Raw genomic sequence first — 55,642 nt, 5'->3', positions numbered from 1 at the left:
ACGATGCGCAACTGTCGCGCCTGCGCGTCGACGAGCTGCCGCGTGAGCGCGACCTGCCGCGCCAGCGACGCGCGCAGGATCGCGGTGGCGACGACGTTGCCCGCGAGCGTCAGGCGCGCGGCGTCGAGCGTGTACGCCTGGTAGTCGACCTGCGCGCGCAGCGCTTCGAGCGCGCGCCGGTTGCCGCCGAATACGTCGAGCACGTACGACACGCTCACCGATGCGTCGTACAGCGTGAACGGCCCCGGGTTCGGCACGTTGGCCGGCAAGCCGAACGCGGTCGTATCGACCTTCTCGCGCGTGGCGGACAGGTTCGCGTCGACACTCGGCAGCATCGTCGCACCGGCCTCGGCCGCATGGTTCTGCCGCGCTTCGTCGAGCCGCGCGCGGGCTTCGGCGAGCGTCGGGCTGTCTTGCCAGGCGGTGTCGACGAGCCGGTTGAGCGCGTCGGAGCCGAACTGCGTCCACCAGCGCCGTGGCGTGTGCGCGGCGGACGCGAAGGTTTGCGCGTCGCCGGCCGGCCCGCCGGCGGCGGCCGTCGTCGCCGGCATCGCGTCGTGCGTGTAGTGCGGCGTGGCCGGCGCATCCGGCTGGCGGAAATCCGGCCCGACCGCGCAGCCGGCGACGAGCAGCGCGACGGCGGCCAGCGTGCAGCGGCGGGCGGCGAAAGCGGTGCGATGCGAGGCCGGTTTCATCGTCGGGTCCTAGTCGAGCGTGCGCCGGTAAAAGCGCAGCGCGACACCCATCACGACGACGGTGAACAGCGCGACGGGCCACACCGACGGCCACAGGTCGGTCCAGCCGTTGCCTTTCAGCAGGATGCCGCGCACGAGCCGGTTGAAGTAGGTGAGCGGCAGCAGGTTGCCGATGAACTGCGCCCACTTCGGCATCCCGGCGAACGGGAACATGAAGCCCGACAGCAGGATGTTCGGCAGGAAGTAGAACACCGCGAGCTGCATCGCCTGCAACTGGTTCTGCGCGAGCGACGACAGCGTGATGCCGACCGTCAGGTTCGCGGCGATGAACAGCAGCGCGGACAGGTAGATCGCGAACACGCCGCCGACGAACGGCACCTCGAACACGAAGCGGGCGGCCGCCAGAATGATCGACACCTGGATCAGCCCGATCAGCACGTACGGGATGATCTTGCCCGTCATCACCTCGAGCGGCCGCACGGGCGTCGCGAGCAGGTTCTCCATCGTGCCGCGCTCGCGTTCGCGCGTGATCGCGAGGCCCGTCATCATCACCATCGTCATCGTCAGGATCACGCCCATCAGGCCCGGTACGACGTTGTATTGCGTGATGCCCTCGGGGTTGTACAGCCGGTGCAGCACCACGTCGAACGCGGCCGGGCGGCCGTTCAGGTGCGCGAGCGGGCCCGTCAGGTCCTTGTCCGCGACGGGCTGCACGAGGCCCGTCAGCGCGCCGATCGCCGACGCGGTCGCGACGGGATCGGTCGCGTCCGCCTCGACGAGCAGCGACGGGCGCTCGCCGCGCAGCAGCCGGCGCGAGAAATCGGCCGGAACGCTCAGCACGAACAGCACTTCGCCGCGTGCGAGCGCGCGCCGGCCGGCCGCCTCGTCGGGCAGCGTCGCGACGAGGTCGAAGTACGCGGAATTGCGCATCGCGGCGACGAAGCTGCGCGCGAACGGGCTCGCGTCGGCGACGATCACCGCGGTCGGCAGGTGCTTCGGATCGGTGTTGATCGCGAAGCCGAACAGCGCGAGCTGGATGATCGGCACGCCGACGATCATCGCGAACGTCACGCGGTCGCGGCGCAGCTGCAGGAATTCCTTCAGCACGATGCTCCACCAGCGCGCGACCGAGAACGATTCGCGCAGGCGTACCCACGCGTTCATGACGATGCTCCGTCGGGCGGCCGGGACGCGTGCCCCATCATGTAGATGAAGACGTCCTCGAGCCCGGTGTCGATCGGCGCGACCTGCAGCGCCGCAGCGCCGTCCGCGTGCGCGGCGACCTGCGCGAGCGTCGCGTCGAGGCGCACGCGATCGCGGCCGCTCACGTGCAGCGCCGAGCCGAACACGACCGTCTGGTCGACGCCCGGCATCGTGCGCAGCCGCGCGGACAGTTCGGCCAGGCGCGCGCCGGTGATCGCGCGGGTCGCGAGCCCCTGCGACGCGACGATCTCAGCGGCGGTGCCTTGCGCCAGCAGCTCGCCGTACGCGATGTACGCGAGCTTGTGGCAGCGCTCGGCTTCATCCATGTAGTGCGTGCTGACGAGCACCGAAATGCCCTGCGCGGCGAGCCGGTGCAGTTCTTCCCAGAAGTCGCGGCGCGCGGCCGGGTCGACGCCCGCGGTCGGCTCGTCGAGCAGCAGCAGCTCCGGTTCGTGCAGCATGCACGCGGCCAGCGCGAGACGCTGCTTCCAGCCGCCCGACAGCGCGCTCGTGAGCTGGTCCGCGCGGCTTGCGAGGCCGAGCCCGTCGAGGGCGCGCGCGACGGCCGCCTTGCGGTCGGGCATGCCGTACACGCGGGCGACGAAGTCCAGGTTCTCGCGGATCGACAGGTCTTCCCAGTACGAGAAGCGCTGCGTCATGTAGCCGACGCGCCGCTTGATCTGCGCGCTGTCGCGCACGATGTCGTAGCCGAGGCAGGTGCCGCTGCCCGAGTCGGGCGTGAGCAGGCCGCACATCATCCGGATCGAGGTGGTCTTGCCGCTGCCGTTCGGCCCGAGAAAGCCGAAGATCTCGCCGCGCGCGACGCGCAGCGACACGTCCTTGACGACGTGCTTGTCGCCGAAGCGCTTGTTCAGGCGATCGACGTCGATCGCGTACGGCGCGCCCGGCGCGTTCATCGCACCCTCACGGCGACGGGCTGGCCGGGGTGCAGCTTCGGCGCGTCGGCCATGGCGGGGCGCGCCTCGATCATGAACACGAGCTTGGTGCGGCTCTCGTTGCTGTAGATCACGGGCGGCGTGTATTCGGCCTCGCTCGACACGTACGTGATGCGCGCGGGCACGTCGGCGGCGCAGCCGTCGCAGTGAATCGCGACCGTCCGGCCGGGCGCGAGCGATGCGATCGCGGCTTCCGGCACGAAGAAGCGCACCTTCAGGTTTTGCGGCGGCAGCATCTGTACTACCGGATTGCCGGCCGGGACCCATTCGCCGACGCGGTACAGCGTGTCGTACACGCGCCCGGCGGCCGGCGCGGCGACGCGCTTCTGGTCGAGCTTCCATTGCGCATCGGCGACCGCCGCCTGCGCGGCTTCGACCTGTGCGGCCTGCGCGGCGACCTGCTGCGCGCGGCCCGGCAGGTGCGCGACGTCGACCTGGTGACGCAGTTCGCGCTCCTGCGCGGCGGTGGTCCGCGCGGACGTGCGCGAATCGTCGAGCTGCTGTTGCGACAGGCCGCCGGCCGCGTACTGGCGTTCGTCGCGCGCGAGTTGCGCGGCGGCGCGCGCGGCCTGCGCGGCGGCCTGGGCGAGTTGCGCCTGCGTGACCGCGACTTCCGGCGGGCGCTTGCCGGTCTGCAGGTCGGCAAGTTGCGCGCGGGCGGCGGCGAGCTGGTGTTGCGCCTGCCGCAGCAAGGCCGCTTCGCTGACGGCTTCGAGCGAGAACGCGGGCGTGCCCGCGGCGACGGCCTGGCCGCGTTCGACCGCCAACTGCGTCAGCGTGCCCGACTGCGACGACGACAGGTACACGAATTCGCCCTCGACATAGCCCTGGTAGGTCGCGCCGTCGTCCGTCGACCGTCCGCAGCCGGCGAGCAGCGCAACGGCCGCGGCCAGCGCGAGCGGCCATGCGCGGACGGCGTTCACGACGCGCTCCGCGGCGGGCGCGCCCGCGTGTGACGCGCGGCGGCCGGCGGCTGCATGCCGGACCCGAGCAGCGCGCGGACGTGGCGGTGCAGCACGTCGCGGTCGATCGGCGGCAGGCCGCGTACGCTTTGCCACAGTTTCGCGGTCGCGAGCGGCAGCATCACGAGCGCGAGGATCGAATGGAACAGGAACGCGGGCTCGAGCGCGGGGTTCAGCGTGCCGGCCTGCTGGGCGCCGCGGATGCGCTCGGCGAAGCGCCCGACATGGTCGAGCGGAATGCGCCGGACCATCCGCTCGCGCAGCAGCCCGCCTTCATGGACGATCTCGCGCAGCCAGATCGACGGCAGCCACGGCATGCGGCGCGTGACGTCGAAGAAGCGGTCGACGAGCTCGGAGACGAGCGCGAACGGATCGTTTTCGATCTGCGGCTCGGTCGGCCGCCACACGAACGCGATGGCCTGCGCGAGCCGCTCCTCGACGATCGCGTCGAGCAGTTGCTCGCGATTCGTGAAGTAGTAGTGGACCATCGCCGACGTGACGCCGGCGGCGGCGGCGATCTGCGCGACCGTCGTCGCGGCGATGCCGCGCTCGGCGAACAGTTGCGTCGCCACGTCCAGCATGTGGTTGCGCAGGTCGAAGTCGTCGACCGACGGGCGGCGCCCGCGCGGCCTGGCGGCGATGGATTTCGCGTTCATGCAGTCGAAGCTAATTGACGGGTTAGTTAATTTCAAGGAAGAACCGTCGCCGTTGTTGATCGAGATCAGGCGGGCGTCGAACAGGGACGCGGGAGAGAGGGGGCGCGGCGGCGGGCGGGGCGGCGTGGCGTGCGTGTAGGGAGTGGCTAACGAAAACCGGCGGAGAGGTGGCGGAGAGGCGATGGTGAACCGGCTGGGCAGCCGGTTGCGAAGCCGGGGGCTGAGCCGATGGCGCGCCCCCCGTCATGCGGTCATTGATCGATCGGCGACGTCAGTGGCGCATGTTCGCCGGTCAGGCCGAATACGACGAGCTGCGCGGGCTCGGTCGCGCTCGCGTTGCGGGACACCTGGTGGCGCGAGCCCGGCGCTTCGTACCAGCCTTCGCCGGCGCGGTAGCGGTGCAGCGGGCCGCCGTTCACCTGCGACAGCACTTCGCCCTTCGACACGACCGCGAACACCGAGCCGAGGTGCCGGTGCGCTTCGGAGGCCTGGCCGGGCGCATAGTCGACGGTCGCGACGACCGCGAGCTTGCCGGGCGCTTCGGGCACGGCCTGCTGCATGATCGTGTGCACGTTGTCGCCGGCGTCGTGCGCCCGGGCGGCGGCCGGCAGCAGCGCGGCGCCGGCCGCGAACCAGGCGCACAGGGCGGCGCGCGTGAGCGTGGAGCGGGTCATCGTCGTCTCCTTACTCGGGCATCTTGCGGAACGCGATCGCCAGGCGGTTCCACGAGTTGATGGTGGCGATCAGCATCGACAGGTCGAACAGCTCCTCGTCGCTGAAATGCGGCTTCACGGCTTCCCAGACGGCGTCGGGGACGTGGTTGCCGGCGACCAGCGTCAGCGCCTCGGTCCATTCCAGCGCGGCGCGTTCGCGCTCGGTGAAGAACGGCGTTTCGCGCCACGTGACGACGGTGGCGAGACGGCGGTCGGTTTCGCCGCCCTTGCGCGCGTCGGACGTGTGCATGTCGACGCAGAACGCGCAGCCGTTGATCTGCGACGCGCGCAGGCGGACGAGTTCGGCGAGCGGCTTCTCGATCGAGCACTTGGCGAGGAATTCCTCGGCGTTGCGCATCACCTTGATCGCATTCGGGCTGGCGGCATAGAAGTTCAGGCGCGGTTGCATGGCGGGTCCTTTTTCGGTTGGTGCGCACGGTGGCGCGACAGGACCTACTTTAAGACGCGCACTGGCCTGCTTGAATGACCAATTTCATGAAAATTCAGGTAACCAGTATCCGGCCATCGAAGCCGTTCGCACCCAGCAGCCCGGCCAGCGTCGCGAGCGCCGCGTCGATGCGCAGCGCGTCGATGCCGCCATAGCCGAACAGCAGCCCCGGCCGCACCGGCACGCCGACATGGAACGCCGAGATGCCGTACAGGCCGATATCCTGCGCGCGGGCCGCGCGCACCACCGCCGCTTCGTCGAGCCCCGGCTTCAGATGGGCGGCGAGGTGGATGCCGGCAGTCGGCACGATCGCGTCGAACCACGGCGCGAGTTCGCCGCGCAGATGCGCGATCAGCATCTTGCGGCGCGCGTCGTAGTGCTTCTGCATGCGCTTCAGGTGCCGCGCGAAATCGCCTTCGAGCATGAAGCGCGCGAGCGCCGCCTGCGTGAGCGTGCATGTGTGCCAGTCGACGATCTGCTTCGCCTTGGCCAGCGCGCCGCGCAGCGCGTGCGGCGGAATCGCGTAGCCGATCCGCAGCTCCGGAAAGATCGTTTTCGAGAACGTGCCGACGTAGGCGACGAGGCCGGTGCGGTCCAGGCTTTTCAGCGACTCCACCGGCCGGCCTTCGAAGCGGAATTCGCCGTCGTAGTCGTCCTCGATGATGACCGCGCGGCGGCGCTGCGCCCACTCGAGCAGCGCGACGCGCCGGTCGAGCGTCATCGGCATCCCGAGCGGGAACTGGTGCGACGGCGTCACGTAGACGAGGCGCGCGTCGTCGGGCAGCCGTTCCGTGACGAGCCCGTGCGCATCGACCGGCACGCCGATCACCGTCGCGCCGAGCGACGCGAACGCGGCGCGGGCGGGCGGATAGCCGGGATCCTCGACCGCGACGACGTCGCCGGGCCGCACGACGACGCGGGCGATCAGGTCGAGCGCCTGCTGGGCGCCCTGCGTGACGAGCACGTCGTTCCAGGTGCACGCCACCGCGCGGCTGAACGCGACGTAGCGCGCGATCGCGCCGCGCAACTGCGGATCGCCGGCCGGGTCGTGGTACTGGCCGGGGCCGCGCGCCTGCTGGCGCAGCGCGTGATGCAGGCAGCGCCGCCACGCGTCGAACGGGAACAGCGCCTTGTCGGTCACGCCGCCGCGAAAGTCGGAGCCGGGTGTGTCCTGCGGCGCGGGCATCGAGAGCGTGTCGGGCAGGTCGCGCCACAGCGCGCGCGCATCGACCGCGTCGATGCGCGGCGTGTCCTCGACGATCGACGGCGTGGACATCGCCGCCGCGTGCGGCACGCGCGCGAGGCCGTTGGCGACGAAGGTGCCGTCGCCGGCGCGCGTATTCAGGTAGCCCTCGGCGACGAGGCGCTCGAATGCGTCGAGCGTCGTCTTGCGCGAGACGCCGAGCTGTTTCGCCAGGTCGCGGGTCGACGGCAGCCGCGCGCCGCCCTCAAGACGCCCGTCGACGATCGCGGTGCGCAGTTGCCGGAAGATCTGCCCCGTCAGGTCGTGACGGCCTTCGATGCGGATGGCGATGTCCATCGCGGTGGTTACCTCGATCAAGGGGGATTCTGTGTGAATCAGCATACCGGAAGTCGCGGCGGCGAGCGGTGGCGTGGGGCCTGATAGTCCGACGGCTCGACAGACCGGCAGACCGGCAGACCGGCGGGGCGCGGATGCCGGCGGCGTGGGCGAAGGCGAAGGCGAAGGCGAAGGCGCAGGCGCGTGGCCTCCGCACAACGAGAGACACCGACCGTGCCCCCCGATGACAGACATCGCCCGCCGCCGCCCTGGTTGCGCGATTGGACCTCGGCCCGCCGCTGTCTTACGATCCACGACAACCCCACCCCGGAGGATTTCATGCTGTCCGAAGACGAACTGGCGTTGCTCGATGCGATCCGTGCCACCGGCAGCCTGTCGCGCGCGGCGGCGCGGCTCGGCAAGGCGCCGTCGACGGTGTCGCATGCGGCGCGCCAGCTCGAAACGCGGTTCGACGCGCTGCTGTTCGACCGGCGCGGCTACCGGCTGCGGCTGACGCCGGCCGGGCAGTTGCTGACCGACGAGGCGGCCCGGCTGGCGCTGGACGTCGCGCGGCTGACGCAGCGCGTGCGGCAGGTCGCGAGCGGCTGGGAGGATCGGCTATGGATCGTCAGCGACGAGGTGCTCGAATTCGATACGCTGCTGCCGGTCGTCCGCGCGTTCGATGCGCTCGATTCGGGCGTGTCGCTGCGTTTCACGCACGAGGTGCTCGGCGGCACCTGGGAGGCGCTGCGCGACGGCCGCGCGGACCTGGTCGTCGGCGCGACCAACGCGCCGCCGGCGATGCCCGGCTTCAAGTGGTTCGAACTGGGCACGATGGAATGGGTGTTCGCGGTGGCGCCGCGCCATCCGCTGGCAGCCGCGAGCGGCGAGCTGACGCGGGAGGCGATCGGCGCGCATCGCGCGGTCGTCGTCGCCGATTCGTCGCGGCGCGCGACCAGCCGCGCATATGGCCTGCTCGGCGGTCAGCCGGTGCTCGCGGTGCCGTCGATGCGCGCGAAGATCCTCGCGCAGCGCGACGGGCTCGGCGTCGGCTGGGTGCCGCGCCGCCGCGCGGCGGCGCTGCTCGCGCGCGGCGAGCTGGTCGAGAAGCGGACGGCCGATCCGCGCGAGCCGAACCTGCTGTACGTTGCCTGGCACGGCGACCGCGACGGCCGCGCGCTGCAATGGTGGCTGGAGCAACTGCGCGAACCGAGGCTCGCGCAGCGCCTGCTCGACGGCATCGAGGTGGCCGGCTGACGTGCGCGGCACCGGCGCTCCGGCGGCGTGCCCCCGAGAACACGTTCGACGATTTCGAACATGTTCGCCGCGCACGTCGTACGGCAGGGCGGGGCGCCGCGCGCAACCTGTGTTCACGGTCAATTCACCGGTTCACAGGAGAACATCATGCAACGCTTCGAAGGAAAAACGGTTCTGGTCACGGGCGGCAACAGCGGCATCGGCCTGGCGGCCGCCCGCGCATTCGCCGCCGAAGGCGCACGAGTCATCATCACGGGGCGCGACGCGCAGACGCTCGAAACCGCCCGGCAGGCGCTCGGCGAACGGGCGCTCGCGATTCGCAACGAGGCCGGCAGCGTCGCGTCGGCTCGGGCGCTGGCCGATGCGATCGCGTCGGCGGGGGCGCGGCTCGACGCCGTGTTCGTCAACGCGGGCGTCGCGAAACTCGCGCCGTTCGCCGACAGCGACGAGGCCATGTGGGATCTCGTGTTCGACACCAACGTGAAGGGCGCGTATTTCCAGATCCAGTCGCTGGTGCCGCTGCTGAATCGCGGTGCGTCGATCGTGATCAACGGTTCGATCAATGCCCATATCGGGATGCCCGGCTCGTCGATCTACGCGGCGAGCAAGGCGGCCGTCAATTCGTTCGCGAAGACGCTGTCGACGGAACTGCTGCCGCACGGCGTGCGCGTGAACGTCGTGAGCCCGGGGCCCGTGCAGACGCCGCTGTACGGCAAGCTCGGGCTCGACGCGGCGACGCTCGACGAGACGGCCGGGAAGATCAGGGGGCTCGTGCCGGTCGGCCGGTTCGGCACGCCGGACGAAATCGCGTCGACGGTGCTGCACCTGAGCGCGCCGGAATCCGCGTTCATCGTCGGCGCGGAGATCGTCGCGTCGGGCGGGATGGGGCTGCTCTGATCCGTCCGCCCCGGCGGAGGGCCGCCGCCGCGCGGGGCAGGCGATTCCCGCGAACCGGCCGCCGCGCCGCGGGCTTCGAACGATGGCCGGCATCGGCGGGCCGGCGTATCGTCGAAAGGCCATGACGATGGCAGGGCCGAATGGTCATTTACTAGACGACCGGTCTAATCCGGGGATATCATCCGACCTTGTGAATGCGACGACGTCCGTGGCGCGTGCTGCAAAGACGCAAAAATGCCACTTCACGCTGCGATGCTGTCCGTGCAGCGGGATGCCGTCGTTTTATTTTCCATTTCTCTAGACGACTGGTCTAATAGAAATGGGGCGCATCTGGATACGCGAATCGCACGATGGCGCGCCGTCGCGGACTAACCGACAGGCGTGCCGCGCCGGCCGGGTTGGCCGGTCGTGCGGCCCCGTTCCCCCCATCCATTTTCGAAGGAGTGTCCGATCATGAAGATTCTGGTTGTCCTGACCTCGCACGACACGCTCGGCGATACCGGCAAGAAGACCGGCTTCTGGCTCGAGGAACTGGCCGCGCCGTACTACACGTTCAAGGATGCGGGCGTCGAGCTGACGCTCGCGTCGCCGAAGGGCGGCCAGCCGCCGCTCGACCCGAAAAGCAGCGATCCGGCCGCGCAGACCGACGCGACGCGCCGCTTCGAGGCCGATCCGGCGGCGAAAGCCGCGCTCGCCTCGACGCACAAGCTGGCCGAGGTGTCGGTGGACGACTACGACGCCGTGTTTTACCCGGGCGGCCATGGCCCGCTGTGGGATCTCTCCGAGGATCTGCATTCGATCGGCCTGATCGAGCGCGCGCTGGCCGCCGGCAAGCCCGTCGGGGCCGTGTGCCATGCACCGGGCGTGCTGCGGCACGTGAAGAACCCGCAGACCGGCGAATCGGTCGTGCGTGGCAAGCGCGCGACGGGCTTCACCAACAGCGAGGAAGCGGCCGTCGAACTGACGGAAGTCGTGCCGTTCCTCGTCGAGGACATGCTGAAGACCAACGGCGCGGCATTCGAGCGCAGCGCCGACTGGGCGCCGCACGTCGTCACCGATGGGCTGCTGATCACCGGGCAGAACCCCGCGTCGTCCGAGCCCGCGGCCGAGGCGCTGCTCGCGAAGCTCGGCCACCTGTAAGCAAGTTCAAGCACGCCACGGCGCCGGCCGGCCCGACGCCGTTCCGTTTTTGCCGCCGCGGGCAGCCTGCCCGCCGACGGCCCGAATCGTTCCGCCGTGCATGTCGCACGGCGCGTTTCCTGTCGTTTTGTAGAACCAAACAAAGGAGTCGTGGATGTCTGCCCTGTTCGAACCGTTCAAACTCAAGGATGTCACGCTGCGCAACCGCATCGCGGTGCCGCCGATGTGCCAGTACGTCGCCGAGGACGGCGTCGTCAACGACTGGCATCACGTGCATCTGGCCGGCATCGCGCGCGGCGGTGCGGGCCTCGTGATCGCCGAGGCGACGGCCGTGTCGCCCGAAGGGCGCATCACGCCGGGCTGCGCCGGGTTGTGGAACGATGCGCAGGCCGAAGCATTCGCGCCGTCGGTCGCGGCGATCAAGGCGGCCGGCGCGGTGCCGGGCATCCAGATCGCGCACGCGGGCCGCAAGGCGAGCGCGAACCGTCCGTGGGAAGGCGACGATCACATCGCCGACGGCGATCCGCGCGGCTGGCAGACCATCGCGCCGTCCGCCGTGCCGTTCGGTGCGCACCTGCCGAAGACGCCGCGTGCAATGACGCGCGACGACATCGCGCGCGTGCAGGCCGATTTCGTCGCGGCGGCGAAGCGCGCGCGCGACCTGGGCTTCGAATGGCTTGAGCTGCACTTCGCGCACGGCTACCTGGCCCAGAGCTTCTTCTCGGTGCAAGCGAACCGGCGAGACGACGAATACGGCGGTTCGGCGGAAAACCGCGGCCGTTTCCTCGTCGAGACGCTCGCGGCCGTACGCAAGGTGTGGCCCGAGCATCTGCCGCTCACCGCACGGTTCGGCGTGATCGAATACGACGGCCGCGATGAAGAGACGCTCGCCGAATCGATCGCGCTCACGCAGCGGATGAAGCAGGAAGGGCTCGACATGTTGAGCGTGTCGGTCGGCTTCTCGACGCCCGATGCGCAGATTCCGTGGGGTCCGGCGTTTCTCGCGCCGATCGCCGGGCGCGTGCGCCGCGAGGCCGGGCTGCCGGTGTCGTCCGCGTGGGGGATCGATACGCCGCAACTGGCGAACCGGGTGGTCGCGGAAGAGCAACTCGATCTCGTGATGGTCGGCCGCGCGCATCTCGCCGATCCGCACTGGCCGTATTACGCGGCCAAGCAGCTCGGCGTCGAGCGTCCGTCGTGGACGCTGCCCGCGCCTTACGCGCACTGGCTCGAGCGCTACCGGACCGCCGACAAGGTGGCCTGAGCGGGGCGCGGCGCCGGGCGGCTCGCGCATCGCGTGCGACGCCGATCCGGCGCCGATGGATAGAATGGCGGTTCGCCCCGGCCGGGGGCCGGTGCGAACCGCCATTTTTTTCATTTCTGCCGAGGTGCCATGGGCACGCATGTCTCGTCGTCTCAAGATTCCGCCGCGCGGCCGCGCGCGCAGCACGTTGCCCGGGTCGGGCTGTATACGGTGCTGCTGGTGCTCGCGCTGTGGGTCATCCGCGATTTCATTCCCGCCATCGCCTGGGCCTGCGTGATCGCCATCGCGATGTGGCCGCTGCTGAAACGCTTCGAATCGCACCGGCTGTTCCGCGACCGGCCGACGCTGATCGCGCTCGTCATTACCGCGGCGATCTCGCTGCTGGTCGTGCTGCCGGTGGCCGTCGCGGCGACCCAGGCCATCGGGCAGGCGCATGACCTGCGCGAGTGGCTGCGCACCGTCCAGGACAATGGCATTCCGGTGCCGGACGTGGTCGGCCGGCTGCCTTACGGCGCGGCGCAGGTCACCGAGTGGTGGCAGGCCAACCTGGGCCATCCGCTGCATGCGGCCAGCGCGATGCACGGCGTCAACAGCGAGAAATTCCTCGCGTTCGGCCGGCAATTCGGCACGAAGCTCGCGCATGGCCTGCTCGAATTCGGCTTCATGCTCGTCACGCTGTTCGTGATCCTGCGTGCGGGCCACAAGCTGTCGGGCGCGCTGCTGCAGGGAGCGCGGCGCGCATTCGGGGCCAACGGCGCCGAACTGATCGAGCGGATGGTCGCGGCCGTGTTCGGCACGGTGACGGGGCTGGTCGTCGTCGGGCTCGGCGAGGGCGCGCTGCTCGGCATCGCGTATGCGCTGGCGGGCGTCCCGCACGCGGCGCTGCTCGGCCTCGTCACGGCGATCGCGGCGATGCTGCCGTTCTGCGCGCCGATCGTGTTCTGCGGCGCGGCGCTCTGGCTGTTCGTGCACGGCGCGACCGCATGGGCCGTGGTCGTCGCGGTACTCGGTTTCGTCGTCGTGTTCGTCGCCGAGCATTTCGTGCGGCCGGTGCTGATCGGCAGCTCGGCCCGGCTGCCGTTCCTGCTCGTGCTGTTCGGCATCCTCGGCGGCGCCGAGACGTTCGGCCTGATCGGGCTGTTCGTCGGCCCCGCGCTGATGACGGTGCTGACGATGCTGTGGGCCGAATGGATCGCGTGACGATGCCTGCCGTGGCGGCGGCCTGCAGCGCCGGTGCGGCAGGCAGGCTCAGGAGGACGCGGGGCCGCCGCCAGGCGGTCGCCATCGTGTCGCCATTGCAGCGGCATCGGGCCTCAACGACCTGCGGTGGTCCGGGCCGTGAGGCGGGCATGCATTGCGGCGATCCGGAAAAAGATCTCTACATTTCTTTTCGATCCTGGCCCAAAGGTCGAGTAGCATGAGGCTTTCGAACACGCCGGCATGGCGCAGCAGATTTTTCCAAGCATGCGATTGATTTCGATGTCCCGCCCTGCAGCGACGTTGTCCCTGGCTGCCAGCTGCCTGATGCTGCATGGCTGCACGTGGTTCGACTCGTGGCTGCCGTTTTCGTATTCGCGCACGCCGCTCGCGCGGGCTGCGTCCCGGCATGGCGCGACGCGCGCCGATGTCGTCCGCGCCGGCGGCAACCCGCGCAGCGTCTGGATGGTCCGCAACGGCAGCGGCGTCTGCTACAACTACTTTATCGAGCACGGCAACGATCACCGTGCGTACTTCGTCGTGTTCGACAAGGCCGGCGTCGTCACGCAGCGCGGCTTCGACAGCTGCATGGACGCCGACCGCAAGGGCATGCTCCAGCCGGGCAAGGCCGCTGCACGCTAGCGCGACGGCCTTGCCGGCCCGGCGTCACGCGATCGTGTCGACCACGCCGCCGTCCACCCGCAGCGCGGCGCCCGTCGTCGCCGAAGCGAGCGGCGAGCACACGTAGACCACCAGGTTCGCGACTTCCTCGGGGGTTGCCGGCCGCTGGATGATCGAGCTGGCGCGATGGTTGCGCACGAAATCAACGGCCACGTCCTCGACGCTGCGCCCCGTTTCGTCGGCCGTTTCCTTCAGCAGCGCCCGCACGCCGTCCGACATCGTCGGCCCCGGCAGCACCGAATTGACGGTCACGCGGGTGCCGGCCGCGAGCTTCGCGAGGCCGCGCGCGATCGACAGCTGCGCGGTCTTCGTGAACCCGTAGTGAATCATGTCGACCGGGATGTTCAGGCCGGATTCCGACGAAATGAACACGATGCGCCCGGCATTGCGTTCGATCATTCCCTTCAGGTAGTGCCGCGCGAGGCGGACGCCCGACATCACGTTGGTCTGGAAGTAATGCTCCCATTCGGCGTCGTCGATGTCGAAGAACGCCTTCAGGCCGTAGATGCCCGCGTTGTTGACGAGGATGTCGGCGGCGGGCGTGTGCTGCGTGATGCGTGCGACGCCGGCCGCATCGGACAGGTCGGCGGCGACGCCGTCGAAGCCTGCGCCGGGGACGGCGGCGCGCAGGTGCGCGAGCGCGGACTGCACCGATGCGTCGCTGCGGCCGTTGACGACGACGCGCGCGCCGGCGCGCGCGAGCCCTTCGGCGATCGCGAGCCCGATGCCGGCGGTGGAGGCGGTGACTACCGCGGTCTTGCCATTCAGATCGATCTGCATGAGCGTGACGGGAGAGGAGGGAACGGAAACCGCCGCGGGTGCCGCGGCGGACGGAACTCAAAGCTTAGGAAATTTCCGGCCCGCAGGCCATCCCGCCAGCGCGATCGCGCGGCGTCGACGCAAACGTTCCGGATGCTGAAGTGACGCGCGGCCGGTTCGTGTGCCTCGACTGCGCGAGATTCCTGCCGGTTCGGGGCGATCGAGCGCGAGGCCCGGATCGCGCGCGTTTCGCCGGCGGTAGCTCTAACCGGTGACGCGTCCTCCGTCCGCGGCGGCTGCGTGCCGGCATCCGGCCCGAAAGGACCGGCGCCATGGCCGATGCCGGCGGATTTCGTGCATGCCGCCAGCCTGTCTCGCGCCCCTTGTCCGCGGAATTCGCGAGCCATCCGCAATGGAAGGCGACTATCAGGGGCACATGGCGAACCAGTCCCACCAATAGTATCCAAACAGCTCCTGGGTACTTCTTTCCAGCGTGTAGAGCCCGAAGCAGGCGCCAAGCGTTTCTATCCCGCTCGTTCTCGCCCTGGCGGTGACGCTGGAGAACGTCTGCGATTTCGTCAGCGGCGGCAGACCGTCGGCAGTTTCCGGGTTCAGTTGTACGGCGTGTACTTCGAGGAATTCCGGCGAAAACTGATTGAAAACTTGCTGGCCGAACAGGTGGGCAACCTGATAAACGAGCACGGCGTCGTTCGAGTTCTCATAGATGGATACCGCCCTGAGCGACACGGTATCGCCCGGGTGCAGCGTCAGAGGCGGTTTGGCCGGGTCATTCCCGATCGGTCCGCCTCGCGCCCCGGTGTAGAGCAGGCGCACGGCGCGATGATCGACGGCGATCGGCGACTCGGGATGCTTGCTCGGATTCGGGTACCGCCGCTTGATGTATTCCGTGTCGATTACGGCCAGGATGTCGATCTGCTGCGCGGACGCGTTGAGATTGATGCTTCCGGGATCGGCTGTCATACGTGGTGCTCCATGTGGGCTTCATGGCGGGAAAGGGGCGACGCCCCGTGAGGCGTCGCGCAGGCTCTGTCGGCTCGAACCGCTGCCGTATGGCGTCGGAGCGCGTGGTCGGGACGCTTGCCTCAGGCAGCGTAGGCTTGCCACGTCCAGTAGAAGTAGCCGAACAGCTTTTTGCTGTTGGGTTCCCGCGTATAAAGCGCGAAAACCGTTGCCAGGCTCTCGGATCCGGACGATTTTGCGATGGAGTTGAAGCTTTGGAAGACTCGGGATTGCGCCGCGCTCGCGATGATGTCGGGCGTCTCGTCGGCACTCGATGCACCGGTCTGTTCGATGGTGTGCGTGGCAAACTTGTTGAAGACCTGGTCGCCCGAGAAGTGCTGGACGTTGTAGATCAACGCGGAGTCTTCCGAATTGTCGGACAGCGACGTCCCCATCAGGGATACCTTGTCGCCAACCTGCAACCTCAGGTTCAGTTTGCCCGACCCTTCCGCACTGCTCACGCCGGTCAGTTGGCTGTTGACCATGAACACGGCATTGCTGGAGATGCCCGTCGGGTGGCTCGCGCTCTTGCTCGGGTTCGGATAAAACTTCTTTACATAATTGGTGTCGATAATCGCAAGGATGTGAATGGATTGAGCGACTTTTTCAATGTTGATGTTGTTCGGATCGACTTCCATTTGAATTCCTCCGTGGTGGGATGGTTTCCCGTTCGGTACGAATGGCGCATCGGCGATGCGCTTTCCCAGTATTATCCTTTTGCACTCCTGTTTGTACCTGTCAGGTTTGATGGGGAATTTGAAAAATGCATTTTTTAATTTTGGGGTCGGAGGCGATGCTGATCTGGCGGGAAATATCCGCTGATTTTCGATTCAATGGAAAATAAGGGCAACAAGCACTGCGGTCTGATTATGAATTTGGCGCGGGTGAGTTGAATTCGCGTGCGCAAGCAATTGACCGCGTTGCGATCGGGGTTCTTCTCGCCGCAACAGCCTGGAGCGCATTGGCCGCATTCGATTCGACCGTCAAAGGGGCATGGTGCATGACGGTTCAAGACGGACTTTGTGCTTTTCGTACGATCGTCCAGTCGACAGCCGAAAGATCTGTCCGGTTATTGCGCATGGTCCGACGACCGAGGCGTAATCGACTGTAATTGATGTTTTAGGTTTTTTGTGGTCCGAATTAATTTGTTTTTGGTTTTATAAAACCTGTTTACTTCGACAGGTGTGTTTGATTTGAAAATGGAGGATATTGATCGTGACGCAGGAGTGATGCGTCTCAGGATTTAAATTCATAACGTGTATTGAATGGAGGTTGACCATGGCTTCCGAAGTGATCCTTGCATCAAGCGCGCAGGACATCAACATCCTCGTGGTTATCGACACGGAATGGGTGAAGAAGACGTACCCGAATCCGAGTCAGGATCAGAAGAATCCGACGGGCATCGCGCACAATGGCCAGTTCATGCTTTGCACCGGCGCGCGTGACGTCAAAGGGCAGGGTACGGCCGATCTGGAATTCACCGCGTATCCTCGCGACCGCGTCCTGTTTGCCGGCGTGTCGATCTACGACAACTCCGACGACGCCGTGATCGTCTACGACATCAAGCACTTCAAGGGCGATCAGGTATTCAATCAGTTCAGCTGCAACACGGTCGTCCGCAACGGCGCAGTGGAACCCAATCCGGACTCGCCGACCCGGAACGGCCTTCCGCCGCTGCATAAACAGCTCACGTTCGCGACTTTCGACTCGTCGATCAAGAACAGCGGCACCGAATATTTCGGCGTTTGCTTCGGTCTTTACAAGCTTGTCGGCGGGCAGAATCAAGAACTGGTCGGGTACTACTGGTGGGATCCGAAGGTCTACGTGCCGGCCTGATCGCCAGTTCGTGACCCGAGCGTTCGAGCAGGCGGAAACGCTGGCCAACGCCCGGTACAGGGCAGGTGCGTCGTAAGCGCGAAACGCACCGTGTGCCGGCGCATCGGAGGGGGCAGGATGGCGCCCGCGATCATGTTCGCGGGCGCCATTCATTTCAGGTGAACGCGCTTGTTCGAATGCGTCCGTCGACGGGCAATCGAGGCTCGCCCGCGAACGTGGCCGGTTGCAGGGGCTCGATGGATTCGTCGATCGACTGCCGCGCCTGCTCGCGCGTGGCGAAGCGTTGCGGACGGCCCGGTTCGTTCTTCAGCGTTCCCGCGGGCGATCCGATCCGGAGCGATCCGGCGTCGCTGCCGGACGATCCGGTTGCACGGCGCCGCCCAGTCTTGTACGGTGAGCGTTCGCCGTCCAAGCCGGGAGTCTGCCGCGTGAGCCGTACCGCCAACCGATCCGTCGTTCCTTCGCCGTTCTGGCGCGATGCCGCATTGCCGTTCATCGAGGCGCGTACCGTCGACGACGGGCGCGCGATCTGCTACACGAAGCACACGCACGATACGTTCTCGGTCGGTGCGATCGTCGGCGGCACGAGTACCTACGTGAACGGCGCGACGAACGAGCACGTCGGGCGCGGCGTGCTGGTGATCATCGATCCGGAGCAGGTGCATGCGTGCAACCCCTACGGCGCCGATGCATGGGCATACCGGATGGTCTATGTCGACGTGCCGTGGCTCGCGCGGCTGCAGCACTCGCTGGGTCGCGATCCGAACTGCGATTTCCACGGGTTTTCGCCGAAGTTGACTGAACGGGGCGACCTGTTCGCGCAATTTGGCGGCTTCTACCGCACGCTCGTGTCGCCTGGCGTCGATCCGCTCGGCAAGGAAAGCGCGGCGGTCCGGTTCTTCACGGCGCTGCACGGCGCGCTCGATCGGGAGCTGCCCGTCGTGCGGCCGCGCGACGACAACGCCAGGCTTGCGCGCGCGGCCGACTACATCGCCGCGCACTGCCGGGAAGGCGTCACGCTCGATGCAATCTGCGAGGCGGCGGACCTGTCGCCGTCCTACCTGATCCGTGCGTTCAACGCGCGCTACGGCATGACGCCGCACGCGTTCCTGATCGATCGCCGCGTGCAGTACGGCCGCGCGGAGCTGCGGCGCGGCCGGCCGATCGCCGACGTCGCGCTCGACGCGGGCTTTGCCGACCAGGCGCATTTCCAGCGCGCGTTCCGTCGGATCGCGGCGGCGACGCCCGGGCAATACCGCGGCGCGACGAACTGAGCGGCACGCCCCGGGGCCGGTGATCGGCGCGAACGAGCCCTATGCGTCGAGCAGGAACAGCGCGCTGCCCGCGAGCAGCAGCGCCATCAGCCGGTTGAACAGGCGCATGCGCCGCGCATTCGCGAGCCGGTGCCGCAGCGATGCACCCGCATAGCCCCAGCACGCGATCGACGCGAAGCAGATCACCAGGTACAACGCGGCGAACTGCCAGACCTGCGCGCGGTCGCCGTCGGCCGCATACGCCCCCATCGCGGCCACGCACGCGAGCCACGCCTTCGGATTCAGCCACTGCATCGCCGCGCCGGACGTCGCCGACGGGCCGGCCACGTCCGGGTTGTCCGACAGCCGGCCATCGTCGAGCGCGAGCCGCAGCGCCATGTAGAGCAGGAACGCGATCCCCGACCACCGCGTCGCGGTCGTCAGCACGGGCCAGCGCGCGAGCGCCGCGTGCAGGCCGAGCCCGATCAGGAGGAACAGCGCGACGAAGCCGAGCGTTGCGCCGGCCGCATAGCGCAGGCTCGCGCCGAGGCCGTGGCGTGCGCCCGCGCTGAGCGCGACGATGTTGACGGGACCGGGGGTGATCGACGAGGCCAGCGCGAACGCGGCCATCGAAACCAGCATGCTCATTGGATGTCTCCATGCGAAATGTCGAAAGTCGCATCGAGACTACGGGAGCCGCATCGTCCCGTATTGAAGAAAACTGCCCTCGGCGGCGCGGGCCCGCCGCCGGTCAGTGCAGGGCGCGCGGCGCGTGCGCCGGCCGCGCGTCGGCCGGCGCGGCCGCACCGGCCGGGCGAAGCGCGCCGCTTGCGTACGGCTGGGTCGACACCGAGAAGCCGAACGTGTTGATGCCGCCCGCGCACGCGACGAAGACGCTGCCGCCGTGCATTTCCGCCACGGCCTTGACGATCGACAGCCCGAGCCCGTGGTTCTCCTTGCTGTTCGCGCGCGCTTCCTCGAGCCGGTAGAAGCGTTCGAAGACGTGCGAGCGCCGAGCGGGGTCGATCGGCTCGCCCGGGTTCGAGACGGCCATCTCCACGCGTGCGTCGCGGCGCGTGATCGTCACGTTGACCGTCGCGCCGGGCGCCGAATGCTGGATCGCGTTGATCAGCAGGTTCGTCATCGCGCGGCGGAACAGCGACGGATCGACGGCCGCGCGCGCGTCGCCGTGCAACTCGGCGTGCAACTGCGCTTCGTCGAGCGGGATTTCGAGGAAGTCGAGCATGCGCCGCACCTCGTCGGCGAGCGACACGTCCTTCAGGTCGGTCGCGCGTTCGCCCCGGTCGCTGCGCGACAGGAACAGCATGTCGTTGATGATCACGCGCAGCCGCTCGAATTCCTCGAGGTTCGACTGCAGCGTCTGCTGCATCCGCTCGACGGAGCGGTCGCGGCTGGTCAGCGCGACCTGGGTCTGGCCGATCAGGATGCTGATCGGCGTGCGCAGCTCGTGCGCGACGTCCGCGTTGAACGCCTCGAGCCGCGCGTAGGTTTGCTGGATGCGTTCGAGTGCGCCGTTGAACGACGCGGCCAGGTCGCGCAGCTCGGCCGGCAGCGCGTCGGTCTGCAGCCGCTGGCGGCGGTTCGCGAGGCTGATGTCCGACGCGTCCTGCGACAGCCGGTCGAGCGGCGCGAGCCCGAAGCGGGCGACCGCGCGGCTCAGCAGCAGCGTGATGACCGTCGCGATCGCGATCAGGGCGGCGAGCGTCCAGCCGAAGCGGCGCAGCATCCGCTGCGTGCGCTCGCACGAGCTGGCGACGATCAGCTTCAGCGTCGGCCGCGCGCCGTTGCCGGGCACGGTGACGGTCTTCGTCATCACGTCGTAGGTGCTGTCGTTGAGCGCGTAGCGCTGGAACGCGCCGAACGGCGCGCCGACGGGCACGCCGTTGACGGGCTTGCCGAAGCGGAAGTCCGGGTTCGGGCTGTCGACCTGGTAGCGCGTCGAGCCGTCCGGCGGTTCGAGGTCGGCGAGCTTCTCCTGCATCAGGCGCCCGCGCTCGGGCGTGAGCGCGTGCGACACGATCATCTCGGCGACCTTGGTGCGCGTGTCGAGCGTGGCGCGCAGCTCGGCGAACAGTTGCCGCTCCATCATCACGAACAGCCCGCAGCCGACCAGCGTGAACACGAGCAGCGACACGATGCCGAACATCGCCGAGAGCCGCAGGACGATCGAGCGTTTCATGCCGGCCTCTCGGTGTCGCCGTCCTCGCGCGCCTCGAGCACGTAGCCCATGCCGCGGATCGTGTGCAGCAGCTTGTCCGCGAACGGGCCGTCGAGTTTCGCGCGCAGGCGCTTGATCGCCGTCTCGACGACGTTCGCGTTGCTGTCGAAGTTCACGTCCCACACGAGTTCGGCGATGGTCGTCTTCGACAGCACCTCGCCGCTGCGCCGCGCGAGCACGCCGAGCAGCTGGAATTCCTGGGCCGTGAGGTCGAGGCGCGCGCCGTCGCGGGTCGCGCGGCGGCCGATCAGGTCGACCCGCAGGTCGCCGATCGAGATCAGCGTCGATTCCTGCACGCGCGCGCGGCGCGTCAGCGCCCGCAGCCGTTCGATCAGCTCGAGAAACGAGAAGGGCTTGGTCAGGTAGTCGTCGGCGCCGCCGCGCAGCCCGCGCACGCGATCGTCGACGCGGTCGCGCGCGGTCAGCATGATGACGGGCGTCTGCTTCTGCGCGCGCAGCGCGCGCAGCACGCCGAAGCCGTCCAGCTTCGGCAGCATCACGTCCAGGACGACCACGTCGTAGTCGAATTCGACGGCCTTCCATGCGCCGTCCTCGCCGTCGAGCGCGGTGTCGACGACCCAGCCTTCCTCGGTCAGGCCGCTCTTCAGGTATTCGACGACTTTCGGTTCGTCTTCGACGATCAGGACTTTCATGTTCGAATCCGTTGTCCGGGTAATCCGGTTAAGGGCTCGGGGGCGCAGCAGCCGGCGCCGCGGCGGCGACCTCGGCCGGCGCGGCGCCGCCCGGGGCCGGCGCTTCCCAGCCGCCGCCCAGCGCCTTCGCGAGAAACACGACGAGCGCCGCGCGCTGACCCTGGATCTGCACGGCCTGCCGCTCGCTCGTCAACAACTGCTGTTCGGCCGTCAGCACGTCGATGAACGGCGTCAGCCCGCCCGCGTAGCGGTCCTGCGCGAGCGACACGAGCTTGCGCGCGTCGTCGACGGCCGCCGCGGCCTGCTGCGCGGCCTCGGCGAGCACCGACAATCCCGTGACCGCATTTTGCACCTCCTGGAACGCGGTGAGTACGGTCTGCCGGTAGCTGGCCTGCGCGGCGACGTAGCCCGCCTGCGCGAAATCGACGCCGGCCTTCAGCTTGCCGCCCTCGAACAGCGGCTGGCTGAGCGAGCCGCCGACCGACCACAGCAACGCCGGCACGGTGAACAGGCCCGCGAAGCGCGTCGCATCCCAGCCGATATCGGGCGACAGCGCGATGCGCGGGAAATACGCGGCGCGCGCGACGCCGATCTGTGCGTTCGCGGCGGCCATCGCGCGCTCGGCCGATGCGACGTCGGGACGCCGCTGCAGCACGTCGCTCGGCAGGCCGGTCGGCAGCGCCGGAGCGTTGATCGGCACGACGCGCGGCGCGATCGAGAAGGCCGGGGCCGGCGTGCCGACCAGCGTCGCGATCGCGGTCTCGACCTGCACGCGCTGCTGGAGCAGCAGTTGCGCCTGCGTGCGGGTCGCGTCGAGCTGCGCGCGCTGCTGCAGCAGGTCGAGGCCCGACACCGCGCCGAGGTCGTGGCGCGCGCTCACGTAGTCGAGCGCCTTCTGCTGCAGGTCGATCGAGCGCTTGACCACGTCGATCTCGGTGTCGAATTCGCGCAGCGCGAAGTAGCTCGACGCGAGATCGGCGGTCAGCACCAGGCGCGCGTTCGCGAAATCGTCGTGTGCCTGCTCGGTGCTCGCCTGCGCCGATTCGACGCTGCGGCGCACCCGGCCGAACAGGTCGAGCTCGTAGCTCACGCTCGCGCCGAGCTGGATGTCGTTCTGCACGGTCGACGCGTTCGGCGTCGCGTAATTGGTTTGCGGCCGGTCGGCCGAGATCTTGAAGCGCTGGCCGCCCGCGTTCAGGCCGACGGCCGGATACTGCGCCGACGCGACCGACGCGAGCGTCGCCTTCGCCTGGTCGTAGCGCGCGGCGACGGCCTTCAGGTTCTGGTTGTTGCGCAACGCCTCGGCTTCCAGCGCGTCGAGCTGCGGATCGCCGAACGCGGTCCACCAGGCCGGGTCGAGCGGCGCATGGGCCGGCGCGGCCGGATGCCAGTACGCGTCGGCCGGGTCGAGCCGCCACGCGGCCGGCGTATCGACGTCGGGGCGCCGGTAGTCGGGGCCGACGGTGCAGCCGGCGAGGGCGGCCGCGACGGCGAGGGCGGCCGATACGGCAACGGCGGCGGGCCGCCGGCGAACGCGCACGACGATCACGACTTCGCCCCCGCGGCGCCCGATGCGGGCTTGGCGGCCTGCGCGGCCACGATCACCTGGTCGCCGTTCGCGAGCGCATCGCTCGGGTTCGCGACGAGGCGGTCGTTCGGCGTGAGCGGGCCGTCGACTTCGAGCGTCTGCCCGATCGTGCGCACGACCGTCACCGGTTTCAGCCGGACCTGGCCGTTCGCGTCGACCGAGGCGACCGTCGGCCCTTCGGCGCGGAACAGCAGCGTGTTGGACGGCACCTGCAGGCGGCCGACCGGCGTCATCGGCAGCGTCGCCTGCACGTATGCGCCGGGCAGCAGCCGGCCGTCCGGGTTCGGCAGCGTGATCTCGATCTGCAGCGAACGCGTCGCGACGTCGATCGCCTCGGACGTGCGCGTGATCGTGCCGTCGAACGTCCGGCCCGGCAGCTCGGCCTGCGCGACGCTCACGTGCTGCCCGACCTTCACCTGCTGGGCGTACGCCTGCGGCACCTGCACGTACAGCCGCAGCCGGTCGGCCTGGACGACCGTGAACAGCGAGCGGCCCGCGTTGCCGGAGCTGACGAGATCGCCGACGTCGACGTTGCGCTGGGTGACGATCCCGTCGATCGGCGCGACGATCCGCTGGAAGCCCTTCAGCTCGGTGAGCCGGCGCATGTTCGCATCGGCCGCGGCGAGGTTCGCGGTGCCCTGGTTGAACGCGCCTTGCCGGTCGTCGAGTTCCTGCTGCGATACGGCGTCGCGCTGGCGCAACTGCTGCGCGCGGTCGAACGACGTCTTCGCGAGCGCGAGCGAGGCCTGCGCCTGCTGCCGTTGCGCGGTGGCCTGCGCAAGCTCCTGGTTCAGCTCGGGCGTGTCGAGTTCGGCGAGCAGTTGCCCCTGCTTCACGTGCGCGCCGATGTCGGCCTGCCAGCGCAGCACGTAGCCGTTCGCGCGCGCGAAGATCGGCGCCTCGACGAAGCCGCGCAGCGTGCCGGGCAGCGTCAGCTTGCCGCCGGTGGCGGCGTCGACCGGATGCACGACGTTGACGTACTGGCGCGTGTTCTGCTCGGCGATCGCGTCGAGCCGGTTGCGATTCAGCAGATCGACGACGATCGTGCGGGCGGCGCCGGCGGCCAGCAGCACGCCGATCACGATCAGCACGACCCGGCCGCGCCGCGACACCGACGTGCGGGTCGGCAGGTGCATGCCGTGTTCGTCCACCTGGATGCCGACGGAGCTGTGATGTTTCTCTTCCATGAATTCAACCAATTCAACCGGGTAATGGGGCGAAAGTCAGTGTCCGGCCTGGCGCGCCCGCCGGCGGGCCAGCCGCGCGTGCACGCCGCCGAACACCAGCGGCACGAACAGCAGGGTCGACACGGTCGCGAACAGCAGGCCGCCGATCACCGCGCGGCCGAGCGGCGCATTCTGCTCGGCGCCTTCGCCGAGACCGAGCGCCATCGGCACCATCCCGATGATCATCGCGAGCGCCGTCATCAGCACCGGCCGGATCCGCGTCGCGCCGGCTTCCAGCGCGGCGGTGAGCGGCGGCGCGCCGGCCGCGAGACGCTGGCGCGCGAACGACACGACCAGGATGCTGTTCGCGGTGGCGACGCCGACCGTCATGATCGCGCCCGTCAGCGCCGGCACGCTCAGGTGCGTGCCGGTGACGAACAGCATCCACGCGATGCCGGCAAGCGCGGCCGGCATCGCGCTGATGATGATCAGCGGATCGAGCCACGACTGGAAATTCACGACGATCAGCAGGTAGACGAGCACGATCGCCATCGCGACGCCCGCGCCGAGGCCGATGTACGACGTGCGCATCGTCTCGACCTGCCCGCGCATCGTCAGGTCGGTGCCCCGCGGCAGCGTCGCGCGCGCGTCGGACACGATGCGCTCGATCTCGCCCGCGACCGAGCCGAGGTCGCGGCCCTCGACGCTCACGTACAGGTCGATCGCCGGGCGGATGTTGTAGTGCGTGATCACGGCCGGATTCGCGGCGCTGTGCACCTGCACGAGGTTGCCGAGCAGTTGCAGCGGCGTGCCCGCGCGGCCGCTCGCCGAAATCGGCGTGCCGAGCAGATCGTCGACCGACGCGATGTTGTATTGCGGGGTCTGGATCTGCAGCGGGTACTGGACGCCGGTTTTCGGGTTGATCCAGAACGACGGCGTGGTCTGAGAACTGCCGGACAACGAGATCAGCATGTTCTGCGCGACGTTCTGCGCCGAGAGGTTGAGCTGCTGCATGCGCGTACGGTCCATGTCGGCCAGCAGGGTCGGCTCGTCGTTGCGCTGCAGGACGTGCACGTCGACGGCGCCGGGGATTTGCCTGACTTTTTTCATCAGGCTGCTCGCTATCGCCATGTTACTCGCGAGATCGTTGCCGAGCACCTGCACGTCGATCGCGGCCGGCTGCCCGAAGTTGAGGATCTGCGTGATGATGTCCGACGGCTGGAAGAAGAACTCGACGCCCGGGAAGCGTTCGGGCAGCAGCGTGCGCAGCGTCTGCACGTAGTGCTGGGTCGCGCGGTGGCCGGGCTTGAGCGCGATCAGCAGCTCGCCGTCGAGCGTGCCGATCGTGCCCGCGTTGCTGTACGACAGGTTGATGCCGCTCACCGGCAGCCCGAGGTTGTCGACGATCGTGCCGAGTTCGTCGGGCGGCACGACCTCGCGGATCGTGCGTTCGACCTGGTCGGCGAGCCGTGCGGTTTCCTCGATCCGGTAGCCGGTCGGCGCGCGCATGTGCAGCCGGATGTTGCCGGAATCGGCGTTCGGGAAGAAGTCGCGGCCGAGCACGAACACGAGGCCGGTCGACAGCACGCAGAAGCCGAGGAAGCAGGTCGCGTAGAAGCGCCGCCGCACCAGCAGGATGCTGAGCAGCACGATGTACCACGCGCGCAGCCGCTCGAACGCGTTGTTGAACGCATGATGCACGCGGGCGAAGTGCGACGTCGAATGATCGGGGCCGGTGCTCGCCTGCTGCGGGCGGAACAGCAGCATCGCGAGCGTCGGCACCAGCGTGCGCGACAGCACGTACGACGCGAGCATCGCGAACACGACCGCTTCCGCGAGCGGCACGAACAGGAAGCGCGCGACGCCGGTCAGGAAGAACATCGGCACGAACACGATGCAGATGCACAGTGTCGACACGAACGCAGGCACCGCGATCTCGCCCGCGCCTTCGAGGATCGCGTCGTGCAGGCCGGTGCCGAGATGCAGGTGGCGCTCGATGTTCTCGATCGTGACGGTCGCGTCGTCGACCAGGATCCCGACCGCGAGCGCGAGCCCGCCGAGCGTCATGATGTTGATGGTCTCGCCGAGCGCGGCCAGCACGATCAGCGACGTGAAGATCGACAGCGGAATCGAGATCGCGATGATCAGCGTGCTGCGCCAGTTGCCGAGGAACAGCAGGATCATCATCGCGGTCAGCACGGCGGCGATCAGCGCCTCGTGGATCACCCCCTGCACGGCGGCGTCGACGAACACCGACTGGTCGAACAGCGGCGTGATCGTGAGCCCCTCGGGCAGCGTCGGGATCACCTTCGGCAGCAGCGCCTTCAGGTCCGATACGACCTTCAGCGTCGACGCGTCGCCGGTCTTCAGGATCGACACCAGCACGCCGCGCTGGCCGTTCTGGCGCACGACGTTGGTCTGCGGCGCGAAGCCGTCGCGCACGGCCGCGACCTCGCGCAGGTAGGTCGTCGCGCCGTTGACCGTCTGGATCGGCAGGTTGTTGATGTCGGCGACCGTGTCGGCCGACGCGTTGGTGTCGATCCGGTATTCGGTCGGGCCCATCTTCGCGGTGCCGGTCGGCAGCACGAGGTTCTGCGCATTGACCGCGTTGACGACGTCGGCCGGCGTGAGGCCCTTCGCGAGCAGCGCCTGCGGATCGAGGTCGATCGCCACCACGCGCGTGCGGCCGCCGTACGGGAACGGGATCTGCGCGCCCGGGATCGTGATCAGTTGCGGCCGCAGGAAGTTGAGCGCGATGTCGGCGAGCGACTGCTCGCTGAGGGTCGTGCTCGACAGCCCGAGCTGGATTACCGGGATGCTCGACGCGGAATAGGTGATCACGAGCGGCGGCGTGGCGCCCTGCGGCATCTGCCGCACGATCGCCTGCGCGGACGAGACGGTCTGCGCGATCGCCGTCTGCACGTTCGCGCCCGGCTGCAGGAATACCTTGACGACCGCGATGCCGGGCAGCGACGTCGACTCGATGTGCTGGATGTTGTTGACGGTCGTCGTCAGGATCCGCTCATGCACGGCCGTGATGCGGTTCGTCATCTCCGTGGCGGAGAAGCCGGTGTAATTCCAGATCACGCTGATCACGGGAATATTGATCGCGGGCAAGACGTCGACGGGGGTGCGCATCAGCGCAAGCGGGGTGGCCAGCACGATCATGATGGCCATCACGATGAACGTGTAGGGGCGCCTGAGCGCAAGATTGACGATCCACATGGAGGCAGCGGGACAGGCGGTGATCAGGCGTCGGTGAACGGAACCCGAATGATAGGCGTCGGGGCGGAACGGGTTACTGGCGCGAAACTGGCAGATTTGTCAGGTAGGGGGGCGACCGCCGGACAACGATTCGGCAGAGGAAATGCACGGCGTCGCGGCGACCGGAAAACGGCCGCGATACCGGACGCAGGCGCTGCAGCGGCGACGCTTCCGTCCGCCGGTCCGCGCCGCGCTCAGATCTGCTCCATCCCGACGCGCGCGAGCGCCCCCAGGTCGACGACTTCGATCTGGTTGTACGCGAGCCGCAGCGCGCCGAGCTTCTCGAGCTGCTGCAGCGCCTGGTTGATCCGCTGCCGCGACACGCCGACCAGCATCCCCAGCTCCTCCTGCGAGATCGACAGCGACGGGCCGGTGTCCGGATACAGGTCGGGGTTGAAGAGTTGCACGAGCGCCTGTGCGACGCGCGCGTCGACGTCGAGCAGCCGGCTGTTCTGGATCGACGCGATGAACTCGCCCATCCGGTTGTTCAACTGGTGGATCACGAAGCGCGTGAACGGCAGGCTAGTGTCGAGCAGCGCATGGAACGTGTCGACCGGCACGAACAGCACGGACGAGCGCTGGATCGCGACGACCTCGTACTTGCGCAGTTCGCGCTTGATCACGCTGCCTTCGCCGAACCAGCCGCCCGACGGCACGCCGGAAAACGTGCAGCCGCGCCCGGACACGTTGAAGATCGCGAGCTTCAGCAGCCCGCGGTGCACGCCGATCCAGTACTCGGACGGCGCGAGCCGGTGCGCGATCACGTCGCCGGCCTCGCATTGCGTGACGTGCGACTGCGCGAGCACGAGCGCCTGGTGCTCGGGCGCGAGCGTGCGGAACCACGCGCACTGGCCGAACAGCGTCGACAGCGCCGGCAGCGGGTCCGGTTCGGAGACGGCGACGGCCGGGCGGGCGGTCGGGTCGGGCGGGGCAACGAGAGGGTCGTGCATGGACGAGGGTTTGCGAGGATAGGGATAACGCGCAGCGCGCAGGCGGCACTCTGTCGTTTCGATGACAGACGGCTCACAATAGCGCCCGTTAGGCTGTCGGCAATTGAACCACATCAAAACGATCCGGGGTGGAGGCGCTCCGGTCGACGGAACATGGGAGACACGATCATGACGCAGATGTTCGAGGCCGGACTCGGCCGCCGCGACGCCAACTACGTACCGCTTACCCCGCTCGACTTCCTGGTCCGGACGGCCGAAGTCTACGGCGAACGCCTCGCGATCGTGCACGGCGACGTGCGGCGCACCTGGGGCGAGACCTATGCGCGCGCGAAGCAGCTGGCGAGCGCGCTCGCGCGGATCGGCGTCGAGCGCGGCGACACGGTCGCGGCGATGCTGCCGAACATCCCGGCGATGGTCGAGGCGCACTTCGGCGTGCCGATGGCCGGCGCCGTGCTGAACACGATCAACACGCGGCTCGACGTGCCGTCGGTGCTGTTCATGCTGCGTCACGGCGAGGCGAAGGTGCTGATCGTCGATACCGAATACGCGGAATTCGCGCATCGCGCGGCGCTGGAGATTCCGGGCCTGAAGATCGTCAGCGTGGCCGACGCGATGCCGGCCGATCCCGCGCGCTTCGCGGGCGCGACCGACTACGAGGCGTTCGTCGCCGGCGGCGACGCCGACTACGCGTGGACGCCGCCCGCCGACGAATGGGATGCGATCGCGCTGAACTACACGTCCGGCACGACCGGCGACCCGAAGGGCGTCGTGTACCACCATCGCGGCGCGTATCTCGCGGCGATCAGCAACCTCCTCGAATGGGACATGCCGAAGCACGCCGTCTACCTGTGGACGCTGCCGATGTTCCACTGCAACGGCTGGTGCTTTCCGTGGGCCGTCGCGGCGCGCGCGGGCGTGAACGTCTGCCTGCGCCGGTTCGACGCGAAGACCGTGTTCGACCTGATCCGCCGCGAACGCATCACGCACTACTGCGGTGCGCCGATCGTGCAGAGCGCGATCGCGAACGCGCCGGCCGAATTCCGCGAGGGGATCGACCACACGGTGCACGCGATGGTGGCGGGCGCGGCGCCGGCGCCGGCCGTGATCGCGAAGATGAAGGAGATCGGCTTCGACTTGCTGCACGTGTACGGGCTGACCGAGGTGTACGGCCCGGCGACCGTGTGCGCGAAGCAGTCGCACTGGGACGCGCTGCCCGACGACGAGCGGGCGCGCCTCAACGCGCGCCAGGGCGTGCGCTACCACCTCGAGGCCGGCGCGACGGTGCTCGATCCCGACACGATGGCGCCGGTGCCGGCCGACGGCGAGACGCTCGGCGAGATCATGTTCCGCGGCAACATCTGCATGAAGGGCTACCTGAAGAACCCGAAGGCGACCGACGAGGCGTTCCACGGCGGCTGGTTCCATACGGGCGATCTCGGCGTGCTGACGCCCGACGGCTACATCCGCATCAAGGATCGCCGCAAGGACATCATCATCTCCGGCGGCGAGAACATCTCGAGCATCGAGGTCGAGGATGCGCTGTACCGGCATCCGGCCGTCGCGGTCGCGGCCGTCGTCGCGATGCCCGACCCGAAATGGGGCGAAGTGCCGTGCGCGTTCGTCGAGCTGCGCGAAGGCGCGAGCGCGACCGAGGAGGAGATCGTCGCGCATTGCAGGCAGCTGCTTGCCGGCTTCAAGGTGCCGAAGGCCGTGCGGTTCGGCGAGCTGCCGAAGACGTCGACCGGCAAGATCCAGAAATTCCAGCTGCGCACCGCGGTCGGATCGGACAAGGCGATCGACCTGGCCGGCGGCGATACGCCGGGCGGGAAGACGCGGTAAGCCGCAGCCCGCGGGTTGCATGCGCGCCGCGGCGGCCGGCCCGGGTCAGGCGCGGATCGTCATCAGCGCGGGCAGCGTCGAGACGTCCGGCTGCGCGTCGAGGTGCCACAGCCAGTCGAGCGTGCGGCGGGTCTGCGCCGTCTTCCAGTAGGGCCGCACGCACCGGGCGAACTTGGTTTCGAAATCGGCGCGCGTCATCGGATGGTGCGGGAAGCCCGGCAGGTCGTCGACTTCGCGTGCGAACCGGCGCCCGTCGTCGGTCACGACGGTTACGCGGTTCGGCGCGTACTGCGGATAGCGCGCGGTCAACGCCGGGTCCTCCACGACCGTGATCCGTTCGATCAGCGCATGCAGCTTCGGGTCGCGCAGCGCGGCCGGCGTGTAGCTCGCGGTCGTGATGTCGCCGTCGAGCATCGCACGCGCGACCACGTACGGCAGGCTGTGATCGGCGGTCTCGCTGGTCTCGGGCGCCCATTTCTGCCGGTCCTTCCCCGCGGTGACGTAGCCGACCTGCGTCGTCGCGATCTCGATGCTGCGAATGCGCCCGAGGTCGCCGACCTGCGCGGCGACCTCGATCGCCGCCGGAATCGACGTCTGCGTGAGCCCCTGGGCCGGGTAGTACTTCACGATGCAGTCGTTGATGCGGAAACGCCCGCCGCGTCCGCCGAACTGCGTCAGGTCGACGTCGAAGGCGCCCGAGATCTGCTTGAAGAAGCCGGCATTGCCCTCGAAGATCGGCGACGGCCCGGTCAATCCCTCGCGCGCCAGGCGCGTCGCGAAGATCGCGTTGCGCGCGGCGTCCGCGTCGGCCAGCGCCTTCCAGTTCGACAGTTCCTGGATGCGCGTCTGGTTGAGCGCCATGTGCCCGTTGATCGAGAGATTCACGGCCTGCACGAGCTGCGGCCGCGTCAGCGCCATCAGCCGGCCGGTCGCGAGCGCGACGGCCGGCAGGCTGTAGCAGGTGTGATCCCAGCCGCGCGGGCTGATCGCGGCCGCGTCCATCAGGCGGCAATTGATCTCGTAGGCCAGCGCGATCGCGAGGATCAGGTCGCGGCCGCTGCTGCGCTGCGATTCCGCCACGGCCAGGCACGGCGCGACGTTGTCGCTCGGGTGGCCGGTTTCCTTGCCCGCGTACGCGTCGTTCAGGTCGAAATAGCGCAGCGCGGCGCCGTTCGCGAACGCCGCGAGGTCGGGCGTCGTGCGCTGCGCGGTGCCGAGCAGGGTCGACGCGCCGCCGCCCGTCGCAAGCGCGACCTGCCGGGCGATGCGGACCGGCGCTTCGTCGTGGGCGGCGATCGCGCAGCCGAGCGCGTCGATGAAGTGCGACTTGACGGTTTCGACCGTGGCCGCGTCGAGATCCTCGTAGCGCAGCGAGGCGGCGTAATCCGCCAGCCGCTGGGCGAGGGTGTCGGGCGTCGCGAGCGTCTGCGCGCGGGCGTGCAACGGCACGGCGGCCGCGACGGCGGCGCTCGTCAGGGTGGACAGGAAGTGGCGTCGGTTCATGGTGTGGATCATCGTGAAGAAAGGTCGTGAAACGGGCGGACGGAAGCCGGGCGACGCTAGAACAGCTTGCGCATGCCGACGGCGACGCCGAGCGAGCTGTTGCGGTTGCTCGCGAGCGAATAGTTGAGGATGTGGTAGTTGTAGTCGTCGAAATCGAGTGCGGCGCGCCATGCGTAGCCGCCGGTGACGTAGAGCGTGGTGGCCTTCGACAGCGCGTAGTTGAGTTGCACCGTGACCTGCTTCGGGTTGTCGGGGTCGGGCGCCGGCTGGCCGGCCGCGGGATTCTGCTTGCCGATGTCCTCGTAGTAGAACGCGCCGATCACCTGCAGCGCGGGCGTGACCATGTAGCGCGTGCCGAGCCAGTAGAAATTGAAGCGCGTGACGACGCCGGGCGTGGTGACGTTGCCGTTCGCATGGGCGAAGCCCGCGACCAGCTGCGCGACGCCCACCGTGTAGATCGCGGAGGCCGCGTAGCGCCGGAAATGGGTGATGTCGGCGGGCAGCGTGCCGTTGACGTTGTCGTAGGCGGCGGCCACCGACAGCGCCGGCCCCGCGTACTCGAAGCCGATCCCCGAGGCCGCGCCGCTGCGAAACGATCCCGGCGTGCCGCCGAACGAGTAGTGCGCCTGGATCGCGACCGGCCCGTAGGTCACGCGGTATTTCGCCATGTTGTTCTCGCGGAAGTTCTGCCCGACGATCGCGCCGGCGGGCTCGTAGATCGTCGAGTACGCGACGGTCGGCGAGTAGTGTTCCATCACGTCGAAGAGCGTCGTGTACTGGCGGCCCAGGCGCAGCGTGCCCCATGTGTCGTGCTGCAGGCCGACCCAGGCGGCGCGGTCGAAGCCGCCGGAGTTGGTGCCGTTGTTGAGGTTGATCGTGCTTTCCAGCCGGAACACGGCCTGCCAGCCGCCGCCGAGCGCCTCCGCGCCCTTGATGCCCCAGCGCGAGCCGCTTTTGCCGCCGGAGCCCATCCGCACGAGCGAACCGGAGCCGTCCGGCGTGGCGGCGCTCTGGTGCGTGAGGTACTCCATGTAGATATCGGCGACGCCGTACAGCGTCAGGCTGCCTTGCGCGCTCGCGGTGGCCGAGGCCATGCCGAGGCCGCACAGCGCGACCAGCTTCTTTTTCATCGTTGTCTCCTGATTTTCGGTGTTGTTGTTTGGGTGTCGGTCATGCGGATCCGCGCGACAGCCGGCGTGCGACGCGCCGGGCCGGGCCCGCGACGCGCATCGCCGCGCGGCCGCCGGCCGCGTGCGGCCACGAGGCCGTGCCGCGTGCGAACCGGTGCCTAGCGCGGCGCGGCCTGCGCGCGGCTCATGACCGCCCGGCGCCGCGCAAGCACGCGCCGCGCGCGCTCGACCACCGGCGCGTCGACCATCTTTCCGCCGACGCGCAGCGCGCCGAGCCCGTCCGCGCGCGCGGCGTCGTATGCGTCGACCAGCGTTTGCGCGGCCTGGATCTCGTCGTCCGTCGGGGCGAAGGCGCGGTTGAGGATCGGCACCTGCGCGGGATGGATGCAGGTGGCGCCGGCGAAGCCCATGGCCTTCGAGCGTTGCGCCATGCGTGCGAACGCATCGAGATCGTCGAGCGAGTCGGGCGTGCCGGCGAGGCCCAGCGGCAGCACGCCGGCCGCGCGCGCGGCGATGACCAGCAACTGCTTGGGCACGTTCAGCACGTCCGCGCTCGCGTCGCTCTCGCAGTGCAGCGCGAAATCGCCGCCGCCGAGCATCAGCGCGGCGATGCGCGACGATGCGCGGGCGATCCGCGCTCTTGCCTCGAATGCGCCCGGCGTCTCGATCATCGCGATCACGCGGGTCGCGCCGTGTGCGATGGCGTGTTCGTCCTCCAGTTCGCCGAGCAGCGCGTCGACGGCCTCGAGGTGCGACGCGCCGAGAACTTTCGGGATCGCGACGCCGCCGGCTCCGGCGGCCACGGCCGCGCGCAGGTCGAGCGCCAGGTGTTGCAGCGACCCGTTGACCCGCACCAGCACGTCGCTGCCCGCCGCCTTCAGGCGCGGCACGGCCGCCGCCAGCGCGTCGCGCGCGAGCGCCTTCCGGTCGGCCGGCACGCTGTCTTCGAGGTCCAGCAGCAGCGCGTCGGCGCCGCACGTCGCGGCCTTGTCGACGAAGCGCGGGACGTGGGCCGGCACGTACAGCAGCGAGCGCCAGTCGGGTGCGTGGGTGACGAGGTTTTTCATAAGCGATCTTTGAAAATGAAAGTGACTTTCATTTTTTCGTGGATCGTGAGGGTTCGTCAATATCGATGTTTACCCGGAAAAACAAGGCGATTTGAGGCGGGTTCAGAGAGCGACCTGTTTCGTTCCCTGTTGACACGGAGGGCGGCATCCATAAAAATGAAAGTCACTTTTGTTTTTTGTGCGGATGTGCCGCGGCGCCGTCCGGCCCGGTTTTTCTTTGCGAGGTAGGTATGAATGCTCAGGCAGATGGCGGCGTCTCGGCCGTCAATCGCGCGTTGTCGGCGCTGCTGGCGTTCGGCGATGCGCCGAACGGGTTGATGCTCGCGCAGGTCAGCGACGCGACGGGGCTCAACATGAGCACGTTGCTGCGCCTGTTCGAATCGCTCGAGATGTTCCAGTTCGTCAAGCGCATGCCCGACGGCCGCTATGTGCTCGGGCCGGCCACGTTTCATCTCGGCATGATGTACCGCGAGTCGTTCCAGTTGCGCGAACACGCGGTGCCGCTGCTGACGCGGCTGTCGGAGGAAACCGCCGAGACCTCGGCGTTCTACGTGCGCGACGGCAACGAGCGCGTCTGCCTGTTCCGAGCGTATGCGCAGCGCGCCGTCCACACCTACGTACGCGAAGGCGATCGCTTCCCGCTGGAGGCCGGGGCGGCCGGCCGGATCCTGCTCGCGTTCTCCGGCACGCGCGGCGGCGACTACGACAAGGTTGCCGAGCAGGGCTACGCGGTGTCGATCGCCGAGCGCGACCCGGAGAGCGCGGCCATCGCCTGCCCGGTGTTCGGCGTGGGCCGCTCGCTGGCCGGCGCGATCTCGCTGGGCGTGCCGCGCTACCGCTTCAACAAGAAGGTGCTCGCCGATTACCTGCCGCGCGTGCAGGCCGCGGCGAGCGAACTGACCCACACGCTGGGCGGCGATTTGCCGGTATCGGGCAGCGTGCCCGCGGCGATCGGCCCGCAGGGCGAATTGCAGGATTAATCCACCAGGAGAATCGTAATGTCGGAACCCTTGGCGCAAGCCGAAACCGAACCAACCGGCCACGCGGGCCGGATCGGCCCGCTCCACGGCCGCCAGTTCGACGTGGACGCCGAAGGCCCGCTGGCGGGCGTGCGCGTGGTCGACCTGTCGCGGCTGATGGCCGGCAACATGCTGAGCGTGCAGCTCGCGGATTTCGGCGCGGACGTCATCAAGGTCGAGCCGGAGCAGGGCGATACGCTGCGCGCGGTCGGCGCGGGCGGCATCAGCACCAACTGGAAGGTGTACGGGCGCAACAAGCGCAGCGTGTGCGTCGATCTGCACACGCCCGAAGGCATCGACATCGTCTTGGCGCTGGTGCGCGAGGCCGACGTGTTCATCGAGAGCTTCAAGCCCGGCGTGCTCGAGCAGATGGGCCTCGGCCCCGACGTGCTGCTGGCGATCCGGCCGAAGCTCGTGATCGCGCGCATTTCCGGATGGGGGCAGACGGGGCCGTACCGCCACAAACCGGGTTTCGGCACGCTAGCGGAAGGCTATTCGGGTTTTGCCGCGATCAACGGCTTCGCCGACCGCGAACCGGTGTTGCCGCCGATGTTTCTCGGCGACATGACGGCCGGCCTGTCCGGCGCGATCGCCGTGATGGTCGGATTGTGGGCGCGCGACGCGAACGACGCGCCGGGCCAGGTGATCGACGTGTCGCTGTTCGAACCGCTGCTGTCGATCCTCGGGCCTTCCGCCGCGAACTACGCGATGACCGGCAAGGTCAAGCCGCGCACGGGCAGCCGTTCCACCAACACCGCGCCGCGCAACGCCTATCGCACGCGCGACGACCGGTGGCTGTGCCTGTCGAGTTCGACGCAGACGATGGCGGAGCGCCTGTTTCGCGCGATCGGGCGGCCCGATCTCGTGGACGATCCGCGCTATCGCACCAATGTGCTGCGCGTGCAGCATGCGCAGCGGCTCGACGAGATCGTCGGCGAATTCATCGCCGCGCGCGACCTGGCCGACAATCTCGCGTTCTTCGAGGAGGCGGGCGTGACGGCCGGACCGATCCACGATATTAGCCAGGTTGTTCAGGACCACTACGTGATCGAGCGGGAAGCGCTGGTGAATGTACCGGACGAGGACGTCGGCACGCTGCCGATGCACAACATCGCACCGCGCTTCTCGCGCACGCCGGGCACGTTCCGGCGGCCGGCGCCGCGGCTCGGCGAGAACAACCGCGACATCCTCGAGCCGTTGCTGGGCGAACGCGAATTCGAGCGCCTTGCCGAACGCGGGGTGATCCGTCACGGATGAGGATGACCGGGCCCGCGCGTCAGCGGCCCGCGACAACGACAATCGAGGAGACTTTCGACATGAAACCGCGCTGGACACACCGGCCGCCCGGCTCGAACTGGGGCGATTTTGGCGACGACGACCAGAAGGGGCGACTGAACTGGCTCACGCCGCAGAAGACGCTGGAGGGCGTGCGCGAGGTGCGCGAGGGGCGCGTGTTCTCGCTCAGCCTGCCGCTCGACGTGCCGCACGGCGGGGGGCTCAACGCGCGGCGGCGGCCGCCCGCGATCATGCCCGCGCTGCTGCACGGCAAGCCGTACTTCGGCTATCGCGCGGACGAGCAGGTCGCGCATGCGACGGACGTCGTATGCGACGACGCATTCTGCCTGCATTCGCAATTCTCGACCCAGTGGGATGCGCTGTCGCACGTCGGCAGCCTGTTCGATGCGGATGGCGACGGCGATGCGGAAGCCGTGTTCTACAACGGCTACCGGATGGGCGAGCACGTGCGGGTGCCGGAGGACGGCGCGCCGGTAGGCGGCGCCCGCGCGCTCGGCATCGAGCACATGGCGGCGAGCGGCGTGCAGGGGCGCGGCGTGATGATCGACCTGCGGCATCATTTCGGCGATGCGCGTCGCAAGGTCGGCTACGCGGATCTGATGGCGGCGATGCGGGCCGACGACGTCGTCGTCGAGCGCGGCGACATCGTCTGCCTGCATACCGGCTTCGCCGACCTGCTGCTCGAGGCCCGGGGGCCGGGGCCCGCGCCGGACGTGCACGCCGCGTGCTGCGTGCTCGACGGCGACGATCCGCGGCTGCTCGAATGGATCGACACGTCCGGGCTCGCGGCGCTGGTCGCGGACAACCACGCGGTCGAGGAGCGTCCGCGGGCGCCGCTGCCGCGCGCCGAACGCGGGCCGCTGATGCCGCTGCACGCACTGTGTCTCTTCAAGCTCGGCATCCATCTCGGCGAGTTGTGGCACCTCACGCCGCTCGCGCGCTGGCTGCGCGAGCACCGGCGCAACCGCTTCCTGCTGACGGCGCCGCCGCTGCACCTGCGCGGCCTCGTCGGCTCGCCGGTCAATCCGGTCGCGACCGTCTGAGCGCGGCGCGACGCCCGAATTCCTTTCCGGAGACAGCAGCATGTCCAACTCAACCGCGCTTGCCGTGACGGCGCGCATCGACCGTCTGCCGCCGACGGCCAGCATCTGGGGCCTCGTGCTGATGCTGAGCGTCGGCGGCTTCTTCGAGGTCTACGACCTGTTCCAGATGACGTACCTGCCGGCCGGCCTCGTCAGCGACGGAATCTTCCACGTCGGCGCGAAGGGCCTGTTCGGCCTGTCCGACCAGGCGACGCTCGGCGCGGCCACGTTCATCGGCCTGTTCATCGGCGAAATCGCCGTGGCGCGGCTGGCCGACCGTTTCGGGCGGCGCGCCGTGTTCACCGGCTCGCTGCTGCTCTATACGCTGGCGAGCCTCGCGATGTGCGTGCAGCAAACCGCGATCGGCATCCACCTGTGCCGGCTGGTCGCCGGTATCGGCGTGGGCGCCGAGCTGATCACCATCGGCGCTTACCTCACCGAACTCGTGCCGAAGGGCATGCGCGGCCGCGCCTTTGCCGTGTGTTTCGCGATCGGCTATCTCGCGATGCCGGTGCTCGCGCTCGCGTCGTGGCTGCTCATCCCGCGTGCGCCGCTCGGCCTGTCCGGCTGGCGCTGGGTGATTCTCCTGGGCGGCAGCGGCGCGGTGATCGTCTGGTGGCTGCAATCGCGCATTCCTGAATCGCCGCGCTGGCTCGCGATGCACGGCCGCGCGGACGAAGCCGAGGCGGTGCTGGCGGCGATCGAGGCGCGCGTCGCGCGCGAGCACGGCCGGCCGTTGCCCGAGGTGCCGCCAGTCGCGGCGGGCGAGGCGGGCACAGCGCGCGCGGTGTCGATGTGGGATGCCGGCCTGCGCGGCCGGACGCTGATGCTGATCGCGTTCAACGCGTGCCTGAGCATCGGCTTCTTCGGCTTCAGCCAGTGGCTGCCGAGCCTGCTGGCCGCGCGGGGCACGCCCGTGACGCAGAGCCTGCTCTATGCGTTCCTGATCGCGTTCGCGTATCCGCTTTCGCCGCTCGCGGCAGGCCTGTTTTCCGATCGCATCGAGCGCAAGTGGCTGATCGTGGCGGCGGCGTTCGGCGTTGCGCTGTTCGGGACGGCATTCGCGATGTCGTCGTCGGTCGCTGCCGTGATCCTGTTCGGCATCCTGATCACGTTCTGCAACACGACGCTCGCGAGCAATGCGACCGCGTATCAGGCCGAGGTCTTCCCGACCGCGATCCGCAGCCGCGCGCTGGGGTTCGTCCATTCGTTCGGGCGGCTGACCGGCGTGGCGAGCAGCTACCTGATCGCGCTGATCCTCGCGCATCTCGGCGTGCCGGCGGTGTTCGCGCTGATCGGCGCGAGCATGCTGGTCGTGATGCTGTCGATCGGGATCTTCGGGCCGCGCACCAACCGGCGTTCGCTCGACGAGATCGCGGCGCCTGAGGAAGTGTCGGCGGAGGCGTCCGGTGCGCCGGGCCGGTATCGCGGGCCGGCCGTGCGCGTGAGGCAGCGGTAGTCGGGCTGCGTGGGCTTGTGCACGCGTGTTGCGGGATCGGGTTCGCGTTCGGGCTTGAGATCGGACTCGGACTCGGACTCGGACTCGCGTTCGGAATCAGGCGCGCATTCAGCTCATGCTCAGGCGTAGCGCGTCAACCTGGAACGAGCCACACGATCACCAGATACCGGGCGACTTTCGCGACGGTGACGATCGCGAGGAACGACGGCAACGGCTCGCGCAGCACGCCCGCGATCATTGTCAGCGGATCGCCGATCACGGGCGCCCAGCTCAGCAGCAGCGACCAGCGGCCGTAGCGCGCATACCAGCGCTCGGCGCGCGCGAGGGCGGCGGGCTTGACGGGAAACCAGCGGCGTTCGCGAAAGTGCTCGATGCCGCGCCCGAGCGCCCAGTTGATCACGGAGCCGGCGACGTTGCCGATGCTCGCGACGAGCACCAGCGCCCACGCAGGCTCCCGCCCGGCGAGCAGCAGGCCGGCGAGCACGGCTTCGGACTGGAGCGGGAACAGGGTCGCGGCGACCATCGACACGGCGAACAGGCCGCCGTAAGTGAGCAATTCGGACATCGTGCGATTGTACCGGGCGTGCACCCGGCGCCCTGGCGCGCGGCGCCACGAATGCGTCGATCGCGAGGCGGGCGGGACAGCCGCGCAGGCCGACCGGCGCGAGCAGGCGTTGCAGGCGGCGCGTGACAGGCTTCGTCAGGCCGCCCGGCAGACCGGCAGACCGGCAGACCGGCAGACCGGCAGACCGACAGACCGACAGACCGACAGACCGACAGACCGACAGACCGACAGACCGGCGAAACGGCGAAACGGCGAAACGGCGAAACGGCGAAACGGCGAAACGGCGAAACGGCGAAACGGCGAAACGGCGAAACGGCCGCGAACCTCGCGCATTCGGCGCTCGACTGCTTGTTCAATGCACCTGACGGTTGCCGGGAAAAAGTCCGTCGATCCGGCCGTTCAGTTCCAGCCGACCATGATCGCGCCCATCCCGACCAGCAGCCCGCCGGTCACGCGATTCATCGCGCGCATGCGCGCCGGGCGATCCAGCGCGCGGCTCAGTCGGTGCGAGAACAGCGCCATCGACGCCACGCCGCCGGCGAACAGTACCGCGAACGTCGCCGCGAGCAGCAGGAACTGCTGGTTCAGGCTCCAGTCGGCGCCCGGGACGATGAACTGCGGAAAGAACGACGGAAAGAACAGCAGCGTCTTCGGATTCAGGCCCGAGGTCGCGACGCCGCGCCAGAACAGCGCGCGATGCGACTCGGTTGCCGGCGGTAGCGCGTCGGCCGGCCGGGCCGAGTTGACCGAGTTGACCGAGTTGACCGAGTCGGCTGAGTCGGCTGAGTCGGCCGACGCGACGGGGCCGACGGCCGGTGCACGACTGAGCCATTGCTTGCAACCGAGCCAGACGAGGTAGGCCGCGCCGGCCCAGCGCAGCACGGTCAGCGCGCGTTCGTCGAGAACCACCAGGGAATTGAGGCACAGCGCGGTCAGCGCGAGTTGCAGCAGCACGGCCAGCGTGCCGCCCCAGACGCATGGCAGCGCGCGGCGCCAGCCGGCGCGGAGCGCCTGGTTCATCGTGAGCAGGTTGACGGGGCCGGGGGCGTAGACGAGAACGGCGGAAGCCGCGAGGAACGAGAGGTAAAGCCTGAACGACATGACGGGTAGGGCAGGAACAGGAACACGGGCGCCGAGGCCGCGCGGCCGGATAGGCGCGCGGGCGGCGGGGAATCGCATGCCTGCTGGCCGGCTCCGCAACTCGTGATTGCGGTCGGGCGTCCCGGTGCGAAGGGGTTGTCGCGGGGAGCGTGCCGGGCAACGGGCATGGGAAAAATATATCAAGGGGCCGGATTAAAAGGCTTCCGCTTTTCCACACAAACCGACACAAATCCGGAATGTCGTTCAGATAGAATCCGGGTTTTCAGTAGAAAGTTCTTCTCGCCATGGCCACACGCGAACGCTCGCCGAAAACACTCGACAGCCAGGACCGCAAGATCCTCGGTGCACTGCAGAAGAATGCGCGCCTGTCGAACGCCGAACTGGCCGAACAGATCGGCATGTCGACCACCGCGTGCTGGAACCGCACGCGGCAACTGGAAATGGACGGCTACATCGACGGTTACGTCGCGCTCGTCAACCAGCGGAAGCTGGGCTATGCGGACATCGTGATCCTCGAGGTCACGCTCGATCGCCACGAGGACGACGCGCTCGCGCGCTTCGGCGAGGAACTCGCCGCGCTGCCCGAGGTGCTCGAGGCGTATCTGGTGTCGGGGGAGTACGACTACTGGATCAAGGTCGCGGTGGACGGCACGGCCGGCTACGAACGTTTCCTGCGCGAAAAGTTGTACAAGATTTCGAGCATCCGCCACAGCCGCTCGATGTTTGCGCTGCGGTGCATGAAGGACGTGCCGTCGATTCAGGTGTGATGCGGGCGGGAGCGGGTACGCGGCCGTCGTCGGAACGACGGCGCATGGAGGGCGATGGCGCGGCCCAAGCAGACGGTTTGCCGGGAGGCAACGCCCAGGATTGCGCGGTCCGGCGTCAGGGCCGGTAATACGGATGAATCTTCTTTGGGAAACGAGCCGACGCAACCGTTCGGCGGCCGATGACGGTGCGTAGCCCGCCCGGTCGAGCGGGGAACAAAGCCGCGCCGATGCCGATCGGCGTCGGCATCGACTTCAAGACGGTCCTGGCGTTACGCCCGATCGATTCCGACGCGCTCCAGACACTGCGAGCGCCGTCAACCGGGACGACTCCTGCCTGTTTTCACGTGACTTGCCCGTCATGCCGATGCCCGGACGCGGCGGCCTCATGGCGCGCGTTCGTGCAAGCGGAACCGGATGCTGGCCCGTGCCGCCGGCCGGCGGCCTGTACCGCTCAGTGCGGCAGACGTGCGTGTGCTTCGGCGATGACTTCGCAGTTCTCGAGGTGGAGTGCCCAGGCTTCCGCAAGCAGCTCGCCCATACGTGCGAGCCAGCCAGCGGATTCGGTGGAACGGTCGGAAATATTAGACGTTTTCATGACGAAGCCCCGTATAGGTGGCGAGTTAGGGATAACCCTAATCATAGCGAAACGTCTCCGCCTTGTGAAATGCGATTTCGTTATATGAGAATTACTGACACTTTATGTTGCTGCTTCGCAACATGAGGGCCAGATGCCTTTGCGTGATGCCCAGGCGCGACGAGGCCGCGCCGGCATGGCCTCGCATGGAGTCGTCTAGGGAGTTCACGCCGCGCCGCGCGGCGCGACCGTGGTGACGGGTAGCGCTTAGCCGCCGATCCACCCGAACCGCCACGACAGGCGGCGCGTCACGGCGAGCAGGGTCTGCGCGAGGGCGCTGTCGGGCCCGCGCGGGAAGCCGCGCGACGAGCCGATGATCGCGATGACCAGCCGGATGCTGCCGGTGTGGTCGAACACGGGGGCGGCGACCGTCCCGATACCCGGCACCGGCGCGTCGAAGGCGAAATCGAGTCCGTCGGCGCGAATCGTCGCGAGCCGGGCGCGGAACGCGTCGTCGGCCCGCACGGCGGCGTTGCCCGCGAGGCGCACGGGTTCGTCGGCGAGCAGGTCGGCCAGCACGTCGTCGGACATGCCGGCCGCGAAGATGCGTCCGATCGCCGTATTGACGAGCGACATCACCGTGCCGACCTGCAGGCTCACGTGCTGCGGCCGCGCCGATTCCTCGAGGCGGATCACGGTCGGGCCGAGCGGCCCGAGCGTCGCGGTCGCCACGCTCATGTCGGTCGCGCCGGCCAGCGCGACGATCTCGGCTTCCGCATCGCGCGTCGGCGACACGCGCTGCATCGCGATCAGGCCGAGCGCCTGCCCGAGCGGGCCGCCGCCGAAGCAGCCGGCGTCGTCGCGGCTCAGCAGGCCGATCTTCTGCAGGCTGACGAGATGCGGAAAGGCTTTCGCGGCCGGCATGCCGGCCGCCGCCGCCAGATCGCGCAGCGGCAGCGCGCGGCCCGCCGACACCAGGGCGAGCAGCAGCTCCCCGGTGCTGTCGAGCGCATGGATGCCGCGCTGCGCCTTCGCATCGTCGGCGAGCGCGGGCGGCACGCGCAAGGCGGCCGGAGCCGGGGCGGGCGCGGGCAGCCCGGCGTCGTGCGCCGCGCCGAGCGACGCGGTGGCCTGCCGTGCCGCGTTGCGCAGCGCCGCCGCGATCGGGCCGTCCCAGCCGACATCGATCGAGCCGGTCGAGCCGATCGCCGTCAGCGCGAGCTGCAGCCTGCCCGCCGCGTCGAACACCGGCACGCACATCGCACTGACACCGGGGCTCGGCAGGTCGACGCCGCGCTCGATGCCGCGCGCGCGGATCGCGTCGAGTTCGGCGGGCGGCACGCCGGCGTCCGGCACGGGCTGCTCCGCGCCGGCAAGCGTGTCGCCCGCGCCGGCCTGGCTGGCCGCCATCGCGTCGCATTGCGCGGGATCGCCGAACGCGCGGAACACGCGGCCGGTCGCCGTCGTGTCGAGCGACATCACCGAGCCGACGTGCAGGTTCACGTGCAGCGGATAGCCGCCGTGCTCGATGCGCACGATCGTCGGCCCGAGCGCGCCCGGCACCGACAGCGCGACGCTGAAGCCCACCGTTTCCGCGAGCCGCGCCGCGTGCGGCAGCGCCGCGCGATAGGCCGGCTGCCGCTCGATCGACATCAGCCCGAGCCGCAGCGACAACGGGCCCGGCTCGTAGTTGCCGGTGATCGCGTCGCGCTTCACGAGCGCGAGCCGCGTCAGGCTGACGAGATAGGTGTGCGCCTGCGCGGTCGACAGGTCGGCCGCCGCGGCCAGCTCCGACAGGCCGAGCGGCTTGCGCCGGCGCGCGAGCGCGTCGAGCAGCCGGCCGCCGACCTCGACACTCTGGATGCCGCGCTGCGCCTTGGGCGGCGCGTCGTCCGCGCTGACTTCGTGATTCTGCACGCGATGATTCTTCCGTTGACGAAACCCCGCATGGTATCCGACGCCATTTCTCGCGCCAGCCCGCAGGTTTACCCGTATTAGACAATAGCAAGTGACTTTGTCATTGACAAATAATCGACGCGGGAAGATGATCCGCTCACTCCCCTCAACACATGGCTCGCAGCCACGGAACGCAACATGGCCAAAGCATTTGCCTCTCAAGCCGATCTGGAAGAGAAGAAAGTCACCTGGACGCAACTGTCCGAGAACGCCTACGCGTACACCGCCGAAGGCGATCCGAACTCGGGCGTGATCGTCGGCGACGACAGCGTGCTGATCGTCGACACGACCGCGACGCCCGCGATGGCGCAGGACCTGATCGCGAAGATCCGCAGCGTGACCGACAAGCCGATCAAGCATGTCGTGCTGTCGCACTATCACGCGGTGCGCGTGCTCGGCGCGTCCGCCTATTTCGACGAAGGCGCGCAGCACGTGATCGCGAGCCGCGGCACCTACGAAATGATCGTCGAGCGCGGCGAGGCCGACATGAAGTCGGAGATCGAGCGTTTCCCGCGCCTGTTCGCCGGGGTCGAGACGGTGCCGGGCCTGACCTGGCCGACGCTCGTGTTCGAGCGCGAGATCACGCTGTTCCTCGGCAAGCTCGAAGTGAAGATCATGCATGTCGGCTCGGGCCACACGAAGGGCGACACGATCGTCTGGCTGCCGTCGCAGAAGGTGCTGTTCTCGGGCGACCTCGTCGAATACGACGCCGCGTGCTACTGCGGCGACGCCCAGCTCGAACAGTGGCCGGCCACGCTCGAGGCGCTGCGCGCGCTCGGCGCCGAGAAGCTCGTGCCGGGCCGCGGCCCCGCGCTGCTGAATCCGGCCGACGTGAACAAGGGCCTCGACTACACGAAGGATTTCGTGACGACGCTGCTCGCGCAGGGCCGCAAGGCCGTCGAGCAGAAGCTCGACCTGAAGGCGTCGATGGCGCTCACGCGCGAAGCGATGGATCCGAAGTTCGGCCACGTGTTCATCTACGAGCATTGCTTGCCGTTCGACGTGTCGCGCGCGTTCGACGAAGCGAGCGGCATCACGCACCCGCGCATCTGGACGGCGCAGCGCGACAAGGAAATGTGGGCCGCGCTGCAGGACTGACCGGCTGGCGCACGCGGGGCGTCCGGCACGGCGTCCCGCCGGTTTCCTGAAGCGGCGAGCGGCCGCGGCTTTCCGCCGTCATCCCGCTCGCCGTATCCGATCTCACAAGAAAGCAGGGCGCACGTACGCCCTGGGAGACGGCTGCGCGCCCGAATCGCGCGGCCTGTTTGGAGAGAGACATGCCCCAATCGCTTCCCGCCGAAGCGGCGCTCGCGCACGCGAGCGCTTCGGCCGGCGCGTCCGCCGCAACGGACGACGCGCTGCTGTTCCGCAAGATCGCCTGGCGGATCGTTCCGTTCCTGTTCCTCTGCTACGTCGTGTCGTTCCTCGACCGCATCAACATCGGCTTCGCGCAGTTGCAGATGAAGCACGACCTCGGCTTCAGCGATGCGATGTACGGCCTCGGCGCGGCCGTGTTCTACGTCGGTTACGTGTTCTGCGAAGTGCCGAGCAACATGCTGCTCGCCCGTTTCGGCGCGCGCCGCACCTTCACGCGGATCATGCTGCTGTGGGGCCTCGCGTCGACCGGGATGATGTTCGTGTCGCAGCCGTCGCATTTCTACGTGCTGCGCTTCCTGCTCGGCGTGTTCGAAGCCGGCTTCTTTCCCGGCATCGTGCTGTACCTGACCTACTGGTTTCCCGCGAACCGGCGCGCGGCGGCGATCTCGGTGTTCTTCGCGGGCGTCGCGGTGGCCGGCGTGCTCGGCGGCCTGATGTCGGGCTGGATCATGCGCGACATGAGCGGCGTGCTCGGGATGCACGGCTGGCAGTGGATGTTCGCGATCGAAGGCGCGCCGGCGATCCTGCTCGCGTTCGCCGCGTTCACGTTCCTGGTCGACCGGCCGCAGGACGCCGCGTGGCTCACGTCCGATGAAAAGGCGCGGGTCGCCGCGCTGTGCGCCGACGGCCGCAACCGCGGCAACGCGCACGATACTCGCAGCCTCGCGGCCGCGCTCGCGAACCCGCGCGTGTACCTGTTCGCGTTCATCTATTTCTCGCTGACCTGCGCGTCGCTGACGCTCAACTTCTGGATGCCGCTGATGATCCGCGACTTCGGCGTGACCGACGTCGTCGCCGTGAGCCTCTACACGGTGGTGCCGAACGCGGTCGGCGCGGTGGGGCTGGTCCTGATCGCGCGCCGTTCGGATCGTACCGGCGAGCGCCGCAGGCACTTCGCGTGCTGCACGATCGGCGGCGGGCTCGCGCTCGCGGCGCTGACGCTGCACCTGCACAGCTTCGCGGCGATGCTCGCGTGCCTGTCGATCGCGGCGACGCTGATCTTCGCCGCGCTGCCGATTTTCTGGGCCGTGCCGACCCGCTACCTGTCGGGCAACGCGGCCGCGGCCGGGATCGCGCTGATCAGCAGCATCGGGATCACGAGCGGCATCGTCAGCCCGTGGGTGATCGGGATGATCCGCACGCGCACCGGCAGCATGGATCTCGCCGTGTATCTGCTGGCCGCGCTGCTGGTGGCGAGCGGCATCGCGCTGATGCTCGGCGTGAAGCCGGAGCCGGCCGGCCGCGACTGAACCCCGGCCGGGCGCCGCTCGCGGGTGGCGGCGCCTGGCACGTCACGTTTCATCCCGCCTGCCAGACAATCCATCGAGGAGACGATCGATGTCAGCCCCTCTTCAAGCGGACGCGGCGCATGCCGTCGCGTCCGGCGCGGCGTCAACCGGCGACGATGCGCTGTACCGCCGCATCGGCCTGCGGATCGTGCCGTTCCTGTTCATCTGCTACATCGTGTCGATCCTCGACCGCAGCAACATCGGCTTCGCGCAGTTGCAGATGCGGCAGGATCTCGGCCTGACCGACGCGATGTACAGCCTCGGCGCGGTGCTGTTCTTCGTCGGCTACGTGCTGTTCGAGGTGCCGAGCAATGCGCTGCTGCGCCGCTTCGGCGCGCGCCGCACGTTCGCGCGGATCATGTTCCTGTGGGGCACCGTGTCGGTCGCGATGATCACCGTCGACAGCGCGAAGCATTTCTACGTGCTGCGCTTCCTGCTCGGGCTGTTCGAGGCCGGCTTCTTTCCGGGCGTGGTGTTCTACCTGACGTACTGGTACCCGGCGCGGCGCCGCGCGTCGGTGCTGTCGATCTTCTATGCGGGCGTCGCGGTGGCGGGAATGGTCGGCGGGCTGCTGTCCGGCTGGCTGATGCGCGGGATGTCGGGCGTGCTCGGGCTGCACGGCTGGCAATGGATGTTCGCGATCGAGGGCGCGCCCGCGATCCTGCTCGGCGTGATCGCGTGGTTCTGGCTGTGCGATCGTCCCGAACAGGCGCACTGGCTGTCGGACGCCGACCGTCAACGGCTCGCGGCCGACCTGTCCGCCGACCGCGCCGCTGCCGAGGCGCACGCGCCGCGTTCGCTGCGGCAGGTGCTGGCCGAACCGCGCACGTACCTGTTCGCGTTCATCTATTTCTCGCTGACCACCGCGCTGCTGATGCTGCTGTTCTGGATGCCGCTGATGATCCGCGAATTCGGCATTCACGACGTCGTGCAGATCAGCCTGCTGTCGGTGGTGCCGAACGCGATCGGCGCGGCCGGCCTGATCGTGATCGCGCGGCGCTCCGACCGCAAGCGCGAACGGCGCCGGCACTTCGCCGCGTGCGCGTTCGGCGGCGCGGCGGCGCTCGCGCTGCTGACGCTGCATCTGCCGAGCATTGTCGCGATGATGGCGCTGCTGTCCGTCGCGGCGATGCTGATCTTCGCCGCGCATCCGGTGTTCTGGGCCGTGCCGTCCGCGTATTTCTCGGGCGCCGGCGCGGCGGGCGGGATCGCGCTGATCAGCAGCATCGGCGTGTCGAGCGGGATGATCACGCCGTGGCTGGTCGGGTTGATCCGAACGAAAACCGGCAGCATGGACCCGGCGATGCTGATGATCGCCGCGTTGCTGGCCGCGTGCGCGGTCGCGATGCTGCTGGGCGTGCGGGCGGCGCCGCGTGCGCAAGCGGCGTGACGCCGGCGGTGACGGCGCGGTTCAATGGAAGGACAGAAACAGCCCGGGCAGGACCAGCAGGCCGTGCAGCACCAGCGCTCCGTGGATCACGCCGCCGCGCGCCTGCAGGTCGATCGACAGGCAGGCGATCGCCGAGATGAGCCCGATGGCGGACAGGCCTGCCGTCCAGAACAGCGCGGTCATGAGCACGCGAACGCCGGTGTACGGATCGTCCATCGAACTGGCGTACAGGTAGCCGACAACAAGCGCCAGCAGCTCGACGAGCGCGACGACGAGAAGGCCTGACGCGATTCGCGCGGTTCGTTTGGTCTTGTCCATGGCAAGTCGAGGTGAGCAGGGCCCGGGGAGCGAGCCTACACGATCCATCCCGAATATGGTGCGCAACGGGTGGGGCCGGAAGCAGAGAGCGGGAAGCCGGAAGCGGCCCGCCCGACATCGCGCCGGCTACGCCCGATAGACCTCGATCCGGTTGCGGCCGCGTTCCTTCGCGAGATAGAGCGCCTTGTCGGCGCGCGACAGCGGCTGGTATGCGCCGAAGTCCGACGCCCGCATCGCGTCGATGCCGATGCTGACGGTCAGCGTCACCTGCTGATCCTCGTGCATCAGCCGCGCCTGGATCGCGCGTTGCTGCACGCGCTGCGCGAATGCCAGCGCCGTGTCGAGATCCGACCTCGGCAGCACGATCGCGAATTCCTCGCCGCCGACCCGGCCGACGATGCCGTCCGGCCCGGTTTCCGCGAGCAGCAGCCGTGCGAAATGGCGGAGCGCGCGGTCGCCGACCGGGTGGCCCCAGCGGTCGTTCAGCGCCTTGAAGTGATCGAGATCGAGCATCAGCACCGCGGCGGTCCGGCCGGTCGTGCGCACGTCGCGCAGCGCGGCTTCGCTTTGGCGCATGAACGCATGGCGGTTCGACAGGCGCGTCAGATGGTCGGTCGTCGCCATCCGGTGCAGCTCCGCCTCGATGTGCTTGCGCTCGGTCGCGTCGGTGATGAAGCCGTGCCATACGGTGCCGCCGTCGGCCGTGCGCTGCGGGCGCGCGTCGCCTTCGCGCCAGCGCAGGCCCTGGCCGGGCAGCAGCACGCGATATTCGAGGCGCCACGGCGTCAGTCGCGCCGACGATTCGTGCAGCGACTGCCGGTACGCGGCCAGGTCGGCGGGATGGATGCGCGTCTCGACCGCTTCCGCGCCGCGGGCAATCTGCTCGGGCGTCAGCTCGTAGATGTCGCGTACTCCCGCGCTTGCGTAGGAAAAGAAGCGGCGCCCGTTGGGCGCCTGCTGCAACTGGAACACGAGCCCGGGCACGTGGTCGGTGAGGTCCGTGACGAGCGCGGCCGCGTCGCGCAACCGCGCGGCCAGCTCGCGCAGCGCGGTGATGTCCGTGGTCGTGCCGACCATGCGCAGCGCGCGGTCGTTGCGGTCGCGGCTGATCACCTTGCCGCGGCTGCGGATCCACTTGTACGTACCGTCCTTGCAGCGGACGCGATGCTCGACCTCGTAGCAGCCGGTGCGGCGCTCGAAGTGCGCGAGCATCGCGGCCTTCACGTCGTCGCGGTCGTCCGGATGCAGCCGCTCGTACGCATCCTCGATCCGCGTGCTCAGCTCGTGCGGCGCGTAGCCGAGCATGGCCTTCCAGGCCGGCGAGTAATGGATCTCGCCGCTCTCCACGTTGCGATCCCATACGCCGGTGCCGCTTTCGGTGAGCGCGAGCGTCATCAGCGAGCTGTGCTCCTCGACGGCGGCGAGCCGTTCGCGCAGTGCGGCGGCTTCGGCGGCACGGGCCAGCGCGGCTGCGGCCAGCGCGGCGAGGTCGCGCAACTGCGCGCATTGCGCGGCGTCGAGCGGCGCGCGCGCGCCGTCGACGATGCACAGCGTGCCGAGGTGCGCGCCGTCGGGCGCGGCCAGTTCGCACGATGCGACGATTCGCGGAGCGTCCTGCGTGCCGCCGTTGCGCTGTACGTTCCCGTTGGCATTCCATACGACGAGCGGACTGCCGGCGGACGCTCCGCATGCGTCGTGCGGCGGCGGGCACCCGTCGGGAAGCCGATCGGGAAGCCGATCGGGAAGCCGGTCGGGAAGGGATTCGACAGACGGTTCGAGATGCGGATCGGGCAGCGTGCCGTCGGCCGCGAGCACACGTTGCGCACCGGCCGCGGTGCGCGCGACGAACGCGCCGGCGGCGCCGAAATGCGCGCGCGCGAGACGGCAGACGGCTTCCAGTTCCGGCAGTGGCGGGAGCGTCGGCTGACGATCGGCCGGCGCGTGCGCGGAGGACGGCGCATCGCCGGTCTCGGTGATGAACATACGGACCCGCATGGTCGAATTCCGCTACGGACGATGGCCCTCGTGACCGGACGCATGCCGGTCGGACGAGGCGGCTTGAGGACTGCAATCGCAGAGCTTACTGTCGCGCGGAATGCATGGCAAGCCGGCCGCAATCGGCTGGCGGCCCACGTCATTTGCGCCGGTCGGGAAAGAATCCGGTGGCATCTTTCCGCAGATGAATGACGCGATCGATGCCCGCCCGGAAGCGGGCGGCGGAGCCCCGGATGACGGCGGCCGACCGGCTGCGCGTCATCGCGTCGTGCCGCATGTCGCCAGGCGCGCGGGTTGCGTTCGAACGACGGGGCGATCCGTGCTCAGCGTGCGGGCGCGTAGCGCGGCGCGGGCGTGGCGGCGGACAGGTGCGGCATCATCGTGCGGCGCGCGGCCTCGTACGCAGCCCATTCGTCACCGGCATGCAGCGACGGGATCGTCACGAGCTCGCCGCGATCGAAGCCGACCAGCGCCGCGTCGACCATGTCGGACGCGGGCATCACGATTTCCTTCGGCAGATGCGCGAGCGGCAGGCCGCCGGTCTGCCAGAAATCGGTGGCCGTCGCGCCGGGCAGCACGGCCTGCACCTGCACGCCCTTGTCGGCGAGCTCGTGATGCAGCGACTGGCTGAACGCGAGCACGAACGCCTTGCTGCCGCCATAGACGCCGTTCAGCGTTTCCGGCGAGATCGCGACGATCGACGCGATGTTGATCACGGCGCCGCGGCCGCGCGCGACGAAGCCGGGCACCGCCGCATAGGTGAGGCGCGTGAGCGCGGTCACGTTCAGGTCGATCAGCCGCGTCATCGCGTCGACGTCGCTGTCGAGCAGCGGCGTGTGCGTGCCGACACCCGCATTGTTCACGAGCAGCGTGATGCTCGCGTCTTCTTTCAGCTTCGCCTCGACGGCGGCGAGCGCCGCGCGGTCGTTGAGGTCGGCGTCGACGATCTCGACGCTGCGCTGCGTGTCATTGGTGATGCGGTCGGCGAGGGCGGCCAGCCGGTCGCGGCTGCGCGCGACCAGGATCAGGTCGTAGCCGCGGCGCGCGAGCCGGTCGGCGTAAATCGCGCCGATGCCCGACGAGGCGCCGGTAACGAGGGCGGTACCGCGATGTGCTTGCGTCATGATGTGCTCCGTTTCGATGTAGATGGCCGGATGGCGTGAAGCCATTCTGGTCCCGGTTCGCCGCGACACAAATGACGTAGATGGGTATGATTCAGGACATTGGCCCGGCCGACGGGCCCGGGACGGGAGAACACGCATGCATCGAATCGGTTTTCTGATCAGCGACGGGTTCCAGATCATGGCGCTCGCCGCGCAGTCGGTGTTCGAATACGCGAACCTGGGCGCGGCCGGGCCGTTCTACGCGATGAACAGCTATTCGGTCGACGGCGGCGAGGTGCGCTCGTCGCTCGGGCTGCCGGTCGCCACGCGCGCGCTGCGCGGGCGGATCGACGTCGATACGTGGATCGTCGCCGGCGTCAACGATCCGCTCGCGTCGCCGGCGCCGGCCGGCGTCGTCGCGTTCCTGCGGCGCGCCCATGCGCGGGCGCGGCGGGTGGCGGGCATCTGCACGGGCGCGTTCGTGCTGGCCGAGGCGGGGCTGCTCGCGCAGCGCCGCGCGACGACGCACTGGGCCTACGGCCGCGACATGCAGCGGCATTACCCGGAGATTCGCGTCGAGGAAGACCGGATCTACATCGTCGACGGTCCGGTCTGGACCTCGGCCGGGATGACGGCCGGCCTCGACCTCGCGCTCGCGATGGTGGAGAAGGATCTCGGCGCGGACGCCGCGCGCTCGGTCGCGCACAAGCTCGTGATGCCCCAGCGGCGGGCAGGCGGCCAGTCGCAGCATTCGGAAATGCTGGATCTCGCGCCGAAATCCGACCGGATCCAGAACGCGCTGAGCTACGCGCGGCAGAATCTCGGCCAGGCGCTGACCGTCGAGAGTCTGGCCGAAGCCGTGCACCTGAGCCCGCGTCAGTTCAGCCGCGTGTTCACGCTCGAAACGGGGCAGTCGCCCGCGAAGGCGATCGAGCGGCTGCGGCTCGAGTCCGCGCGGCTGATGATCGAGCAGAGCCGCCATCCGCTCGACGTGATCGCGAAGGAAAACGGCTTTCGCGACCGCCGGCACATGCGCGAGGCGTTCGTGCGCGGGTTCGGCGTGCCGCCGCAGGCGATGCGGCGCGATGCGCGGGCGGACGAACGCGAGCTGGCCTGAACGCGTCAGGCGCAGCCAATCGGCAGATGGGCATGGAACTGCGTACGACGATGATCCGGGCGTCGGTGAACGCGCGGGTCACGATCGGCGAGGCCATCCGCGCGACGGTCGCGGCGGCGATGCGGCAGTCGGCAGCGACAACCTGGGGTTGTGCGCGGGCCGGCTTTCCGGAAGGCGGGGATGCAGCGGCGGATGGTGTCGGCGCGTGTCGGTGGGCATGGCATGCCGCCGGCAAGGTTTGCCGCCGGGGCGATCGGGACGATCGGTGCGCGTGCCGTCAATCGCGCGGTTCGCCGGCCGACTTGGCGGCGCGGAGCGCGATGCGGCAAGCGGATGAACGCGTGCGTCAGCGGCGCCCGGATACCCGGCCGACGCTCAGCGTGTGACGAACGGCGCGGCGTCGCCCGGCGCCGTGCGCGCGTGCTTGCGCTGCCGCAGCAGTGCGACGCGGCAGTTCTCGCGCGCGGTTTCGCGGCCGTCGTCGTCGAGCAGCACGAGATCGCCGCGCATCACGTTGAGCGTGATCACGTCCTCGCCCGGCGCGCCGAGCGTTTCCGGCGTATGCACCGAGCCGGCCGGCTCGAGCACCGTCGAGCCGGCGTGCGCGACCCAGTCGTATTCGAGATAGCGCCACGCGCCCTGCAGCGTATGGACGAACACTTCCCCGTCGTGACGATGGCGCGGCAGCGTGCCGCCGGCCGGCATCTTCAGCAGCGCGGTCAGCGTGTCCTCGGCCGCGTTGATGTGCAGGTACTTGATCGCCAGCCCCGGCAGCCCGTCGCTCATCGGCAGCCACGGCAGCGCTTCGCCGGGCAGGCACGAGATCGGCGGCAGGTCGGTGGGGAGCGGGGCGGACGGCTGCGTCATGGCGGGAGCGGAGCGGAAATGAAGAGCCCGCATTATCGCAGAGCCCGGTTGCGCGGCCGAACGGGGGACGTTTTGCACCGGTCGTCGGCAGGGGGGCGCCTCGGTAACGGCATGCCGGTTGCTCATCGATACCTACAGTAAAACTGTACAGTTTTTCTGTAGATGAACTATCATCCAGCCATGAATACGCCATCCCCGCCCCCCGAAGCGCTCCCCCTGGCCGTTCTCGCCGGAGAACTCCGCATCTCGGTCGGCAAGCTGATGCGGCGCATGCGGGAGCAGACCCACCCGAACGACCTCACGTCCTCGCAGAAATCGGTCCTGCTGCGGCTCGATCGCGACGGTCCCGCGACCGTGTCGGCGCTTGCGCGCGCCGAAAGCGTGCGCCCGCAGTCGATGCGCGTGACGGTCGCGACGCTCGAGTCGCTGGGCGCCGTCAGCGGCGCACCCGACCCGAGCGACGGGCGGCAGACGCTGATCGCGCTCACCCCCGCCTTCCGCAAGGTGCTGCAGGCCAACCGCGCGGCCAAGGACGACTGGCTGTTCTGCGCGCTGCACGCACAGTTGTCGGCGCGGGAACAGGCCGAACTCGGCTCGGCCGTGAAACTGCTGCAGCGGCTCGCCGAATTCCAGGAAGCCGCGCGTCCGTAACCCCCTCGATCCGCCTGACGGAAGGAAAGCCCGAACATGAACCTCCTGCATCTCGCGTCGTACTTCCTCGGCGGCGCGTTTCTCACGAACGCCGTGCCGCATCTCGTGAGCGGGCTGCGCGGCGAGCCGTTCCAGACGCCGTTCGCGAATCCGCCGGGGCGCGGGCTGTCGTCGTCGACCGTCAACGTCGTCTGGGGCTGCGTGAATCTCGTGATCGGCTATGTGCTGGTCGGTCGGGTCGGCGCGTTCGACCTGAAGCTCACGGCCGATGCGGCCGCGCTCGGCGCCGGCATCCTCGCGTTCGGCCTGTTCATCGCACGGCGCTTCGGCGCGCTGCACGGCGGCAACGATCCCGAGCGGGAGCGGCCATGAGCGTGCCGGCGGCAGGCGTGTTCCGCTCGCTTCGCAGCTTCAACTACCGCGTCTGGGCGATCGGCGCGCTGGTGTCGAACATCGGCACGTGGATCCAGCGCACCGCGCAGGACTGGCTGGTGCTCACGCAACTGACGCATCACGACGCGTCCGCGGTCGGCACGGTGATGGCGCTGCAGTTCGGGCCGCAGCTCCTGCTGTTGCCGTGGACCGGCTATGCGGCCGATCGTTTCGACCAGCGCAAGCTGCTGATGGTGACGCAGGGATTGATGGGCGTGCTGGCGCTGGGGCTCGGCGTGCTGACCGTCACCGGCGTCGCGCGGCTCGAACATGTCTACGTATTCGCGTTCCTGTTCGGTTGCACGTCGGCGTTCGACGCGCCCGTGCGGCAGACTTTCGTCGCGGAACTGGTCGGCGACCGCGAGCTTGCGAACGCGGTCGCGCTCAACTCGACGTCGTTCAACGCCGCGCGGATGATCGGCCCGGCGGCGGCCGGCTTCCTGATCGCGTCGGTCGGCACCGGCTGGGCGTTTTTCGCCAACGGGCTCAGCTTCTTCGCGGTGCTGGCGTCGCTGCTGCTGTTGCGCGAGGACGAACTGCGACCGAACCTGCGCGCGGGCCGCTCGCGCGGCGGCCTGCTCGACGGGTTCCGCTACGTGTGGCGGCGCGACGACCTGAAGGCGATCCTCGTGATGCTGTTCCTGATCGGCACGTTCGGGCTCAATTTCCAGCTGTTCATCTCGACGATGGCGGCCAGCGTGTTCCATGTCGATGCGCGCGGTTTCGGCGTGCTGTCGTCGATGATGGCGGTCGGCACGGTGTCCGGCGCGCTGCTCGCCGCACGCCGCGAGCAGCCGCGTTTCCGGCATCTGTGGTTCGGCGCGGCGCTGTTCGGGCTCGGCTGCACGCTCGCCGCGCTGGCGCCGGGCTACTGGCTGTTCGGCGCCGCGCTCGTGCTGACCGGGATTGCCGCGATCACCTTCATGAACTCGACCAACAGCCTGATGCAGCTGTCCACCGAGCCGGCGATGCGCGGTCGCGTGATGGCGCTGCGCCTCGCGGTCGCGCTTGGCGGCACGCCGCTCGGCGCGCCGGTCGCGGGCTGGGTCGCGAACCATCTCGGCCCGCGCTGGGCGCTCGGCGTCGGCGCCGCGTCGGGCTTCGCGGCCGCGCTCGTCGCGACGCATTTCGTGAAGCGCAGCCGCGCACAGGCGCAAGCCGACGGCGCGCTCGACCGGTTTGACGGCGGCTGAACGGTGACCCGGCAGGGCCGCCGCTGCGCTTGCCTGTTCCGTCACCGAGCGTAGGCTGCCGCACCGGCCACCGGCCACCGGCCACCGGCCACCGGCCACCGGCCACCGGCCACCGGCCACCGGCCACCGGCCACCGGCCACCGCCCACCGCCCACCGCCCACCGGCCACCGGCCACCGGCCACCGGCCACCGGCCACCGGCCACCGGCCACCGGCCACCGGCCACCGGCCACCGGC

Annotated in this window: 52 protein-coding genes (1 of these 52 cut by a window edge); 22 read left to right on the top strand and 30 right to left on the bottom strand. The window is 69.0% G+C overall.

All coding sequences use genetic code 11. The features are described from left to right. From GQ57_RS00250 to pdxR, 8 genes are all read right to left on the bottom strand, one after another. Window positions 1-695: the start of an efflux transporter outer membrane subunit gene (locus tag GQ57_RS00250; RefSeq protein ID WP_034196725.1), read on the bottom strand. Its footprint begins 796 nt before the window's first position; the window shows 695 of its 1,491 coding nt (coding positions 1-695); its start codon is at window positions 693-695; the stop codon falls past the left edge of the window. A 9-nt stretch (window positions 696-704) separates the two neighbouring features. Beyond that, the gene (locus tag GQ57_RS00245; RefSeq protein ID WP_031396703.1) at window positions 705-1,859 is read right to left on the bottom strand and encodes an ABC transporter permease; all 1,155 of its coding nucleotides are present in this window, start codon (window positions 1,857-1,859) and stop codon (window positions 705-707) included. Next, complete coding sequence (locus GQ57_RS00240) at window positions 1,856-2,815, bottom strand: ABC transporter ATP-binding protein (protein ID WP_034196724.1); 960 nt, start codon at window positions 2,813-2,815, stop codon at window positions 1,856-1,858. The genes GQ57_RS00245 and GQ57_RS00240 overlap by 4 nt, the downstream gene beginning before the upstream one ends. Beyond that, window positions 2,812-3,777 carry an HlyD family secretion protein gene (locus GQ57_RS00235; RefSeq protein ID WP_034196723.1) on the bottom strand — a complete coding sequence of 322 codons (966 nt, stop codon included), beginning with the start codon at window positions 3,775-3,777 and terminating at the stop codon, window positions 2,812-2,814. The genes GQ57_RS00240 and GQ57_RS00235 overlap by 4 nt, the downstream gene beginning before the upstream one ends. Further along, on the bottom strand, window positions 3,774-4,472 hold the full coding sequence (locus tag GQ57_RS00230; protein WP_034196722.1) for a TetR/AcrR family transcriptional regulator: 699 nt from the start codon (window positions 4,470-4,472) through the stop codon (window positions 3,774-3,776). The genes GQ57_RS00235 and GQ57_RS00230 overlap by 4 nt, the downstream gene beginning before the upstream one ends. Window positions 4,473-4,723: 251 nt before the next feature. Further along, the gene (locus GQ57_RS00225) at window positions 4,724-5,146 is read right to left on the bottom strand and encodes a cupin domain-containing protein (protein ID WP_034196721.1); all 423 of its coding nucleotides are present in this window, start codon (window positions 5,144-5,146) and stop codon (window positions 4,724-4,726) included. A gap of 10 nt (window positions 5,147-5,156) precedes the next feature. Then, window positions 5,157-5,594 (bottom strand): carboxymuconolactone decarboxylase family protein, encoded by a 438-nt coding sequence (locus GQ57_RS00220; RefSeq protein WP_034196720.1) that lies wholly within the window; start codon window positions 5,592-5,594, stop codon window positions 5,157-5,159. A gap of 94 nt (window positions 5,595-5,688) precedes the next feature. Beyond that, window positions 5,689-7,173 carry a MocR-like pyridoxine biosynthesis transcription factor PdxR gene (gene pdxR, locus GQ57_RS00215; RefSeq protein ID WP_034196719.1) on the bottom strand — a complete coding sequence of 495 codons (1,485 nt, stop codon included), beginning with the start codon at window positions 7,171-7,173 and terminating at the stop codon, window positions 5,689-5,691. A 318-nt stretch (window positions 7,174-7,491) separates the two neighbouring features. On the opposite strand from pdxR, the gene GQ57_RS00210 reads away from it, so the two are divergent. The 6 genes from GQ57_RS00210 (at window position 7,492) to GQ57_RS00185 (ending at window position 13,549) form a co-directional block, all read left to right on the top strand. Next, window positions 7,492-8,409, top strand: a complete 918-nt coding sequence (locus tag GQ57_RS00210; protein WP_034196718.1) for a LysR family transcriptional regulator — start codon at window positions 7,492-7,494, stop codon at window positions 8,407-8,409. A gap of 147 nt (window positions 8,410-8,556) precedes the next feature. Next, window positions 8,557-9,306 (top strand): SDR family oxidoreductase, encoded by a 750-nt coding sequence (locus GQ57_RS00205; protein ID WP_031396695.1) that lies wholly within the window; start codon window positions 8,557-8,559, stop codon window positions 9,304-9,306. A gap of 453 nt (window positions 9,307-9,759) precedes the next feature. Beyond that, window positions 9,760-10,446 (top strand): type 1 glutamine amidotransferase domain-containing protein, encoded by a 687-nt coding sequence (locus GQ57_RS00200; RefSeq protein WP_031396694.1) that lies wholly within the window; start codon window positions 9,760-9,762, stop codon window positions 10,444-10,446. 154 nt (window positions 10,447-10,600) lie between these two features. Continuing rightward, window positions 10,601-11,710 (top strand): NADH:flavin oxidoreductase/NADH oxidase, encoded by a 1,110-nt coding sequence (locus GQ57_RS00195; protein WP_031396693.1) that lies wholly within the window; start codon window positions 10,601-10,603, stop codon window positions 11,708-11,710. A 129-nt stretch (window positions 11,711-11,839) separates the two neighbouring features. Then, window positions 11,840-12,910: an AI-2E family transporter gene (locus tag GQ57_RS00190; protein ID WP_031402132.1), complete on the top strand. Its 1,071-nt coding sequence runs from the start codon at window positions 11,840-11,842 to the stop codon at window positions 12,908-12,910. A 264-nt stretch (window positions 12,911-13,174) separates the two neighbouring features. Beyond that, a complete protein-coding gene (locus GQ57_RS00185) occupies window positions 13,175-13,549 on the top strand; it encodes a hypothetical protein (RefSeq protein ID WP_052000982.1) in 375 nt (124 codons plus the stop codon). Between the two features lie 24 nt (window positions 13,550-13,573). On the opposite strand, the gene GQ57_RS00180 is transcribed toward GQ57_RS00185, so the two are convergent. The 3 genes from GQ57_RS00180 to GQ57_RS00170 form a co-directional block, all read right to left on the bottom strand. Continuing rightward, the gene (locus GQ57_RS00180; RefSeq protein WP_031402130.1) at window positions 13,574-14,368 is read right to left on the bottom strand and encodes an SDR family NAD(P)-dependent oxidoreductase; all 795 of its coding nucleotides are present in this window, start codon (window positions 14,366-14,368) and stop codon (window positions 13,574-13,576) included. Between the two features lie 405 nt (window positions 14,369-14,773). Then, on the bottom strand, window positions 14,774-15,328 hold the full coding sequence (locus GQ57_RS00175) for an inclusion body family protein (protein ID WP_031402129.1): 555 nt from the start codon (window positions 15,326-15,328) through the stop codon (window positions 14,774-14,776). A 122-nt stretch (window positions 15,329-15,450) separates the two neighbouring features. Next, window positions 15,451-16,005 carry an AidA/PixA family protein gene (locus tag GQ57_RS00170; protein ID WP_034196717.1) on the bottom strand — a complete coding sequence of 185 codons (555 nt, stop codon included), beginning with the start codon at window positions 16,003-16,005 and terminating at the stop codon, window positions 15,451-15,453. A 640-nt stretch (window positions 16,006-16,645) separates the two neighbouring features. On the opposite strand from GQ57_RS00170, the gene GQ57_RS00165 reads away from it, so the two are divergent. After that, complete coding sequence (locus tag GQ57_RS00165; protein ID WP_031402127.1) at window positions 16,646-17,203, top strand: inclusion body family protein; 558 nt, start codon at window positions 16,646-16,648, stop codon at window positions 17,201-17,203. 154 nt (window positions 17,204-17,357) lie between these two features. Here GQ57_RS00165 and GQ57_RS41220 read toward each other — a convergent pair whose 3' ends face one another. Further along, window positions 17,358-17,615, bottom strand: coding sequence for a hypothetical protein (locus GQ57_RS41220; RefSeq protein ID WP_152603152.1), 258 nt, complete (start codon window positions 17,613-17,615; stop codon window positions 17,358-17,360). Between the two features lie 16 nt (window positions 17,616-17,631). Here GQ57_RS41220 and GQ57_RS00160 point away from each other — a divergent pair, with 16 nt between their 5' ends. Then, on the top strand, window positions 17,632-18,477 hold the full coding sequence (locus GQ57_RS00160; RefSeq protein ID WP_034196842.1) for an AraC family transcriptional regulator: 846 nt from the start codon (window positions 17,632-17,634) through the stop codon (window positions 18,475-18,477). Between the two features lie 39 nt (window positions 18,478-18,516). Here GQ57_RS00160 and GQ57_RS00155 read toward each other — a convergent pair whose 3' ends face one another. The 7 genes from GQ57_RS00155 to GQ57_RS00125 all read right to left on the bottom strand — a co-directional run bounded on the left by GQ57_RS00155 (window position 18,517) and on the right by GQ57_RS00125 (window position 28,316). Next, window positions 18,517-19,104: a LysE family translocator gene (locus GQ57_RS00155; RefSeq protein ID WP_031402125.1), complete on the bottom strand. Its 588-nt coding sequence runs from the start codon at window positions 19,102-19,104 to the stop codon at window positions 18,517-18,519. Window positions 19,105-19,207: 103 nt separating this feature from the next. Beyond that, the gene (locus GQ57_RS00150; protein WP_031402124.1) at window positions 19,208-20,656 is read right to left on the bottom strand and encodes a heavy metal sensor histidine kinase; all 1,449 of its coding nucleotides are present in this window, start codon (window positions 20,654-20,656) and stop codon (window positions 19,208-19,210) included. Next, window positions 20,653-21,348: a heavy metal response regulator transcription factor gene (locus GQ57_RS00145; RefSeq protein ID WP_031402123.1), complete on the bottom strand. Its 696-nt coding sequence runs from the start codon at window positions 21,346-21,348 to the stop codon at window positions 20,653-20,655. The genes GQ57_RS00150 and GQ57_RS00145 overlap by 4 nt, the downstream gene beginning before the upstream one ends. Window positions 21,349-21,376: 28 nt before the next feature. After that, window positions 21,377-22,888 (bottom strand): efflux transporter outer membrane subunit, encoded by a 1,512-nt coding sequence (locus tag GQ57_RS00140; protein WP_034196841.1) that lies wholly within the window; start codon window positions 22,886-22,888, stop codon window positions 21,377-21,379. Between the two features lie 5 nt (window positions 22,889-22,893). Then, entirely contained in the window at window positions 22,894-24,123 is a 1,230-nt protein-coding gene (locus GQ57_RS00135) for an efflux RND transporter periplasmic adaptor subunit (RefSeq protein WP_031402121.1), read from the bottom strand. Between the two features lie 36 nt (window positions 24,124-24,159). Further along, entirely contained in the window at window positions 24,160-27,327 is a 3,168-nt protein-coding gene (locus GQ57_RS00130; RefSeq protein WP_034196716.1) for an efflux RND transporter permease subunit, read from the bottom strand. Between the two features lie 233 nt (window positions 27,328-27,560). After that, window positions 27,561-28,316 (bottom strand): Crp/Fnr family transcriptional regulator, encoded by a 756-nt coding sequence (locus GQ57_RS00125; protein WP_031402119.1) that lies wholly within the window; start codon window positions 28,314-28,316, stop codon window positions 27,561-27,563. A 168-nt stretch (window positions 28,317-28,484) separates the two neighbouring features. Here GQ57_RS00125 and GQ57_RS00120 point away from each other — a divergent pair, with 168 nt between their 5' ends. Next, entirely contained in the window at window positions 28,485-30,155 is a 1,671-nt protein-coding gene (locus tag GQ57_RS00120) for an acyl-CoA synthetase (protein WP_034196840.1), read from the top strand. Window positions 30,156-30,200: 45 nt separating this feature from the next. Here the strand turns inward: GQ57_RS00120 and GQ57_RS00115 are convergent, their stop codons facing one another. The 3 genes from GQ57_RS00115 to GQ57_RS00105 form a co-directional block, all read right to left on the bottom strand. Next, window positions 30,201-31,658: an MmgE/PrpD family protein gene (locus GQ57_RS00115; protein WP_034196839.1), complete on the bottom strand. Its 1,458-nt coding sequence runs from the start codon at window positions 31,656-31,658 to the stop codon at window positions 30,201-30,203. Window positions 31,659-31,714: 56 nt separating this feature from the next. After that, window positions 31,715-32,788, bottom strand: coding sequence for a porin (locus tag GQ57_RS00110; RefSeq protein ID WP_034196715.1), 1,074 nt, complete (start codon window positions 32,786-32,788; stop codon window positions 31,715-31,717). Between the two features lie 158 nt (window positions 32,789-32,946). Next, window positions 32,947-33,855 (bottom strand): HpcH/HpaI aldolase/citrate lyase family protein, encoded by a 909-nt coding sequence (locus GQ57_RS00105; protein WP_034196714.1) that lies wholly within the window; start codon window positions 33,853-33,855, stop codon window positions 32,947-32,949. Window positions 33,856-34,085: 230 nt separating this feature from the next. Between GQ57_RS00105 and GQ57_RS00100 the strand changes: the two genes are divergently transcribed. The 4 genes from GQ57_RS00100 to GQ57_RS00085 are packed head-to-tail and all read left to right on the top strand — an operon-like array spanning window position 34,086 to window position 38,711. Further along, window positions 34,086-34,835, top strand: coding sequence for an IclR family transcriptional regulator (locus GQ57_RS00100; RefSeq protein WP_031402114.1), 750 nt, complete (start codon window positions 34,086-34,088; stop codon window positions 34,833-34,835). A gap of 18 nt (window positions 34,836-34,853) precedes the next feature. Then, window positions 34,854-36,131 carry a CaiB/BaiF CoA transferase family protein gene (locus GQ57_RS00095; RefSeq protein ID WP_034196713.1) on the top strand — a complete coding sequence of 426 codons (1,278 nt, stop codon included), beginning with the start codon at window positions 34,854-34,856 and terminating at the stop codon, window positions 36,129-36,131. Between the two features lie 59 nt (window positions 36,132-36,190). Further along, complete coding sequence (locus GQ57_RS00090) at window positions 36,191-37,213, top strand: cyclase family protein (protein WP_034196712.1); 1,023 nt, start codon at window positions 36,191-36,193, stop codon at window positions 37,211-37,213. 40 nt (window positions 37,214-37,253) lie between these two features. Continuing rightward, a complete protein-coding gene (locus GQ57_RS00085) occupies window positions 37,254-38,711 on the top strand; it encodes an MFS transporter (protein WP_063934546.1) in 1,458 nt (485 codons plus the stop codon). Window positions 38,712-38,844: 133 nt separating this feature from the next. Here GQ57_RS00085 and GQ57_RS00080 read toward each other — a convergent pair whose 3' ends face one another. After that, window positions 38,845-39,276 carry a YqaA family protein gene (locus GQ57_RS00080; protein ID WP_031402110.1) on the bottom strand — a complete coding sequence of 144 codons (432 nt, stop codon included), beginning with the start codon at window positions 39,274-39,276 and terminating at the stop codon, window positions 38,845-38,847. Between the two features lie 399 nt (window positions 39,277-39,675). Next, window positions 39,676-40,377 (bottom strand): LysE family translocator, encoded by a 702-nt coding sequence (locus GQ57_RS00075; protein ID WP_034196711.1) that lies wholly within the window; start codon window positions 40,375-40,377, stop codon window positions 39,676-39,678. Window positions 40,378-40,661: 284 nt separating this feature from the next. On the opposite strand from GQ57_RS00075, the gene GQ57_RS00070 reads away from it, so the two are divergent. Then, entirely contained in the window at window positions 40,662-41,144 is a 483-nt protein-coding gene (locus GQ57_RS00070; protein ID WP_031402108.1) for an Lrp/AsnC family transcriptional regulator, read from the top strand. Window positions 41,145-41,595: 451 nt separating this feature from the next. On the opposite strand, the gene GQ57_RS38065 is transcribed toward GQ57_RS00070, so the two are convergent. Both GQ57_RS38065 and GQ57_RS00065 read right to left on the bottom strand, forming a co-directional pair. Next, entirely contained in the window at window positions 41,596-41,739 is a 144-nt protein-coding gene (locus GQ57_RS38065) for a hypothetical protein (protein WP_235212790.1), read from the bottom strand. A 246-nt stretch (window positions 41,740-41,985) separates the two neighbouring features. Beyond that, window positions 41,986-43,635, bottom strand: coding sequence for an IclR family transcriptional regulator (locus GQ57_RS00065; RefSeq protein ID WP_034196710.1), 1,650 nt, complete (start codon window positions 43,633-43,635; stop codon window positions 41,986-41,988). Between the two features lie 177 nt (window positions 43,636-43,812). Between GQ57_RS00065 and GQ57_RS00060 the strand changes: the two genes are divergently transcribed. From GQ57_RS00060 to GQ57_RS00050, 3 genes are all read left to right on the top strand, one after another. Continuing rightward, window positions 43,813-44,772, top strand: coding sequence for an MBL fold metallo-hydrolase (locus GQ57_RS00060; RefSeq protein ID WP_031402106.1), 960 nt, complete (start codon window positions 43,813-43,815; stop codon window positions 44,770-44,772). 179 nt (window positions 44,773-44,951) lie between these two features. Then, a complete protein-coding gene (locus tag GQ57_RS00055) occupies window positions 44,952-46,301 on the top strand; it encodes an MFS transporter (RefSeq protein WP_034196709.1) in 1,350 nt (449 codons plus the stop codon). An 88-nt stretch (window positions 46,302-46,389) separates the two neighbouring features. Continuing rightward, complete coding sequence (locus GQ57_RS00050; protein WP_034196708.1) at window positions 46,390-47,730, top strand: MFS transporter; 1,341 nt, start codon at window positions 46,390-46,392, stop codon at window positions 47,728-47,730. A gap of 21 nt (window positions 47,731-47,751) precedes the next feature. Here GQ57_RS00050 and GQ57_RS00045 read toward each other — a convergent pair whose 3' ends face one another. From GQ57_RS00045 to GQ57_RS00035, 3 genes are all read right to left on the bottom strand, one after another. Beyond that, the gene (locus tag GQ57_RS00045; protein ID WP_034196707.1) at window positions 47,752-48,048 is read right to left on the bottom strand and encodes a hypothetical protein; all 297 of its coding nucleotides are present in this window, start codon (window positions 48,046-48,048) and stop codon (window positions 47,752-47,754) included. A gap of 126 nt (window positions 48,049-48,174) precedes the next feature. After that, window positions 48,175-50,043 carry a sensor domain-containing diguanylate cyclase gene (locus tag GQ57_RS00040; protein WP_235214991.1) on the bottom strand — a complete coding sequence of 623 codons (1,869 nt, stop codon included), beginning with the start codon at window positions 50,041-50,043 and terminating at the stop codon, window positions 48,175-48,177. Between the two features lie 323 nt (window positions 50,044-50,366). Further along, on the bottom strand, window positions 50,367-51,167 hold the full coding sequence (locus GQ57_RS00035; RefSeq protein WP_031402101.1) for an SDR family NAD(P)-dependent oxidoreductase: 801 nt from the start codon (window positions 51,165-51,167) through the stop codon (window positions 50,367-50,369). Window positions 51,168-51,303: 136 nt separating this feature from the next. Between GQ57_RS00035 and GQ57_RS00030 the strand changes: the two genes are divergently transcribed. Together GQ57_RS00030 and GQ57_RS00025 are read left to right on the top strand one after the other, a co-directional pair. Beyond that, window positions 51,304-52,263, top strand: coding sequence for a GlxA family transcriptional regulator (locus GQ57_RS00030; protein ID WP_034196705.1), 960 nt, complete (start codon window positions 51,304-51,306; stop codon window positions 52,261-52,263). Between the two features lie 32 nt (window positions 52,264-52,295). Continuing rightward, complete coding sequence (locus GQ57_RS00025) at window positions 52,296-52,649, top strand: hypothetical protein (protein WP_152603150.1); 354 nt, start codon at window positions 52,296-52,298, stop codon at window positions 52,647-52,649. On the opposite strand, the gene GQ57_RS00020 is transcribed toward GQ57_RS00025, so the two are convergent. Further along, the gene (locus GQ57_RS00020) at window positions 52,639-53,130 is read right to left on the bottom strand and encodes a 2,4'-dihydroxyacetophenone dioxygenase family protein (RefSeq protein ID WP_031402098.1); all 492 of its coding nucleotides are present in this window, start codon (window positions 53,128-53,130) and stop codon (window positions 52,639-52,641) included. The two genes, GQ57_RS00025 and GQ57_RS00020, sit on opposite strands and share 11 nt — an antisense overlap. 162 nt (window positions 53,131-53,292) lie before the next feature. Between GQ57_RS00020 and GQ57_RS00015 the strand changes: the two genes are divergently transcribed. From GQ57_RS00015 to GQ57_RS00005, 3 genes are read left to right on the top strand one after another with little or no spacing between them, the layout of a single operon-like run. Continuing rightward, window positions 53,293-53,781 (top strand): MarR family winged helix-turn-helix transcriptional regulator, encoded by a 489-nt coding sequence (locus GQ57_RS00015; RefSeq protein ID WP_425321983.1) that lies wholly within the window; start codon window positions 53,293-53,295, stop codon window positions 53,779-53,781. A 36-nt stretch (window positions 53,782-53,817) separates the two neighbouring features. Next, window positions 53,818-54,153 carry a hypothetical protein gene (locus GQ57_RS00010; protein WP_034196703.1) on the top strand — a complete coding sequence of 112 codons (336 nt, stop codon included), beginning with the start codon at window positions 53,818-53,820 and terminating at the stop codon, window positions 54,151-54,153. Further along, window positions 54,150-55,406, top strand: coding sequence for an MFS transporter (locus GQ57_RS00005; protein WP_034196702.1), 1,257 nt, complete (start codon window positions 54,150-54,152; stop codon window positions 55,404-55,406). Before GQ57_RS00010 ends, GQ57_RS00005 begins: the two co-directional genes overlap by 4 nt. The last annotated feature ends 236 nt before the right edge of the window (window positions 55,407-55,642 follow it).

The organism is Burkholderia sp. MSh2, assembly GCF_000731655.1.
In the GTDB taxonomy this organism is placed as follows: domain Bacteria; phylum Pseudomonadota; class Gammaproteobacteria; order Burkholderiales; family Burkholderiaceae; genus Burkholderia; species Burkholderia paludis.
The sequence above is the reverse complement of the archived record's forward strand: the minus strand, read 5'-3'. Positions and strand labels throughout refer to the sequence as shown.

What these genes read in the sequence shown, in the direction of transcription:
- GQ57_RS00245 (WP_031396703.1), bottom strand. Translation starts at nt 1,859, where the DNA reads ATGAACGCGTGGGTACGCCTGCGCGAATCGTTCTCGGTCGCGCGCTGG.
- GQ57_RS00240 (WP_034196724.1), bottom strand. Translation starts at nt 2,815, where the DNA reads ATGAACGCGCCGGGCGCGCCGTACGCGATCGACGTCGATCGCCTGAAC.
- GQ57_RS00230 (WP_034196722.1), bottom strand. Translation starts at nt 4,472, where the DNA reads ATGAACGCGAAATCCATCGCCGCCAGGCCGCGCGGGCGCCGCCCGTCG.
- GQ57_RS00225 (WP_034196721.1), bottom strand. Translation starts at nt 5,146, where the DNA reads ATGACCCGCTCCACGCTCACGCGCGCCGCCCTGTGCGCCTGGTTCGCG.
- GQ57_RS00220 (WP_034196720.1), bottom strand. Translation starts at nt 5,594, where the DNA reads ATGCAACCGCGCCTGAACTTCTATGCCGCCAGCCCGAATGCGATCAAG.
- pdxR (WP_034196719.1), bottom strand. Translation starts at nt 7,173, where the DNA reads ATGGACATCGCCATCCGCATCGAAGGCCGTCACGACCTGACGGGGCAG.
- GQ57_RS00210 (WP_034196718.1), top strand. Translation starts at nt 7,492, where the DNA reads ATGCTGTCCGAAGACGAACTGGCGTTGCTCGATGCGATCCGTGCCACC.
- GQ57_RS00205 (WP_031396695.1), top strand. Translation starts at nt 8,557, where the DNA reads ATGCAACGCTTCGAAGGAAAAACGGTTCTGGTCACGGGCGGCAACAGC.
- GQ57_RS00200 (WP_031396694.1), top strand. Translation starts at nt 9,760, where the DNA reads ATGAAGATTCTGGTTGTCCTGACCTCGCACGACACGCTCGGCGATACC.
- GQ57_RS00195 (WP_031396693.1), top strand. Translation starts at nt 10,601, where the DNA reads ATGTCTGCCCTGTTCGAACCGTTCAAACTCAAGGATGTCACGCTGCGC.
- GQ57_RS00190 (WP_031402132.1), top strand. Translation starts at nt 11,840, where the DNA reads ATGGGCACGCATGTCTCGTCGTCTCAAGATTCCGCCGCGCGGCCGCGC.
- GQ57_RS00185 (WP_052000982.1), top strand. Translation starts at nt 13,175, where the DNA reads ATGCGATTGATTTCGATGTCCCGCCCTGCAGCGACGTTGTCCCTGGCT.
- GQ57_RS00180 (WP_031402130.1), bottom strand. Translation starts at nt 14,368, where the DNA reads ATGCAGATCGATCTGAATGGCAAGACCGCGGTAGTCACCGCCTCCACC.
- GQ57_RS00175 (WP_031402129.1), bottom strand. Translation starts at nt 15,328, where the DNA reads ATGACAGCCGATCCCGGAAGCATCAATCTCAACGCGTCCGCGCAGCAG.
- GQ57_RS00170 (WP_034196717.1), bottom strand. Translation starts at nt 16,005, where the DNA reads ATGGAAGTCGATCCGAACAACATCAACATTGAAAAAGTCGCTCAATCC.
- GQ57_RS00165 (WP_031402127.1), top strand. Translation starts at nt 16,646, where the DNA reads ATGGCTTCCGAAGTGATCCTTGCATCAAGCGCGCAGGACATCAACATC.
- GQ57_RS00155 (WP_031402125.1), bottom strand. Translation starts at nt 19,104, where the DNA reads ATGAGCATGCTGGTTTCGATGGCCGCGTTCGCGCTGGCCTCGTCGATC.
- GQ57_RS00150 (WP_031402124.1), bottom strand. Translation starts at nt 20,656, where the DNA reads ATGAAACGCTCGATCGTCCTGCGGCTCTCGGCGATGTTCGGCATCGTG.
- GQ57_RS00145 (WP_031402123.1), bottom strand. Translation starts at nt 21,348, where the DNA reads ATGAAAGTCCTGATCGTCGAAGACGAACCGAAAGTCGTCGAATACCTG.
- GQ57_RS00135 (WP_031402121.1), bottom strand. Translation starts at nt 24,123, where the DNA reads ATGGAAGAGAAACATCACAGCTCCGTCGGCATCCAGGTGGACGAACAC.
- GQ57_RS00130 (WP_034196716.1), bottom strand. Translation starts at nt 27,327, where the DNA reads ATGTGGATCGTCAATCTTGCGCTCAGGCGCCCCTACACGTTCATCGTG.
- GQ57_RS00125 (WP_031402119.1), bottom strand. Translation starts at nt 28,316, where the DNA reads ATGCACGACCCTCTCGTTGCCCCGCCCGACCCGACCGCCCGCCCGGCC.
- GQ57_RS00120 (WP_034196840.1), top strand. Translation starts at nt 28,485, where the DNA reads ATGACGCAGATGTTCGAGGCCGGACTCGGCCGCCGCGACGCCAACTAC.
- GQ57_RS00115 (WP_034196839.1), bottom strand. Translation starts at nt 31,658, where the DNA reads ATGAACCGACGCCACTTCCTGTCCACCCTGACGAGCGCCGCCGTCGCG.
- GQ57_RS00110 (WP_034196715.1), bottom strand. Translation starts at nt 32,788, where the DNA reads ATGAAAAAGAAGCTGGTCGCGCTGTGCGGCCTCGGCATGGCCTCGGCC.
- GQ57_RS00105 (WP_034196714.1), bottom strand. Translation starts at nt 33,855, where the DNA reads ATGAAAAACCTCGTCACCCACGCACCCGACTGGCGCTCGCTGCTGTAC.
- GQ57_RS00100 (WP_031402114.1), top strand. Translation starts at nt 34,086, where the DNA reads ATGAATGCTCAGGCAGATGGCGGCGTCTCGGCCGTCAATCGCGCGTTG.
- GQ57_RS00095 (WP_034196713.1), top strand. Translation starts at nt 34,854, where the DNA reads ATGTCGGAACCCTTGGCGCAAGCCGAAACCGAACCAACCGGCCACGCG.
- GQ57_RS00090 (WP_034196712.1), top strand. Translation starts at nt 36,191, where the DNA reads ATGAAACCGCGCTGGACACACCGGCCGCCCGGCTCGAACTGGGGCGAT.
- GQ57_RS00085 (WP_063934546.1), top strand. Translation starts at nt 37,254, where the DNA reads ATGTCCAACTCAACCGCGCTTGCCGTGACGGCGCGCATCGACCGTCTG.
- GQ57_RS00080 (WP_031402110.1), bottom strand. Translation starts at nt 39,276, where the DNA reads ATGTCCGAATTGCTCACTTACGGCGGCCTGTTCGCCGTGTCGATGGTC.
- GQ57_RS00075 (WP_034196711.1), bottom strand. Translation starts at nt 40,377, where the DNA reads ATGTCGTTCAGGCTTTACCTCTCGTTCCTCGCGGCTTCCGCCGTTCTC.
- GQ57_RS00070 (WP_031402108.1), top strand. Translation starts at nt 40,662, where the DNA reads ATGGCCACACGCGAACGCTCGCCGAAAACACTCGACAGCCAGGACCGC.
- GQ57_RS38065 (WP_235212790.1), bottom strand. Translation starts at nt 41,739, where the DNA reads ATGAAAACGTCTAATATTTCCGACCGTTCCACCGAATCCGCTGGCTGG.
- GQ57_RS00060 (WP_031402106.1), top strand. Translation starts at nt 43,813, where the DNA reads ATGGCCAAAGCATTTGCCTCTCAAGCCGATCTGGAAGAGAAGAAAGTC.
- GQ57_RS00055 (WP_034196709.1), top strand. Translation starts at nt 44,952, where the DNA reads ATGCCCCAATCGCTTCCCGCCGAAGCGGCGCTCGCGCACGCGAGCGCT.
- GQ57_RS00050 (WP_034196708.1), top strand. Translation starts at nt 46,390, where the DNA reads ATGTCAGCCCCTCTTCAAGCGGACGCGGCGCATGCCGTCGCGTCCGGC.
- GQ57_RS00045 (WP_034196707.1), bottom strand. Translation starts at nt 48,048, where the DNA reads ATGGACAAGACCAAACGAACCGCGCGAATCGCGTCAGGCCTTCTCGTC.
- GQ57_RS00040 (WP_235214991.1), bottom strand. Translation starts at nt 50,043, where the DNA reads ATGCGGGTCCGTATGTTCATCACCGAGACCGGCGATGCGCCGTCCTCC.
- GQ57_RS00035 (WP_031402101.1), bottom strand. Translation starts at nt 51,167, where the DNA reads ATGACGCAAGCACATCGCGGTACCGCCCTCGTTACCGGCGCCTCGTCG.
- GQ57_RS00030 (WP_034196705.1), top strand. Translation starts at nt 51,304, where the DNA reads ATGCATCGAATCGGTTTTCTGATCAGCGACGGGTTCCAGATCATGGCG.
- GQ57_RS00025 (WP_152603150.1), top strand. Translation starts at nt 52,296, where the DNA reads ATGGAACTGCGTACGACGATGATCCGGGCGTCGGTGAACGCGCGGGTC.
- GQ57_RS00020 (WP_031402098.1), bottom strand. Translation starts at nt 53,130, where the DNA reads ATGACGCAGCCGTCCGCCCCGCTCCCCACCGACCTGCCGCCGATCTCG.
- GQ57_RS00015 (WP_425321983.1), top strand. Translation starts at nt 53,293, where the DNA reads ATGAACTATCATCCAGCCATGAATACGCCATCCCCGCCCCCCGAAGCG.
- GQ57_RS00010 (WP_034196703.1), top strand. Translation starts at nt 53,818, where the DNA reads ATGAACCTCCTGCATCTCGCGTCGTACTTCCTCGGCGGCGCGTTTCTC.
- GQ57_RS00005 (WP_034196702.1), top strand. Translation starts at nt 54,150, where the DNA reads ATGAGCGTGCCGGCGGCAGGCGTGTTCCGCTCGCTTCGCAGCTTCAAC.